The sequence below is a fragment of the Nocardia vermiculata NBRC 100427 genome, assembly GCF_001613265.1.
GTDB classification, from domain to species: Bacteria; Actinomycetota; Actinomycetes; order Mycobacteriales; family Mycobacteriaceae; genus Nocardia; species Nocardia vermiculata.
This window is the reverse complement of the sequence record NZ_BDCA01000023.1, coordinates 56,106-111,681: the sequence shown is the minus strand read 5'-3', so window position 1 is coordinate 111,681 and position 55,576 is coordinate 56,106. Positions and strand designations below refer to the sequence as shown.

Annotated in this window: 48 protein-coding genes, 1 pseudogene and 1 riboswitch (1 of these 50 running past the window's edge); of the genes and pseudogenes, 29 read left to right on the top strand and 20 right to left on the bottom strand. The window is 67.9% G+C overall.

Annotated elements, in window-relative coordinates:
* A pseudogene (locus tag NV2_RS22935) lies at positions 1-1,575 on the bottom strand (hypothetical protein); the annotation flags it as partial.
* Between the two features lie 98 nt (positions 1,576-1,673).
* On the opposite strand from NV2_RS22935, the gene NV2_RS22930 reads away from it, so the two are divergent.
* Together NV2_RS22930 and NV2_RS22925 are read left to right on the top strand one after the other, a co-directional pair.
* The gene (locus NV2_RS22930; RefSeq protein WP_067878126.1) at positions 1,674-2,132 is read left to right on the top strand and encodes a DUF3151 domain-containing protein; all 459 of its coding nucleotides are present in this window, start codon (positions 1,674-1,676) and stop codon (positions 2,130-2,132) included.
* A 68-nt stretch (positions 2,133-2,200) separates the two neighbouring features.
* Positions 2,201-3,295, top strand: a complete 1,095-nt coding sequence (locus tag NV2_RS22925; RefSeq protein WP_067878123.1) for an FUSC family protein — start codon at positions 2,201-2,203, stop codon at positions 3,293-3,295.
* A gap of 407 nt (positions 3,296-3,702) precedes the next feature.
* Here NV2_RS22925 and NV2_RS22920 read toward each other — a convergent pair whose 3' ends face one another.
* A complete protein-coding gene (locus tag NV2_RS22920) occupies positions 3,703-4,482 on the bottom strand; it encodes a site-2 protease family protein (protein WP_067878120.1) in 780 nt (259 codons plus the stop codon).
* Positions 4,479-5,138, bottom strand: a complete 660-nt coding sequence (locus NV2_RS22915; protein ID WP_067878117.1) for a hypothetical protein — start codon at positions 5,136-5,138, stop codon at positions 4,479-4,481. Before NV2_RS22915 ends, NV2_RS22920 begins: the two co-directional genes overlap by 4 nt.
* Positions 5,139-5,430: 292 nt before the next feature.
* On the opposite strand from NV2_RS22915, the gene NV2_RS22910 reads away from it, so the two are divergent.
* Positions 5,431-6,720 (top strand): adenylosuccinate synthase, encoded by a 1,290-nt coding sequence (locus NV2_RS22910; protein ID WP_067878115.1) that lies wholly within the window; start codon positions 5,431-5,433, stop codon positions 6,718-6,720.
* 134 nt (positions 6,721-6,854) lie between these two features.
* Positions 6,855-7,844, top strand: coding sequence for a zinc-binding dehydrogenase (locus tag NV2_RS22905; protein WP_067878112.1), 990 nt, complete (start codon positions 6,855-6,857; stop codon positions 7,842-7,844).
* A gap of 43 nt (positions 7,845-7,887) precedes the next feature.
* Here the strand turns inward: NV2_RS22905 and yczR are convergent, their stop codons facing one another.
* The gene (gene yczR / locus NV2_RS22900) at positions 7,888-9,375 is read right to left on the bottom strand and encodes a MocR-like transcription factor YczR (protein ID WP_067878108.1); all 1,488 of its coding nucleotides are present in this window, start codon (positions 9,373-9,375) and stop codon (positions 7,888-7,890) included.
* Between the two features lie 60 nt (positions 9,376-9,435).
* On the opposite strand from yczR, the gene NV2_RS22895 reads away from it, so the two are divergent.
* Entirely contained in the window at positions 9,436-9,684 is a 249-nt protein-coding gene (locus tag NV2_RS22895) for a hypothetical protein (RefSeq protein ID WP_067878105.1), read from the top strand.
* Positions 9,685-9,826: 142 nt separating this feature from the next.
* Positions 9,827-10,459 carry a methylated-DNA--[protein]-cysteine S-methyltransferase gene (locus NV2_RS22890; RefSeq protein WP_067878103.1) on the top strand — a complete coding sequence of 211 codons (633 nt, stop codon included), beginning with the start codon at positions 9,827-9,829 and terminating at the stop codon, positions 10,457-10,459.
* Between the two features lie 108 nt (positions 10,460-10,567).
* Here the strand turns inward: NV2_RS22890 and NV2_RS22885 are convergent, their stop codons facing one another.
* The 7 genes from NV2_RS22885 to NV2_RS22855 form a co-directional block, all read right to left on the bottom strand.
* The gene (locus NV2_RS22885; protein WP_210749510.1) at positions 10,568-11,443 is read right to left on the bottom strand and encodes a hypothetical protein; all 876 of its coding nucleotides are present in this window, start codon (positions 11,441-11,443) and stop codon (positions 10,568-10,570) included.
* Between the two features lie 200 nt (positions 11,444-11,643).
* Positions 11,644-12,399, bottom strand: a complete 756-nt coding sequence (locus tag NV2_RS22880) for a hypothetical protein (RefSeq protein WP_067878097.1) — start codon at positions 12,397-12,399, stop codon at positions 11,644-11,646.
* A gap of 412 nt (positions 12,400-12,811) precedes the next feature.
* A complete protein-coding gene (locus NV2_RS22875) occupies positions 12,812-15,424 on the bottom strand; it encodes a helix-turn-helix transcriptional regulator (RefSeq protein WP_067878180.1) in 2,613 nt (870 codons plus the stop codon).
* A gap of 149 nt (positions 15,425-15,573) precedes the next feature.
* Complete coding sequence (locus NV2_RS31505; protein ID WP_157103032.1) at positions 15,574-16,398, bottom strand: hypothetical protein; 825 nt, start codon at positions 16,396-16,398, stop codon at positions 15,574-15,576.
* Between the two features lie 829 nt (positions 16,399-17,227).
* On the bottom strand, positions 17,228-18,322 hold the full coding sequence (locus NV2_RS22865) for a CaiB/BaiF CoA transferase family protein (protein ID WP_067878093.1): 1,095 nt from the start codon (positions 18,320-18,322) through the stop codon (positions 17,228-17,230).
* A gap of 100 nt (positions 18,323-18,422) precedes the next feature.
* Positions 18,423-19,289, bottom strand: coding sequence for an amidohydrolase family protein (locus NV2_RS22860; protein WP_067878090.1), 867 nt, complete (start codon positions 19,287-19,289; stop codon positions 18,423-18,425).
* Positions 19,290-19,328: 39 nt separating this feature from the next.
* Positions 19,329-20,729, bottom strand: coding sequence for an FAD-dependent oxidoreductase (locus tag NV2_RS22855; protein ID WP_067878087.1), 1,401 nt, complete (start codon positions 20,727-20,729; stop codon positions 19,329-19,331).
* A 274-nt stretch (positions 20,730-21,003) separates the two neighbouring features.
* Here NV2_RS22855 and NV2_RS22850 point away from each other — a divergent pair, with 274 nt between their 5' ends.
* From NV2_RS22850 to NV2_RS22840, 3 genes are all read left to right on the top strand, one after another.
* Positions 21,004-21,462 (top strand): Rv0361 family membrane protein, encoded by a 459-nt coding sequence (locus NV2_RS22850; protein ID WP_067878084.1) that lies wholly within the window; start codon positions 21,004-21,006, stop codon positions 21,460-21,462.
* Between the two features lie 55 nt (positions 21,463-21,517).
* Positions 21,518-21,631: riboswitch (SAM riboswitch) on the top strand.
* Between the two features lie 15 nt (positions 21,632-21,646).
* On the top strand, positions 21,647-22,069 hold the full coding sequence (locus NV2_RS22845) for a rhodanese-like domain-containing protein (protein ID WP_067878081.1): 423 nt from the start codon (positions 21,647-21,649) through the stop codon (positions 22,067-22,069).
* 85 nt (positions 22,070-22,154) lie between these two features.
* Complete coding sequence (locus NV2_RS22840) at positions 22,155-23,369, top strand: O-succinylhomoserine sulfhydrylase (protein WP_067878079.1); 1,215 nt, start codon at positions 22,155-22,157, stop codon at positions 23,367-23,369.
* 9 nt (positions 23,370-23,378) lie between these two features.
* Here NV2_RS22840 and NV2_RS22835 read toward each other — a convergent pair whose 3' ends face one another.
* Positions 23,379-24,137, bottom strand: a complete 759-nt coding sequence (locus tag NV2_RS22835; RefSeq protein ID WP_067878177.1) for an HAD-IIA family hydrolase — start codon at positions 24,135-24,137, stop codon at positions 23,379-23,381.
* Between the two features lie 289 nt (positions 24,138-24,426).
* Between NV2_RS22835 and fgd the strand changes: the two genes are divergently transcribed.
* Positions 24,427-25,434, top strand: a complete 1,008-nt coding sequence (gene fgd / locus NV2_RS22830; RefSeq protein ID WP_067878077.1) for a glucose-6-phosphate dehydrogenase (coenzyme-F420) — start codon at positions 24,427-24,429, stop codon at positions 25,432-25,434.
* A 105-nt stretch (positions 25,435-25,539) separates the two neighbouring features.
* Here fgd and NV2_RS22825 read toward each other — a convergent pair whose 3' ends face one another.
* On the bottom strand, positions 25,540-26,049 hold the full coding sequence (locus NV2_RS22825; protein WP_067878075.1) for a nitroreductase/quinone reductase family protein: 510 nt from the start codon (positions 26,047-26,049) through the stop codon (positions 25,540-25,542).
* A 95-nt stretch (positions 26,050-26,144) separates the two neighbouring features.
* Here NV2_RS22825 and NV2_RS22820 point away from each other — a divergent pair, with 95 nt between their 5' ends.
* A complete protein-coding gene (locus NV2_RS22820) occupies positions 26,145-27,011 on the top strand; it encodes a hypothetical protein (RefSeq protein ID WP_157103031.1) in 867 nt (288 codons plus the stop codon).
* 113 nt (positions 27,012-27,124) lie between these two features.
* Here NV2_RS22820 and NV2_RS22815 read toward each other — a convergent pair whose 3' ends face one another.
* The gene (locus tag NV2_RS22815) at positions 27,125-27,922 is read right to left on the bottom strand and encodes an LLM class flavin-dependent oxidoreductase (protein WP_067878072.1); all 798 of its coding nucleotides are present in this window, start codon (positions 27,920-27,922) and stop codon (positions 27,125-27,127) included.
* 152 nt (positions 27,923-28,074) lie between these two features.
* Here NV2_RS22815 and NV2_RS22810 point away from each other — a divergent pair, with 152 nt between their 5' ends.
* From NV2_RS22810 to NV2_RS22800, 3 genes are all read left to right on the top strand, one after another.
* Positions 28,075-28,539, top strand: coding sequence for a hypothetical protein (locus NV2_RS22810; RefSeq protein ID WP_067878070.1), 465 nt, complete (start codon positions 28,075-28,077; stop codon positions 28,537-28,539).
* Between the two features lie 73 nt (positions 28,540-28,612).
* On the top strand, positions 28,613-30,712 hold the full coding sequence (gene pta, locus NV2_RS22805) for a phosphate acetyltransferase (RefSeq protein WP_067878068.1): 2,100 nt from the start codon (positions 28,613-28,615) through the stop codon (positions 30,710-30,712).
* Positions 30,712-31,908: an acetate kinase gene (locus tag NV2_RS22800; protein WP_067878065.1), complete on the top strand. Its 1,197-nt coding sequence runs from the start codon at positions 30,712-30,714 to the stop codon at positions 31,906-31,908. Before pta ends, NV2_RS22800 begins: the two co-directional genes overlap by 1 nt.
* A gap of 4 nt (positions 31,909-31,912) precedes the next feature.
* Here the strand turns inward: NV2_RS22800 and NV2_RS22795 are convergent, their stop codons facing one another.
* The 3 genes from NV2_RS22795 to NV2_RS22785 are packed head-to-tail and all read right to left on the bottom strand — an operon-like array spanning position 31,913 to position 36,762.
* Positions 31,913-34,435, bottom strand: a complete 2,523-nt coding sequence (locus NV2_RS22795; protein WP_084475300.1) for a serine/threonine-protein kinase — start codon at positions 34,433-34,435, stop codon at positions 31,913-31,915.
* Between the two features lie 3 nt (positions 34,436-34,438).
* On the bottom strand, positions 34,439-35,416 hold the full coding sequence (locus NV2_RS22790; protein ID WP_067878062.1) for a glutamate ABC transporter substrate-binding protein: 978 nt from the start codon (positions 35,414-35,416) through the stop codon (positions 34,439-34,441).
* A complete protein-coding gene (locus NV2_RS22785) occupies positions 35,413-36,762 on the bottom strand; it encodes a GlnX family signal transduction membrane protein (protein ID WP_067878059.1) in 1,350 nt (449 codons plus the stop codon). The genes NV2_RS22790 and NV2_RS22785 overlap by 4 nt, the downstream gene beginning before the upstream one ends.
* A 140-nt stretch (positions 36,763-36,902) precedes the next feature.
* Between NV2_RS22785 and NV2_RS31020 the strand changes: the two genes are divergently transcribed.
* Positions 36,903-37,601: an NUDIX hydrolase gene (locus NV2_RS31020; RefSeq protein ID WP_084475298.1), complete on the top strand. Its 699-nt coding sequence runs from the start codon at positions 36,903-36,905 to the stop codon at positions 37,599-37,601.
* Between the two features lie 20 nt (positions 37,602-37,621).
* On the opposite strand, the gene thiE is transcribed toward NV2_RS31020, so the two are convergent.
* Positions 37,622-38,356 (bottom strand): thiamine phosphate synthase, encoded by a 735-nt coding sequence (thiE, locus tag NV2_RS22775; RefSeq protein WP_373863610.1) that lies wholly within the window; start codon positions 38,354-38,356, stop codon positions 37,622-37,624.
* A gap of 147 nt (positions 38,357-38,503) precedes the next feature.
* Between thiE and thiO the strand changes: the two genes are divergently transcribed.
* The 6 genes from thiO to NV2_RS22745 all read left to right on the top strand — a co-directional run bounded on the left by thiO (position 38,504) and on the right by NV2_RS22745 (position 43,819).
* Entirely contained in the window at positions 38,504-39,577 is a 1,074-nt protein-coding gene (gene thiO / locus NV2_RS22770) for a glycine oxidase ThiO (RefSeq protein ID WP_067878168.1), read from the top strand.
* Positions 39,574-39,816, top strand: a complete 243-nt coding sequence (gene thiS / locus NV2_RS22765) for a sulfur carrier protein ThiS (protein ID WP_373863609.1) — start codon at positions 39,574-39,576, stop codon at positions 39,814-39,816. The genes thiO and thiS overlap by 4 nt, the downstream gene beginning before the upstream one ends.
* Before the next feature lie 4 nt (positions 39,817-39,820).
* The gene (locus tag NV2_RS22760; RefSeq protein WP_067878056.1) at positions 39,821-40,579 is read left to right on the top strand and encodes a thiazole synthase; all 759 of its coding nucleotides are present in this window, start codon (positions 39,821-39,823) and stop codon (positions 40,577-40,579) included.
* A 144-nt stretch (positions 40,580-40,723) separates the two neighbouring features.
* Positions 40,724-41,695 carry an ATP-binding cassette domain-containing protein gene (locus tag NV2_RS22755; protein WP_067878054.1) on the top strand — a complete coding sequence of 324 codons (972 nt, stop codon included), beginning with the start codon at positions 40,724-40,726 and terminating at the stop codon, positions 41,693-41,695.
* Positions 41,695-42,456 (top strand): ABC transporter permease, encoded by a 762-nt coding sequence (locus NV2_RS22750; protein WP_067878051.1) that lies wholly within the window; start codon positions 41,695-41,697, stop codon positions 42,454-42,456. The genes NV2_RS22755 and NV2_RS22750 overlap by 1 nt, the downstream gene beginning before the upstream one ends.
* Positions 42,457-42,958: 502 nt before the next feature.
* Entirely contained in the window at positions 42,959-43,819 is an 861-nt protein-coding gene (locus NV2_RS22745; RefSeq protein WP_373863611.1) for an adenylate/guanylate cyclase domain-containing protein, read from the top strand.
* Between the two features lie 141 nt (positions 43,820-43,960).
* On the opposite strand, the gene NV2_RS31760 is transcribed toward NV2_RS22745, so the two are convergent.
* Positions 43,961-44,113, bottom strand: coding sequence for a CG2302 family histidine operon protein (locus NV2_RS31760; protein WP_168436152.1), 153 nt, complete (start codon positions 44,111-44,113; stop codon positions 43,961-43,963).
* Between the two features lie 224 nt (positions 44,114-44,337).
* Between NV2_RS31760 and NV2_RS22740 the strand changes: the two genes are divergently transcribed.
* Positions 44,338-44,841, top strand: a complete 504-nt coding sequence (locus NV2_RS22740; RefSeq protein WP_067878049.1) for a cupin domain-containing protein — start codon at positions 44,338-44,340, stop codon at positions 44,839-44,841.
* Here the strand turns inward: NV2_RS22740 and pdxR are convergent.
* Positions 44,796-46,268, bottom strand: coding sequence for a MocR-like pyridoxine biosynthesis transcription factor PdxR (gene pdxR / locus NV2_RS22735; RefSeq protein WP_067878159.1), 1,473 nt, complete (start codon positions 46,266-46,268; stop codon positions 44,796-44,798). The two genes, NV2_RS22740 and pdxR, sit on opposite strands and share 46 nt — an antisense overlap.
* Before the next feature lie 224 nt (positions 46,269-46,492).
* On the opposite strand from pdxR, the gene NV2_RS22730 reads away from it, so the two are divergent.
* The 7 genes in view from NV2_RS22730 to NV2_RS22700 are tightly spaced (at most 55 nt apart) and all read left to right on the top strand, a layout consistent with a single transcriptional unit that may run on beyond the window.
* Positions 46,493-48,208, top strand: a complete 1,716-nt coding sequence (locus NV2_RS22730; RefSeq protein WP_067878046.1) for an acyclic terpene utilization AtuA family protein — start codon at positions 46,493-46,495, stop codon at positions 48,206-48,208.
* Positions 48,205-49,353: an acyl-CoA dehydrogenase family protein gene (locus NV2_RS22725; RefSeq protein WP_067878044.1), complete on the top strand. Its 1,149-nt coding sequence runs from the start codon at positions 48,205-48,207 to the stop codon at positions 49,351-49,353. Before NV2_RS22730 ends, NV2_RS22725 begins: the two co-directional genes overlap by 4 nt.
* Positions 49,350-50,948 (top strand): acyl-CoA carboxylase subunit beta, encoded by a 1,599-nt coding sequence (locus NV2_RS22720; protein WP_067878042.1) that lies wholly within the window; start codon positions 49,350-49,352, stop codon positions 50,946-50,948. The genes NV2_RS22725 and NV2_RS22720 overlap by 4 nt, the downstream gene beginning before the upstream one ends.
* Positions 50,949-50,956: 8 nt before the next feature.
* Positions 50,957-53,029 (top strand): ATP-binding protein, encoded by a 2,073-nt coding sequence (locus NV2_RS22715; RefSeq protein WP_067878157.1) that lies wholly within the window; start codon positions 50,957-50,959, stop codon positions 53,027-53,029.
* Between the two features lie 21 nt (positions 53,030-53,050).
* Positions 53,051-54,211, top strand: coding sequence for an acyl-CoA dehydrogenase family protein (locus tag NV2_RS22710; protein WP_067878039.1), 1,161 nt, complete (start codon positions 53,051-53,053; stop codon positions 54,209-54,211).
* A gap of 55 nt (positions 54,212-54,266) precedes the next feature.
* Positions 54,267-55,055: an enoyl-CoA hydratase family protein gene (locus tag NV2_RS22705; RefSeq protein WP_067878036.1), complete on the top strand. Its 789-nt coding sequence runs from the start codon at positions 54,267-54,269 to the stop codon at positions 55,053-55,055.
* Between the two features lie 8 nt (positions 55,056-55,063).
* Positions 55,064-55,576: the 5' portion of a TetR family transcriptional regulator gene (locus tag NV2_RS22700; RefSeq protein ID WP_174550624.1), read on the top strand. 117 nt of this gene lie beyond the right edge of the window; 513 of the gene's 630 nt are visible here — the first part of the coding sequence; its start codon is at positions 55,064-55,066; its stop codon lies off the right edge, out of view.

Sequence of the window (55,576 nt, the reverse complement as noted above, 5' to 3'; positions counted from 1 at the left end):
GCTCCCGGCCTGGCCGGGCCCACCCGGTCCCGCTGCGGGGCCCTGCTGTCCGGGACCGCCGGGCTGCCCTTGCCGTCCTGCCGGACCGTTGTTCCCGGCCGCGGCTGCCGCGCCCGCTGCCAGACCGGCAGTGCCTGCCGCGGCAGCAGGACCGCCCGGCCCGCGCGTGCCGGGGCCGCCACCGCGCCCCTGAGGTCCCGGAGCGCCGGGCCGGCCGCCCTGCCCCTGCGGCCCGCCCTGACCGGGGCGGTTTCCGCTGTCGTTTCGCGAACCGCCCGGCCCCTGCTGCCGCGGTGTGGCCCGCAACTTCTCGGTGGCCGCCTGGTCCGGCTGCTGGATAGGCAGCACACTGGTTGCGTCGTCGGACGGGTTCGAGACGGCCGGAACACCCTGCGCCGCTTCGGCATCCCCGCCCCTCGCACCGCCGGATTGCGCACCTCGACCTGCCGCGCCGCCGTCCGGTGCCGCACCACCCTCGGCGTCGCGGCCCGGCGTGTCGGCGTTCTCGGTGCCACGGCCCTGCGTGTCCCCACCCTGCGCGCCACGGTCCTGTGCGTTCTTTGCGCTGCCGTCCTGCGTGTCGGCACTCTTGGCGCCGCGGTTCGGCGTGTCGCCACCCTCGGTGCCGCGGTCCGTCGCGTTGTCACTGCCTCGGGCGCCGCCGCCCTTCGTGCCGGGCTGTACGGTGGCGAGCTTCTCGGTCGAGTCTGGATCCTGCTTGGGGGAAATCTTGGGCAGCGCAGTAGTTTCCGCGTCAGCAGTAGCTTCCGTGCCCGTGGTGGCTCCGCTCGCTGCTGCACCGGCTGCTTCCGGAGTGTCCTGCGCACTCGAGGAATCTTCCGCGCCCGCACCGCGGGCGGAACCGGCGTCGCCTGCGGCATTTGTCGCCTCGGCCGGCGCTGCGGCATCACCAGCGCCGGCACCACCCGCCTTCGCAGCCTCGTTCGCCGCACCCGCCGCGCCGGTCGTCCCGGCGTTCTTCCTGGCTTCCGAGCCGGCACCACCGGTGGTGTCAGTGCCGGTGGCGCCGGTATTCGCTCCGGCGGCGTCCTGGTCCGCACCGGTGCGTGCTTCCGGCGCGGCGCCGGCCTGCTCACCCGCACCCGCGTCCGAGGGCTCCTTTGCGCCCGCTGCACTGGCGCCCGGTGCGCTGTTCTTTCCGGCCTTCGGCGTGTCCGTGGCCGAATTCTTCCCACCGGCAGGAGTTTTGGGCAGGGCGACGGTTTCCGCGTCACCCGCGCCCTGGTTGCTGCCGGCTGTGCCGCCTCGGGTGTCACGACTCGCGGTCGGCCGGTCGGCACGGTCGTTCGTACCCGGATCGGCATCCGGCGCGCCCGGAGTAGGGGCCGGAGATTCGCTCCCGGCGGATCGGGCGGCGTCGGCGAGTTGCTCGCGGGAGATTCGCTGTGTCCGATCGGCGTCCGGTCCGTCCGCACCGGACGGACCGCGTCCGGCGGCCGGTCCCGGCTGGGCTGATTTCTCCGGTCGACCCGGGCCCGCGCCGGATGCACCCTGGCGCGGGCGGTCGCCGGAGGCGCCCTGCTGCGGCTTCTGGTCGTCGTTCGGGTCGGACACGCTCTACCCCTTGCTCGGTATCAGTTGTAGGTCGTCAACTGTGGTTCTCAGACGGCCAGCCTAATGGGGCCGCGGCCCGGCGGTGCACAATGAACGCTATGACCTCCTTCGGTGATCTGCTCGGACCGCAGCCGGTATTGCTTCCCGAAAATACGGAAGCCGAACAGGCTCTGCTCGACAACCAGGACCCGGTGCAGGTCGCCGCCGCCCATCCGACGGCGTCGGTGGCCTGGGCACAACTCGCCGAGGACGCACTGGAACGCGCCGGAATCGCGGCGTCCGACCAGGGGCAGGCCGAGGCGAATCTGGACCTGGTGGCCGCGTACGCGTTCGCCCGTACCGGCTACCACCGCGGTCTGGACCTGTTGCGCCGCAACGGCTGGAAGGGCTTCGGTCCGGTGCCGTGGCAGCACGAGCCCAATCAGGGATTCCTGCGGGCGGTGGGCGCACTCGCCCGGGCCGCGCGGGCCGTCGGCGAGAACGACGAGTACGCGCGGTGCCTGGATCTGCTCGAGGACTGTGATCCGCGTGCCGCCACCGAACTGGGTCTGGACTGAGTCTGACCGGCCCGGAACATTTCGCGTCCGCCGCTGCGGGCGCGGTACGCGACAGCAGTAAGCAGCGCATGCGCAGCGGCTGGCAGCGGCTGCGCCGATCTGCCCTTCCGATCCTGCAGTGCGCTGTCGGGGCGGCGCTGTCGTTTTTCGTCGCTCACCAGGTGGTGGGCCATCCGCAGCCGTTCTTCGCACCCATGGCCGCGATCATCTCGATCGGCGTGTCCTTCGGTGCCCGGCTGCGTCGATCGGTGGAACTGGTCGGTGGTGTCGCCGTCGGTATCGGTATCGGCGACTTCTTCATCAGCCGGGTCGGCACCGGGGCGTGGCAGATCGCGCTGGTGGTCGGTATCGCCATGTCGACCGCGGTGTTCCTGGACCGGGGTGCGGTTATTCCGATGCAGGCCGCCAGTTCCGCGGTGCTGGTCGCAACCCTGATGCCGCCGAATTCCGGCGGCGGGGTCAACCGGATGGTCGACGCTCTGGTCGGCGGGGTGGTCGGTGTCCTGGTGGTGGTCGCGATTCCGTTGCATCCGGTACGCCGGGCGCGGCAGCAGGCCGCGGACATTCTGGGCTTCCTCTCCACCGCACTGATCGAATGCGCCGACGGCCTGCATGAGCAGGATGCGGAGAAGGTCCGGAGCGCGCTGCGGTCGATGCGCGGTACGCAGCCGCAGATCGACGGCCTGCGCAGCGCGGTGGAGGGCGGTCGTGAGGTCAGCCGTATCTCGCCGCTGTACTGGAATTCCCGGCCGCGCCTCGAGGCGATCCGGACCGCGGTCGATCCGCTCGACAATGCCGTGCGCAACACCCGCGTGCTGCTGCGTCGTGCGTTGACGCTGGTGCGCGACGACGAGATCCTCGATCCCCGCCTGATCGCCGAGGTGGAGGAGCTGGGTAAGGCCGCGGAGGTGGTGCGGCGCTTCATGCTCGCCGAACCCGGCCGCCAACCCGATGCCGCCGAGGCGACCCGAGTGCTCCGGCATGTCGCCAAGGGCGCGACCAAGGATCTGGTCGAAGGCGCCGGGTTGTCCTCGCACGTGGTTTTCGCCCAGTTGCGTTCCATCGTGGTCGATTTGACGCAGATCTGCGGGGTGAAGCGGCTCTCGGCGATCGCACTGCTGCCGCCGACCGTACGCAATCCCTATGTCACTCCGCGCGTTTGATCGCCCGATCGCGCGGCACGCGCCCGGCCGGCTGTCGCAGCGGTGGACCGTTACCCACGCCGCGTCGTGAGACCGGCAGGCGCCGAACGCCTCCGGTGCAGTAGTCGGACCGCCGGCCGCGAGTCGGCACGCGCCGCCGCGGCCGTTTTCCTCTCCCGATCGGGTAGTGGACTACTCGTGTGCGGGGTCTGCCCAGCTCGTAGCGTTTCCGATGACCGCGTCGACGAGGGGTGGTGCGGTCGCCGGAACTTCGCGGTAGGGCGACGTGCGGCCGCACCGTGTGTGGCCGAACGGGCAGGGGGCGGGCGCGCCGCCGCGAAGAGGGCCGCCCGATTTCCGTTCACAGGCGAATGGACGGAAGTCGGGCGGGCCCGCTGTCCGGGATTCCGGTCCGACGGCGTCCGACGTCAGGTCCAGAAGCGGGTGAGGTAGCCCCCGACAGCAGCCCACTGCCGGGGCAGGCCGGACAGTTCGAACACCCAGTAGACGGCGTCGAAGAACACCTGGTTCAGCTGCGGCACCCACAGAATCGCGAGCAACAGCAGCAGTCCGTACGGCTTGACCTGGTCCAGGGAACGCCGGGTCTGATAGCTCAGCGACGGCTCCAGGATCGCGTACCCGTCGGTGCCCGGAATCGGCAGCAAATTCAGAATGGTCGCGGTGATCTGCAGGAACGCCAGGAAGCTGAGTCCGAGCCAGAAAGCGCCGTGGTCCAGGTAATCGCCCAAGAACCGCACGATCACCAACAGCACCACCGCGCACACCGCGTTCACCGCCGGCCCGGCCGCACTGATGGTGCGCTGGGTCCGGGCCGAGAAATTGTGCGTATTCAGATAGACCGCACCGCCAGGCAGCGCGAACCCGCCCAGCGCGATGAAGAAGATCGGCAGGCCGATCGACAACAGCGGATGGCTGTACTTGAGCGGATTCAACGTCAGATATCCGCGCATCTGCACTTCGTGGTCCCCGGCCCGCCACGCCGTATAAGCGTGTCCGAATTCGTGCAGGCACACGCTGAGAATCCAGCCTGCCACCACCAGGACGAACACCCCGGCCTTGGCATGGACGGATTGCAGATCGTCGGCGGTCCAGGCCAGTACGCCACCCAATGCGGTGACTGCCAGCACGACCAGGAACACCGGGCTCGGGCGGACCGCGGTCCGGCGAGCCCCGAAGGAATAGGTCATCGCACCAGCAACCAGGGTTCGTGATGACGGTAGAAGCTCGACCGCGGCACCGTGCGGTCGCTCGCGATGCCGTCGCGGGTCACCACCGCTCCCGGTGATCCGAGTTGCGCCGCGCGTCCGGCGACCCAGCGCCGCTTGCCCCAGCCGCGCTGGATGGTGGCGCGCACACCGGGCGTCTCCAGCGTCGGTGAAACGTGCAGCGCCGTCACCTTTCCGGTGAACAGCCGCACCTCGTCGACGTAGGCCTCACCCTCCAGCTTGCCGCCGTCGGGCCCCGTGATCGTGGCGCGCCCGACCAGGACGGTGCCGGTGTCGTCACGGATCAACGGTGTCTCGGTGGCCTTGCCCGCGAGCGCACGCTTGGCCGCATGTGAGCCGGTTCCGGTCTGATAGGCGCGGGAACCGTAGGTGCGATCGACCGGCACGTAACCGATTTCCACGTTCAGGCGGTCGGTGCGTAACAGATGAGTGAGGACCGCCGCCAGTCCCGCATCTTCACCGAGGACGATGAGCCGCGGGCGATTGTCGGCGGCCAGCAGCGGAAGGAGCTCGTCCAGTTCCGCGGTCGCGGGAATCGCCGTGGTCTGTGTTGTGGGCTGCGACGTGAGCGCGATGGGCACGGGGGCGCCGTTGCAGCGGAGAACATGCGTACTCAACTGCCGAACACCCTCCTCGGACCTGTCAACTCCATCACCCTCGCTGCTGTTCGGGCGCACTGCTGACGCAGACGCCTCCGCAGGCCACTGTAATCGGCCCGGGCCGATGGCGCGCCCTCCGCTGTCCGGGCTCGGACGGGTCATCCACTAGACTGTCCTCCCGGCCACCGCCACCTGACGCGAGCGACGGCCCGGAGGATGTCCGCAGGCCCCGGGAATGTCGCCGAGCGCGGCGCGGCAGGTAGCTGCAGTGTCGGCCTGACGCTGCCTGTCGAAACCGTAGGAGACTCCCATGCCGGCAATCGTGCTGATCGGCGCCCAGTGGGGCGACGAGGGTAAGGGCAAAGCAACCGACCTGCTCGGTGGCCGTGTGCAATGGGTCGTGCGCTACCAGGGCGGCAACAACGCAGGTCACACGGTTGTACTTCCCAATGGGGACAATTTCGCGCTGCATCTGATCCCGTCCGGCATCCTGACGCCGGGGGTCACCAACGTCATCGGCAACGGTGTGGTTATCGATCCGGGGGTGCTGCTGGACGAGCTCGCCGGGCTGGAGGAACGCGCCGTCGATACGACGAAACTGCTCGTCTCCGCGGACGCGCACCTGATCATGCCGTACCACGTGGCCATCGATAAGGTGACCGAACGTTTCCTCGGTAACAAGAAGATCGGCACCACCGGCCGCGGTATCGGCCCCTGCTACCAGGACAAGGTCGCCCGGGTGGGCGTGCGGGTCGCCGATGTGCTGGATGAGAAAATTCTCACCCAGAAGGTCGAGGCGGCACTGGAATTCAAGAACCAGGTGCTGGTGAAGATCTACAACCGCCGCGCGCTGGATCCGCAGCAGGTGGTCGACGAGGTTCTGACTCAGGCCGAGGGGTTCAAACACCGCATCTCCGACACCCGGCTGCTGCTGAACCAGGCACTGGAAGGCGGCGAAACCGTTCTGCTGGAGGGGTCGCAGGGCACGCTGCTCGATGTCGACCACGGCACCTACCCGTATGTGACCTCGTCGAACCCGACGGCCGGCGGTGCCGCGGTCGGTGCCGGGGTGGGCCCGAACAAGATCACGTCGGTGCTCGGCATCCTCAAGGCCTACACCACGCGGGTCGGCTCCGGCCCGTTCCCCACCGAGTTGTTCGATCAGTCCGGGGAGTACCTGGCCAAGACCGGCGGCGAGGTCGGCGTCACCACCGGCCGGGCCCGCCGCACCGGCTGGTTCGATGCGGTGATCGGCCGTTACGCCACCCGGGTCAACGGCATCACCGACTATTTCCTGACCAAGTTGGATGTGCTGTCGAGCCTGGATCGCGTGCCTATTTGCGTGGCCTACGAGATCGACGGCGAACGGGTGGAGCAGATGCCCACCACGCAGACCGAATTCCATCACGCCAAGCCCATCTACGAGGAGATGCCCGGCTGGTGGGAGGACATCTCGGGCGCCCGTACCTTCGAGGATCTGCCGGCCAATGCGCGCGCGTACGTGGAACGGCTGGAAGAGCTTTCCGGGGCGCGGATCTCGTGCATCGGCGTGGGGCCGGGCCGCGACGAGACGATCGTGCGCCACGACATTCTGGGCTGAGAACTTCGCTGAATTCGTCCGGTGGGGTGTGTCACATCACCGCGTAGGTGAGCGCTTCTGCTTGACCTGAAGCTATATTCAGGTTTCAGGATGGTCGGTATCGCACGAACGATACCGACCAGAGGAGGCTCGCCATGCGGGCAGTGCAGGCTAGGGAATTCGGCGGACCGGAGGTTCTGGTGCTGGGCGACCTGCCGCAGCCCGAACCCGCACCCGAGGAGGTGCGGATCGAGGTCGCAGCGGCGGACGTGATGTTCCTGGACACCCGGCTGCGCTCCGGGTGGGGGACCGACTACTTCCCGGTGCGCCCGCCCTATGTCCCCGGCGGGGCCATTGCGGGCATCGTGCGCGAGGCCGGCGCGGCGGCGGATCCGTCCTGGGTCGGTCGGCGCGTCATGTCCGTGACCACCGCCAGCGGTATCGGTGGCGGTGTGCCTGTCGGCGGTTACGCCGAACAGGCGCTGGCCAAGGCGGATACCTTGATCGAGGTTCCGGAGCAGGTGAGTTTCGAGCAGGCCGCCGCCCTCGTCCACGACGGACGCATGGCGGTCGCCCTGTTCGAGCGGGCCGAGGTACATCCGGGCGACCACGTCCTGATCACGGCCGCCGCGGGCGGGCTCGGCACACTGCTGATCCAGTTCGCGCACCAGGCCGGTGCGACGGTGGTTGCGGCGGCCCGGGGCCGGGCGAAACTGGACCTGACGACGCGCCTGGGTGCCGATGTCGCCGTCGACTATTCCGAAACGGGTTGGCCCGACCGGGTGCTCGCCGCCACCGGCGGTGCGGGGCCGCGGATCGTCTGGGACGGTGCCGGCGGCGCACTCGGTGAAACCGCACTCGGCCTCGTCGCCGATGCCGGTCGTTTCCTCGGATACGGTGCCGCTGCGGGCGAATTCGTCACCACCACCGGAGTGGAACGGGCCAAGGCTCGCGGGGTCGACGTCATCGGATTGCACGATCTCGACGCGGACTTCGACGCCGCCGCTCGGCGGGCGCTGGCGCAGGTCGCTGCAGGAACCATCGAAGTCGTTGTCGGACAGAGCTTTCCGCTGGAGCAGGCGCACGAAGCGCACAGTGCGATCGAAGCGCGGGCAGCGCTCGGACGCACCTTGCTCGTCAGGTGAGGCGGGTGCACTCGCCGGTTCGGCGGTGCCGGGCCGGCGAGTGTCAGTAACAGGTCAGCGGGGCCAGTGGTTCGGCATGTGGAGTCAGCGCAGCGTAGGCCGCCGCGATCGACTTCACCGCCACGCGCAGGTCGGATTCGGTGTGGGTGAAGGGGATTCGCAGATACCGCTCGTAGGCGCCCTGGACACCGAAGCGGGGCCCGGCGGCCAGCAGGACACCGTGCTTGGGTGCGGTGGCGGCCAACGCGGTGGATACCGGAGCGGGCAGCTGCACCCAGCACGACATGCCGCCGCAGCCGGGACTCACCTTCCAGTCGGGCAGCTCTTCGGCCAGGGCGTCCAGTAGTGCCGCGCGGCGGCTACGTAGTTCGTCCCGGCGCTGCTCCAGAATGGTGTCGGCGTGTTCGAGCAGGTAACCGGTGGCGAGCTGATCCATGACCGGGGTACCGAGGTCGACGGTAGAGCGGGTGCCGAGCAGTTTGGCCAGGAGCGACTGATTGGCGCGGATCCAGCCGACACGGAGTCCGCCCCAGAACGATTTGGATGCCGAGCCGATCGTCACGATCTCCTGCCCGCGGGCGAATGCGGCGACGGGCAACTGTGCTTCGCCGTCGAGTTGTTGATCGACCATGGATTCGTCCACGATCACCGTCATCCGGGTCTCACGTGCAATGGCGGTCAACTCCGCGCGGGCATCGGCGTTCATCAACAGGCCCGTCGGATTGTTGAAGTCGGGCACCAGATAGGCGGTACTGGCCGCGGTTTGCCGTGCGGCACTGCGGATACCGTCGAGATCCCAGGCGTCGCCGGGGTATTCGGGCCGCAACGGCACCGGCACCGGCCGGGCACCGACGTCGCGGATCGCCTCGATGGCGTTGGGGTAGGTGGGATGGTCGATCAGCACCCGCTCGGCCGGTGCGGTGAGCACATTGAGCAACAGCCGAAGTCCGTGCTGTGCACCGAGAGTAACCAGAATCTGGTCCGGTTCGGTGGGTAGGCCGCGTTCGGTGTAGCGGCGGGCGAGCATCTCGCGCAGCGGAAGCACACCTACCGGATCCATACCATGGGTACCCAGATACAGCGGAAGTCCTTCGAGGGCGGCGGAATACGCATCGCTCATCTGCGCCGGCGCGGACATCGCCGCATACGTCAGATCGACCGCGGGCTGGGCGTCCGGCGACATCCCGACCAGAATGCTGCGTGCCGGCTTGGTGCCGTCGTGCACGACATCCGACGGCAGCGCCACCGTACTGCGGGAACCCTGCCTGCTGATCAGATAACCGTGCTCGCGCAACAGTCCGTACGCCGAGGTGACGGTGGTGCGACTGACGTCGAGTGCCGTGGACAGATCGCGTTCGCTGGGCAGTGCGATCCCCAGCGGTGCGCGGCCGTCGTGGATGAGCAGCCTGATGCCCTCGGCCAGCGCCAGATAGGCCGGCCGCGGACCGCGGCGGGTGCTGCCGGATTCCTCCTGCCGCCAGCGACCGAGGTCGCGGGTGAGGGTGGCCGCACTGATTACCCGAATCGCCATAAGGCCAGTATCGAGGTAGTGGCTATTGAATTCAAGTCCAGTTGCGGTCACAGTGGAGCCATGGTTTCCAGTATTGCCGCTCTGTTCCTGGCCGCGGTCGTGCTCGTGGCCGCCTATCGCTACACCGCCGGCCGTGGCCGGCGCGTCGTGCAGCTCTTCGATCGATACCCTCCGCACGCGCCGATGGCGGACTGGTCGTTGCGGGCCGAAGCCCACGATCACCCGGTGCCGACTCCGCTCCGACGGGCCCGGCACGTCGGTGGGCGCCGGCCGCTGCCCGGCTCTGCTGCCTGCACAGCGGTGAGCTGATCAACCTGCTGACGATCAGGACACGGTCCAGTGGCTATAAGTGGACCGGTGACGGCCCTGCGGCCAGTGTCGTGACGGTGCTGTGGCAGCGCGGGCTCGGGCGCGGTCCCGATGTGTCGTACCGCTGGTGCAGACTGAAGGCATGTCCAGCAGTGGTCCGTCCGTACCGTCGTCGGTAGCGGTATCGGTGACCGAGTTCGACACCGCTATCGGCCGGTGTGCGATGGCCTGGACCGGCCGTGGCGTGGTGCGATTCCAGTTGCCCGACGTGGTGGCGGGTTCGAAGGGTGAGCCGGCGCGGTCCGGGGCCGCCGGTGAATTGCCGGAGATCGTCGCCGGAATGCTCGGCCGCGGGGTCGATGAGATCGCTGCCGAGCGGGTGCGGCGGTGCGCACCGGAGGGGGAGATGGCCGCGGCCGTCGCGGCGATTCGCGCACATCTCACCGGAGAGCTGGATGATCTGCGCTCGATCCCGCTGGACTACAGTGCGCAGCCGGAATTCCATCGCAACGTCTACGACATCACTCGCGCCATCGATCCGGGGCGGACCCTCACCTACGGCGAGGTCGCCGCCCGCGCCGGTGCACCGGGTGCAGCCCAGGCCGTTGGACAAGCGCTGGGGCGCAATCCGATTCCGCTGATCGTGCCGTGCCACCGGGTACTGGCTGCCGATCACGGACTGCACGGTTTCTCCGCGCCGGGCGGTGTCGCCACCAAGGCGCGGCTCCTGGAAATCGAACGGACCTCGGGCTTCGGCGAGCCGACCCTGTTCTGAGCGCTATCTCGGGTGCGCTCGCGCGGTCCGATGTATCACGCCCGACCGCGCCGGGAACGTGGGTTGTCGCTCGATCGTCCGCGGCCGTATGCGCGAAGAGTTCGCGGCTCAGATGGCGGTACCGACAGCCGCGCCCGCGACACCGCCGACCACACCACCCACTACGGCACCGGCTGCGGCCGCGGGCAGACCCGTGGCGGCGGCACCGATGGCAGCGCCGGCGATGGTGCCCGCCGGAATCGTCGCGCCCAAACTCGGCACAGCAACCAAAGCGCCAGTGGTGGTACCGATCGCACCACCCACAACACCGCCGACCACGGCGACCGGGATCCCGGCTGCGGCGGCGCCCACGACGGCGCCGGTCGCGGCACCGGCGATGGTCGCACCGGCGATCTTGTCCGAGCGACTGGGGTTGATACCCACGGAATTGAATCCGGTGGCGATCGCGGCCTCGGTATTCGCGGCGGCGGTGTTGACCGTGTTCAGGGTCTCGGCGTCGAGCTGATCCGGTGCGGGAGTGGAGAAATCGCCCATCCGCAGGGTGCGCGGTGGCGGTGCGATCGGGGCCACCGGTTCCACCGGCTGCGGGGCATGCAGGTTCTGGAAGTTCACCGGCGGTGCCGGCTGCTCCGCGTGGGGGATGGCCCGGAAGTTCTCCGGCACAACGTAATCCGGAACGGACGGCAGCACCCGCGGCGGCGGCTTGGGCGCCGTCACACCGGGCTGCACGGAGCCGGGGGAGTGCGAGAAGAGCCGATCCGACGGCTGGGAAACCACACCGGGCTGCACCGTGGTCGAGGTCGGGAGTTCGGGACGCGCGTGGTTCTCGGTACGCGGCGCGGGGTCCGGCTTGTGCGAGGTGCTCGGCGGATTACTCCGGTCGGCGGTGGTCGGAGACTCGCTGGATTCGGATCCGGCGGCGGTGCTCTGGTCACTCGAGTTGGAACAGGCCGTCACGAGCGCCAGTGGAATGGTTCCGATCACCAACGCTCGTCGCGCCGTGCGGAATTGCTGTATCCGGTGTCGACCCGCCACCTGTGAATACACCACCTTGCTGTGCGCCGTTAAGCGATCCCCCGAATGTGGTGAGATCCCCCAGTGGCCGGGGCGGCCACCCAACCAGAAGCTATCGCCCGCCAAAAGGTTTCGCAAATCGACACAAGTATGGTTGTTCGTTCGCCGATCTACAGGGCAGAACCCATGCCGCCACCGACAGCGGCACCGGCCCCGCCGCCCGCGACACCGCCCGCGACCGCCGCCGGAATTCCGACCGCGGCAGCACCCGCCGCACCACCGACGGCCGCGCCGATCAGGGCGCTACCGGCGGCACCGCCGGCGATATCGATCAGTGCGAGCCCCGGGGCGACGGCGACACCCAGCGTGCCGACCGCGGCGCCGACACCTGCCCCCACACCGGCGCCCACCACGGCACCGGGAACCGCACCCACGACAGCCATCGGGACACCCGCGGCGGTCGCACCGACGACCGCGCCGGTCGCGGCGCCCGCGATGGTGCCCCCGGCGATCTTGTCCGAGCGGCTGGGATCGATACCGATGGAGTTGAATCCGGTGGCGATCGCGGCCTCTGTCCCGGCGGCCACCGTGTTCACCGTGTCGAGCGCGTCGTCCGGAAGCTCGTCCGGTGCGGGAGCGACGAAATCACCCATCCGCAGCGTGCGCGGCGGCGGTGCGATCGGGGCCACCGGCGCCACCGGCTCCGGTGCATGCAGCTGCCGGAACTCGACCGGGGGCGCCGGTTCCTGCGGCGCGGGGATCGCCCGGTAGTGCCGCGGGACGGCGTAGTCCGGCAGTGCCCGCAGCAGCGGTCCCGTGGCATCGGGACGCGCCTGGCTCGGCACCTGCGGCTCCGGTGGGGTGGTCACGCCGGGCTGGACCGGGCCGGTGGGCCGCACGACCGCATGTCCGGGGAGTTGGGCCACCCCGGGCTGCACCGAGATGTAGGGCGCCGCCGGCTGCGGGGCGAGATGCTCCGCTTCGGGTGCGGACGGTCGCGCGGTGCCCGGACGGCCCGGGGTGCCGGGCCGGGGCGAGTCGGACGATGCCTGGGGGAATGCGCCGGTGCGGCCGTCGGCCGGTCGGTGGACGACGAGCAGGCCGAACAGGCGATCGCCAAGGCCAACGGGATGGTTCCGAGTGCGATGGCGCGCCGCGGCGCACCGAACCTTTGCTTGCGACCGGACACCTCGAACACCACCTCGAACAGCTCTGTGCAGCAGATCCCCCGTGCCTCGGCAGAATCCCCCGGGCGGCCGGGACGGCCGCGCTCGAGCAGAATAACTGTCAGATAACTATCGATCGCAAATCGATGTGATCTTATGCACAGGCCATCGATTACCGCTGTTTGCCTTGTGGTGGCTCGCCGCCCATCAGTGCGGCCAGCGCTTCGCGGTCGGTGACGTCGAGCTTCATACAGGCGCGGTAGAGGTGGCCCTCCACCGTCCGGATCGAGACCGTCAGGCGGTCCGCGATCTGCCGATTGCTGAGCCCGGCCGCAACCAGGTTCGCGATCTCGCGTTCCCGTGCGGTGAGCGGAAGTGGTTGTGCCGATTGGCGAAGTGCCGGCGTGCTCGCCCCGCCACACGCCGCGGCCAGCCGGTTGGCAGTGGCCGCCGACTCCAGCAGCCGCCGTCTATCACCGCGCCGTTCGTGCGCGGAGGCAGCCTGCGCGGCGGCATCCGCGGCGGACAGCAATACCCCCATCTGCTCGAATTCCGTTGCGGCGGTATCCAGCCCGGGCCCGTCCTGGGATGCCACCGCTACCGCATGCCGGGACTGCACCTGGACCAGGGCGCCGTCGATCCGGGCGGCGAGATCGGCGAGCCGTCCGGCGACGGTGCGATCACCGAAGCGGGCAGCGGTGTGCAGGGCCAGCGCCTCGACCGCATGCTGACGGGAGCGGGCGGCGGCATCCGCGGCCCCGATGGCCAACCGGATCGCAGGTCCGACAGTGCCTTCGGCGGCCGCCTGCCAGGCCCGCGCGATCTCGAGCTGAGGTTCGTACACGGCGATATGCCGGCCGCCACGCGCCCGCGCCTCGGTGATGGTTTCGGCAGCGTCCGCGGCGCGCCCCAGCGCCGCATACGCCTCGGCCAGACGGATACGCGCGGGAAACATCCACGCCGCGGCACCTTCGGCGGTCAGCGCCGCGAGCGCTTGCTCCAGGTTCTCCACACCGTCCGCGAAATGTCCCTGGGCGACATCCACGGTGCCCTGCAGGATCTTCGACAGTCCCCAGGCCAGGTACTGTCCCGGCGCCGAATATCCGAAATACCCGCCGGCGCACCGGCGGGCCGCATCCAGATCACCGGTGAAGGTGTGCGCCAGCACTTCCGCGTGCGCGGACATGAACCGGGTCGGCCCGTCGACCTGCCGCTCTACCTGGTGGCCGCGCAGCGTGTATTGACGAGCGGCCTCGCTGCGGCCCATGAGCGCCAGGGTCAGCCCGCCACCGAACGAGGCCCACCACACCGCCCACGCCGGCGCATCGGGTGTGGACATTACCTGCTCGGCATCCAGAAATGCCTGCTCCAAAAGGTTTTCGTTCACTTCGCAGGCCGAGGCGAGGCCCTGCAGGGTGAGCATGCTCTTGGGGTGAGTGACCTTGCCGCGGACCAATTCCAGAACCTCGTCGGCCCGGTCGGCATCACCCATGGCCCACAACAGATTCGACACGCGGGTGCTGCCCCAGCGGGTGAGCTGCACCTCGTTCAGCTCGTCGGGGTCGAACCCGGCGAGGGTGCGTTCGGCCTCGATGCGATGGCCCTGCCACAGCAGCGCGCGAGCCAGCAGATCGGCTGATTCCACCCCGCCGCGCCGCTCCACGGCCGCGCGGGCGAACCGCTCACCGAGGGGAATGTTCGCCAGGCCGATGGCATCGGCCGCGGCCGCCTCGAACAGTTCCAGGTCCGCGGATTTGTCACTGTCCAAGGCCAATTCGGCGAGCCGGATGCGATCGGAAGCAGATTTGATGGGTCGTTCGCGTAACGACGAATACAGCCGGCCCCGTAATCGGCGCGCCGAAGCGATGCCGAGCCGCCGCCGAATCACCTCGCCGAACAGTGGATGGTTGTAGCGCACCAACAGCTGGTGACCGTTCTCCACAATCCGCACCACACCGCGGGTTTCGGCCTGCTCGACGGCATCTTCACCGGTCAGTTCGGCAAGCACGTCCAGATCGATCGGCTCGCAGAAGGTGAGCAGTTCCAGCACCCGCAGCACCGACTCCGGCAGCTGCTCGACGCGATCCTCCAGCAGCGCCGCCAATTCCGAGGTGACCGCCGCCCGGCCGCGTAACTGCCACACGCCGTTCACCTGCCGCAGCGTCTCCGCTTCCAGAGCGCCTTCCACCAGATGTCGTAGGAACAGGGCGTTGCCGCCCGAGGACTCCCACATCAGATTGGCGGTGAACCCCTCCAGCTGACCTCCGAGCATGTTCTCGACCAGCTCCACACTCTGTGACCCGCTGAACGGCCGCAGATCGATGCGCAGTAGATGCCCGTCCTTCCACAGTGAGGTCACCGCATCCGGGACCTGCACTCCACTGCGCACGGTGCACACGATCCGCGCAGCCTTGTCGATGGCCAGTTGCAGCAGCAGCGTGGCCGAGAGCTGATCGAGCAGGTGCGCATCGTCGACACCGATGATGGTGTCCCCATCGGCCAGCAGTTCCTCGCGAGCGGCGGCCATGAACGTCACCGGATCGTGCGCGGTGTACACGCCGACCATATGCGCGAAAACCCCCAGCGGAATACTGCGCGCGGATTCGGTCCCCGCCACCCACCGCACGTTCCCGCCCACTGCCGCGGTCGCCTGTCTGGCCAGGGTCGTCTTACCCACACCGGCATCGCCGGTCAAAATCACGCCGACGAATTCCGTGCCGGTCAACGCAGCACGAATCGACTCCAATTCGCTACCACGCTCGACCATCGGCCAGTTCCTAGCCATGAAAATACTGTAGTGCCTACTGATCGCGCCCGGGACGGCGGCGAAGGACATACGGCCACAACCGGATCCAGCAAGTATGCCGAAATGCTATTGCCGATGAGCGGAAACCGGTCGCCGAACAGGGCTTTACGTGCGGGTGGTCGGCCAGGTCAGGGGGTCCGGCCAGGTTCCCCAGGCTCCGTCGCCGCGCGATCGGGTGTGACCGCGATGGTGGCGGCATCGGCGGGCGCTGCGGGGGTGGCGGGTTCGGCGGTAGCCCCCGTTCGGAAAGGGAACGCCGCTGCGACAGTGGTGGCGTCGGCGGGGGAGAGCGCGGTCGACGGGGTGGCTATCGACGTCTGCACCGCCTCGGGCCCTGCCGCCGGCGAACCTTCGGGGGCTGCCGAACCCCGTAGCCCGGAGCCAGGGGCCGACGGTTCGGGCGCTGCGGTACCCGGCACCGGAGACGCGTACCCGGCCGCCGAACCGGGTGGTGGTACTGCGGCGCCGGCCGGGAACGGGGTATCGGGCGTGCCGAACTGCGTAGTCGCGGGCACAGGTTCCCCCGCAGGGGTGGACGAAGGTGCCCCTGCCGCTGGGGTCGATCCCGCCGGGGCCTGGAATGCCGCCTCGTCGAGGGGTCCGGCCTGCTGTGGTGCGGCGAACGGCTGCGGTTGGGCCGCGTATCCGGCATGCACAGCCGGCGATGCGGGGTGTCCGGCTACCTGCTGCATCTGAGCGAACTGTTGAGGTTGGTTCGGGTAGCCGACCTGGACCACAGGCTGTGGGATGGCCGGCTGCCCGTGAGGAGTGTGCGGCCACTGTGTTTGAGCCGTGCCGGGCGCCTGCTGTGGGCCGGGGAAGTAGGCGGGCGGTTGTGGACGGGCTACGGCTTGGTTGGATTCCGGGGATCGGGCCGGAAGCAAGAGCGTGACTATGGCAACGATGACGAGAATGGCGGCGATGATGGTGAGCACCGTGAAGTCCGTGAGCATTCCGCCGAGACCCACGGTGTCGACCTCACCGAACAATGTAAGGAAAACGTGTAGGAACGTGACTCCCGCGCTGAGCGATATGAGCGTCCGGCCTGGGCCCGATTGCGCTCCTCGTGTCAGGAGCATGACTGTGCCCACGATGCCTGCGACGGCGCCCAGTCCGAGCGGAATCAGATATTGGTATAGAGCGGTCCACCAGAAAGTGGTGCCACTGAGAAAGAGCTCCGCCACGCTTATCACAGCGGCCAGAGTCACCGCGATGGCTGAGGTGAGCTCAGTTCCGGAGCGCTTCCCTTCGGGGTGCGCGCCGACGGGCTGTAAATATGGTTGTCCCCAAGGCGTTACAGGCTGTGCATTCGCCCACGCCTGCCCTGGATTCGCTGCACCGGGCTGTCCCGGCGTTGCCGACTGTGGTGCCGCACCGGGCTGCGCTCCTGCATGTGGTGCCGCGCCGGGCTGTTCTCCAGACTGTGCACCCCAAGCCGCTCCAGGACCCTGTGGCAATACTGCACCCCACTGCGCCCCCGGAACCTGTTGTGGCGCCGGGCTCCACGGTGTCCCCGGCTGACCCGGGATCCCGGGTTGCGCACCCGGTCCTGAAACAGGTTGTGGCGCAGGCTGTATACCCGGATACGGATTCGCCATCGGTCGGACTACCCCCCCAATTCGACTTGCTGTCAGGTCTTTCGCGCGCCTGCCTGGGACAACCAGGCATCGCGCGCCTCAGCATCGTACGATGCCGCCGCCGCGCATGCTGGTTCGGCGGTCTGTTGCCTCATGCACGAGCTGTGGGGCGTGACCGGACTCGTGCCCGGTCACGCCCGCCGGCTCAGTTCGCCCACACCTCGTCGATCGGGGTGGCGGTCTCGGGCGGCGGGGTGGGGGTTCCGCCCTGGGTGCGGGAGAAGCGGGGGGCGGGGGCGTGCTGGACGACCCCTTCGATCTCGACCAGCGATTCACGCGCGACGAGGTGCTCGTTGGCGGTGGCCTCGGTGAAGTTGAGGACCGGGGTGGTGCAGGCGTCGGTGCCGTCGAAGATCGCGGTCCACTCGTCGCGGGTCTTGGTCTTGAACTTCTCGGTGAACAGCTTGCGGAGCTGGTCCTGGCCGGCCGGGTCGAGCTGGTGCGGCAAGCCCTCGGGGTCGATGTCGAGGCCCTTCAGCAGTTCGGCGTAGAACTGCGGTTCGATGCAGCCGACGGCCATGTACTTGCCGTCGGAGGTCTCGTAGGTGTCGTAGAAGGCCATGCCGGTGTCGAGCAGGTTGGTGCCGCGCTCGTCGGTCCACAGGCCCATGCCGCGCATACCCCAGATCATGTGCGACAGCGACAGCGCGCCGTCGACCATCGCGGAGTCGATGACCTGGCCCTTACCGGAGATGGACCGTTCCACGAGCGCCGACAGCACGCCCATCACCAGGAACATGGAGCCGCCGCCGAAATCACCGACCATGTTCAGTGGCGGTACCGGGCGTTCGCCCTTGCGGCCGATGGCGTTCAGCACGCCGGTCAGCGAGATGTAGTTGATGTCGTGTCCGGCCCGTTCGGCCATCGGCCCGTGCTGGCCCCAGCCGGTCATACGGCCGTAGACCAGCCGTGGGTTGCGTTCGAGTGCGGTGTCGGGGCCCAGGCCCATGCGTTCGGTGACGCCGGGCCGGAAGCCCTCGAGCAGCACATCGGCCTTCTCGACCAGCCCGAGTACCTTCTCGATATCGGCGGGGTCCTTGAGGTTGGCTTCCACGATGGTGCGGCCACGCCACTGCGGGCGTTCCATCACGCCCGGGAACATGCCGGCCCGCTGCACGCGCACCACGTCGGCGCCCAGATCGGCCAGCAGCAGTGCCGCGTGCGGGCCGGGCCCGATCCCGGCCAGCTCAACAACCTTGATGCCCGCGAGTGGTCCCTTGCCGGTGGATGAAGTGCTCACGCCCTACCTCGGTTCGTCGTCGATCCTGCGACCGGCGGCGCGCGCCGGTGTTGACACTACGACAATAAGCCCCGGATGTGATCCGCGGCATCCGGGGAGGTTATTCGATGATCCGCAGTGGGCGGGTCCGGTCGGGCGGTTGCGGAAGCTCGGAGCGGTGCAGGCGCAATGTCGGGGATTCGACCCGCGGAATGGGCAGGGTAGGCGCCGGATCGTCGGAGGATCGCGACTTCACCGGCAGCCGGTAGCAGGCGCGCGCATTGTCCTCGAGCACCCGATACATATCCGGTCCGACGGCCCGGCCGATGATCTCGATGTCCGCGTCCCGGAACGGCCGCCCCGCACGATTCCCGGGCAGATCCGAGCCGAACATGAGCGCACCGGGATTCACCGCGTGCACCCGTCGCATCGACCTCTCCACATCCATCGACACCCGGCCGAAACCGGACGCTTTCACCCGGGCGCCGCGGTCCACCAGATTCAGCAGATAGGGCAGGCAGTCGTCGGACATGCCCATATGGTCGATGGTGAGTGCGGGCAGTTTGGAGATCACCGGTTCCAGCGAGCCCAGCATGGATCCGTCGATATAAAGCTCGACATGCCAGCCGGCCAGTTCGTAGGCGCGCACCGCCTGCATGGTGAGCGTGACGATGTCGACGGCTGCGCGCTTGAGATTGAATCGGATACCTCGCACCCCGGCCCGATCCAGTTCGAGGATGCGTTCGTCGGTCACATCGGCCGGCAGATTGATCACGCCGACCCAGTTCTCACCGAGTTCGGCCAGTGCCGCGGTCAGATAGGTGGAATCGGTGCCCTGGAAGGAGGCACTCACCACCGCACCACCGTCGACATCGAAGCGTGCCATGCGCTTTCGATAGTCGCCGATGGTGTACGGCTTCGGGAGGTATCCCTGGTTCTCGACCAGCGGATACCTCGGATCGATGATGTGAACGTGTGAATCGAACACGTGACCAGCATGCCTCAGTTCGCGGACGAAGGCGGACTTCTAGACCTTGTTCGGCTCGCTCGCGCGCAGCATGTCCTCGCGCTCGACGACCTTGACGCGCTCGCGACCCTCCGGCTCACCGAGGGAACGCTCGTGCGCGTCGAGGCGGTACCAGCCCGCCCAGGTGGTGAACGGGATGCCCTTGTCCTCGAGGAATTTCACCACGGCCTCCGGATCCGGCTCGGCGGCCGGGGTGAAGGCGGAGGCGTCGTCGAGCAGGCACGCGATGGTTTCGTTGGCGTCGCCCTTGGTGTGGCCGATCAGGCCGACCGGGCCGCGCTTGATCCAGCCGGTGACGTAGGTCTGCGGCAGGAAGCGCTCGGCGGGGGTGTCGGCGGAGTCGTTCAGCAGCACGCGCCCGGCCTCGTTGGGAACGGTCCCGGCCTGCTCGTCGAACGGCAGCGCGGGGATGTTCTGCGACAGGTAGCCGACGGCGCGATAGATGGCCTGGACGTCCCAGTCCTTGTGGTTCCCGGTGCCCTTGACGTTGCCGGTGCCGTCGAGCGTGGTGCGCTCGGTGCGCAGACCGGCCACCTTGCCGTCGGCGCCCAGCACCTCGGCGGGCGATTCGAAGAAGTGCAGGAACAGCTTGTGCTGCCGGTCGCCCACGTCGCGGATGGCCCACTGCTCGAGGGTGTTGCAGACCATGTCGACCTGCTTGGAGTTGCGGCGCGCCGCCTCCGAGCCCTCGTCGTAATCGATGTCCTCGGGATCCACGATCACCTCGATATTCGGCGAGTGATCGAGTTCGCGCAGCTCCAGCGGAGTGAACTTGGCCTGGGCGGGGCCGCGGCGGCCGAAGACGTGCACCTCGAGCGCCTTGTTCTGCTTGAGGCCCTCGTAGACGTTCGGCGGGATCTCGGTCGGCAGCAGTTCGTCGCCGGTCTTGGCGAGGACTCGCGCCACGTCGAGCGCCACATTGCCGACGCCGAGGACGGCGACCTTCTCGGCGTCCAGCGGCCATTCGCGCGGCACATCCGGATGCCCGTCGTACCAGGAGACGAAGTCCGCGGCGCCGTAGCTGCCGTCCAGGTCGATACCGGGAACGCCGAGGACGCGGTCGGCGTTGGCGCCGGTGGAGAAGATCACCGCGTCGTAGAACCGGCGCAGATCGTCGAGATCGATATCCGTGCCGTAGTCGATGTTGCCGAGCAGGCGCACCTGCGGCTTGTCGAGCACCTTGTGCAGAGCGGTGATGATGCCCTTGATGCGCGGATGGTCCGGCGCGACGCCGTAACGAATGAGGCCGAACGGCGCGGGCATGCGTTCGTAGAGGTCGATGCTCGCCTCCACGTCCGACTTCATCAGTGCGTCCGCGGCGTAGATACCGGCCGGGCCTGCGCCGACGATCGCAATGCGCAGCGGGCGGTCGCCGCCATTCGTTCCAGCGTGTTCGGTCATTCTTACGCGCACCCTTTGGTCGAAAGCTCTCGTCTGTGGTCTCAGCCGTCCTTCTTAGCTTAGGCTAAGTTGACGTGCGGGCCCCAGGCCCCGGTCCGGATATTCTCACGCTGTCGCGGCATCGTTGCCGCGCGGAAATGCCGGATCCGCGCGCGAGACATGACCGGATTCCTGCCGATTCTATCGGTGACGCACCTCTCGGATATTCCCGGTATCCGCCGGAAAATGCGGGCGTGATCTCCGACACTTCGGGCTGGGGTGAAGGATCGAGCCTATGAGTGACAGTGATCCGGCTACCCCGGGCGACGATCCGGCTATCCCGATCGATCAGCGTGAAGCCCCACGATCGGCGAAACCGTTCCTGATCGCGGTCGTGATCGCGGTGATCGCGATCGTCGCGGTGGTGGTACTCGCGCTGACCCGACCGGCTGCGAGCAATGTCACAGCTGCCGACCGGATCGCCGTGGCCGCTCAGAGCTTCGCCGCTGCCAGAAGCGATTCCGACCCCGAGCGGCGCGCGAGCACCGAATGCGCGGCCTTCGACGAACAGAAGTCGCCACTCGGCCCGGACGCGCTCGGTAAGAAGGTGGAGATCGCCGGCGTCGACGCGGTCGAGGTGCACGGCGAGCGCGCGACGGCCTCGGTGACCAGCAATATCGATGGGCACGGGACGGTCGCGAACTGGACCCTGACCCAGGAGAACGGTCGCTGGACGGTGTGTAATACCCCCTGAAACGGCTCCGGTTGTCGTTTGACAATTCGGCCTGTGACCAGGCATTCTCGGTGCAGGTCATGAGTACCAGCGTCAAGCCCCGGCTCGCTGGTCGGCAACCCTCTTTCGCGGTGGGGTGCTCCGGGTGACGACCTGGCCGTGGTCCGACCGGACACGGCAAGTGCGAATTCTGTAGGAGGTTCAAGTGAGCTACGCCGGTGACATCACGCCTGGGCAGGCGTGGGAGCTGTTGCGGGACAATCCGGATGCGGTCCTGGTGGACGTCCGCACCGAAGCCGAATGGCGATTCGTCGGAGTACCCGACACCACCTCGATCGACCGGCCGACCGCACTCATCGAATGGGTGGATTTTCACGGCGCACCCAATGCCGAATTCATCGGACAGCTGCAGCAGGTGCTGGCCGACCGCGGCGGTGACAGCGACGCACCGGTGATCTTCCTGTGCCGGTCCGGTCAGCGTTCCATCGGTGCGGCCACCGCCGCGACCGGTGCCGGTTACGCCCCCGCCTACAACGTGCTGGAGGGCTTCGAGGGACCGCTGGACGGCGACGGCCACCGCGGTGCGGCCGGCTGGCGCGCCCTGGGACTGCCGTGGCGGCAGTCGTGAGCCGATCCGTTGTGAGCCAGTTGTTTACGTGTAATCGGGCGTGTGTCCCGGTGAACCCGGTCGGCCGGGGCGATGGGAGGCAGTCATGATTACCGGCGGTGCGTTCGAGCGGCCGTTACCCGAGGGCGTGGGCCCGGCGACACTCGGTGTGCGCGGCGGCATCCGGCGCTCGGGCTTCGAGGAAACCTCCGAGGCGCTGTACCTGAACTCCGGCTTCGTCTACGAGAGCGCCGAAGCGGCCGAGGCCGCCTTCACCGGCGAGATCGAGCACTTCGTCTACTCCCGCTACGGCAATCCCACGGTCGCGATGTTCGAGGAACGCATGCGGCTGCTCGACGGCGCCGAGGCGTGTTTCGCCACCGCCAGCGGCATGTCCGCGGTGTTCACGGCCCTGGCCGCGCTGCTGGGCAAAGGGGACCGGCTGGTCGCCGCGCGCAGCCTGTTCGGCTCCTGTTTCGTGGTGTGCAACGAGATCCTGCCGCGCTGGGGTGTGGAAACCGTCTTCGTCGACGGTGAGGATCTCGAGCAGTGGGAGCAGGCGCTGTCGCAGCCGACCACCGCGGTCTTCTTCGAAACCCCCTCCAACCCGATGCAGACCCTCGTCGACGTGCGCAAGGTGAGTGAACTCGCCCATGCCGCGGGCGCGAAGGTGGTGCTGGACAACGTCTTCGCCACCCCACTGCTGCAGCGCAGCCTCGACCTCGGCGCCGATGTCATCGTCTACTCGGGCACCAAGCACATCGACGGCCAGGGCCGAGTGCTGGGCGGCGCGATCCTGGGCACCTCGGACTACATTCAGGGCCCGGTCAAGAATCTGATGCGCCACACCGGACCGGCACTGAGCCCGTTCAACGCCTGGACGCTGCTCAAGGGGCTGGAGACCATGCCGCTACGGGTGCGTCAGTCCACGCAGTCGGCGCTGACGATCGCGCAGTTCCTGGAGCAGCATCCGGGAGTGGCGTGGACGAAATACCCGTTCCTCACCTCACATCCGCAGTACGACCTGGCGACCTCGCAGATGTCGGGCGGCGGCACCGTGGTCACCTTCGAGCTGGCCGCCGACCCGGGGGAAGGCAAGAAGCGCGCGTTCGAGGTGCTGAACCGGCTGCGGATCGTCGACATTTCCAACAACCTCGGCGATGCCAAGACCCTGATCACGCATCCGGCCACCACCACGCACCGTGCGATGGGGCCGGAAGGCCGTGCGGCCGTGGGAATCACCGACGGCGTGCTGCGCATCTCCATCGGCCTCGAGGATATCGAGGACCTGCTCGGAGATCTGGAGCAGGCGCTCGGCTGAGCCACCTGTTCACCCGGCGAACGGATTCTCGGTGCGTCCCACCAGATCCGCCACCGAGTCGATGACCACCGTCGGGCTGTAGGGGTAGGCGTCCATCGACGCGCGGGTGGAGATCCCCGACGTCACCAGCACGGTGCGCATTCCGGCCTCGAGCCCGGCGATGACATCGGTGTCCATCCGGTCCCCGATCATCACCGCGGACTGGGAATGCGCACCGATGCGCCGCAGCGCCGAACGCATCATCAACGGGTTCGGTTTACCCACGTAGTACGGGTCGCGGCCGGTCGCCCGGGTGATCAGTGCCGCAACCGATCCCGTCGCGGGCAGCAGGCCCTCGCGCGACGGGCCGGTGGCGTCCGGGTTGGTGGCGATGAACCGGGCACCGCGCTCCACCAGCCGGATCGCGGTGGTGATCGCCTCGAACGAATAGGTGCGCGTCTCACCCAGCACCACGTAATCGGGGTCGCTGTCGGTGAGGACGTAGCCGATTTCGTGCAGTGCCGTGGTGAGCCCCGATTCGCCCACCACATAAGCGGTTCCGCCCGGACGCTGCTCGTTGAGGAAGGTCGCGGTGGCCGTCGCCGAGGTCCAGATCGAGGCGGCCGGGATATCGAGTCCGATGCGGCGCAGGCGGGCCTGCAGATCGCGCGGGGTCCGGATGGAGTTGTTGGTGAGGACCAGGTAGGGGATTTCTCGTTGGGCGAGTTCCGCCAGGAAGTCGTCGGCGCCCGGGATCAGGTGGTCCTCGTGCACGAGTACACCGTCCATATCGGTCAGATAGGACAGGATCGGTTCGTTGTCGGAAGTCACCAGCCAATTGTGAGCTATCGGGTGTATTGATAGGTGGCGACCGCTGGATGAGGCTCCGCACACGCGTGGCGAACCGGCTGTGGTTATGGTCGGAGGGCGATCGCAGCCCACCCGGTGTGGAATTCGCAGCCCGCTGCGGTGTGGAATTCCGGACACCGGGCCGGCGCTGCACTCGGTCGACGTGGGGCGTCTCCCCCGGGAGCGGCCCTGCACAGGCAGGCACGTGACGGCGAACAGGAGTGGCGCAGTGAGTTCTCTCAAGCTCGGGTACAAGGCGTCGGCAGAACAATTCGGACCTCGGGAGCTGGTGGAGCTCGGCGTCCTGGTCGAAGAGCACGGGCTCGACAGCGCGACCGTCAGCGACCACTTCCAGCCGTGGCGGCATCAGGGCGGGCACGCCCCGTTCTCGCTGGCCTGGATGACCGCGGTCGGTGAGCGCACCTCCCGTATTCAGCTCGGCACCTCCGTGCTGACCCCCACCTTCCGCTACAACCCCGCGGTGATCGCCCAGGCGTTCGCCACCATGGGCCTGCTGTACCCGGAACGGGTCATGCTGGGCGTGGGCACCGGTGAGGCACTCAACGAGATCGCCACCGGATACAAGGGGGACTGGCCGGAGTTCAAGGAACGCTTCGCCCGGCTGCGTGAGTCGGTGGAGCTGATGCGGGCGCTGTGGACCGGCGAACGCGTCGATTTCGAGGGCCAGTACTACAACACCGTCGGCGCCTCCATCTACGACGCCCCGCCGGCCGGCATCCCGGTCCACATCGCCGCGGGCGGCCCGGTCGTCGCGCGCTACGCCGGACGCGCCGGTGACGGTTTCATCTGCACCTCCGGTAAGGGTATGGAGCTCTATACCGAGAAGCTGATGCCCGCCGTGCAGGAAGGTGCGGAGAAGGTCGGCCGCAACCTCGACGATATCGACCGGATGATCGAGATCAAGATCTCCTACGACACCGATCCGGACAAGGCACTGGAGAACACCCGCTTCTGGGCCCCGCTGTCGCTGACCCCGGAACAGAAGCACTCCATCACCGACCCGATCGAGATGGAAGCCGCCGCCGACGCCCTGCCGATCGAGCAGATCGCCAAGCGCTGGATCGTCGCCAGCGATCCCGACCAGGCCGTCGAGCAGATCAAGCCCTACCTGGACGCCGGCCTCAACCACCTGGTCTTCCACGCCCCCGGTCACGACCAGCGCCGCTTCCTGGACCTGTTCGCCCGCGACCTGGCGCCGCGGTTGCGCGCACTGTAATTCGCGCTCGTTTTCGGGAACCACCACGTCCGCCCGGGCCACATCGGTCCGGGCGGACGTGTGCTGTCGCCACCGGTGAAACGCGCAACCGAGCCCTGACTCCGGTCAGACGCGAGTGAGGGCGAAGATGCGCAGGTCGCGGGTGGTGCGGTCGCGGTACGCGGCGTATGCCTCGGTGGTTTCGATGAAGCGGTCGTACACCTGCTGCTTGTGCTCGGCGTCGTCGAGCCGCCGCGCTCGCACCGGAATATGTTGCCCCGCAATGGTCACCGACGCTTCCGCATGCGCCAGCAGGTTGGCGGTCCACGCCGGATGATGCGCCTGCCCGAAATTACTACCGACCACATACAGCGTGTCTCCGTCGTGCACATACAGCAGCGGCGAGGTCCGCGGCTGCCCCGACTTACGCCCGGTAGTGGTCAGCAGAATGATCGGCACCCCGATCGGCCCCAGCACGGTGTATCGAGCATCGGTGCGCTGCAACAGCTTTCGATCCAGCGGAGTCAACGTCCGCACCACCGCAGAACCGATCCGAGTCGCCGCGAAAGCACTCGCCGTACGCCCGAGCACCCCGGTCCGCGAACCCCACTGCCGGTTCGGAAATTGCGCTGTCATGGGGGAATTGTAGGCAGGTGTATGCGCCCCCTACCGCAGCCCGCGGAACCCGACCGGCACAGGTCCTGTCGGTACCCGGCGCTACGGTCCACGCTATGCCATCGACCCCACATGAAGTGGTCATCGATATGTTCACGGACCGGCCGGCTCTGGTGGCCTGGCTCCTTTCTGCGCTCGGCTACGAGCTACCCGACTACGAGACGGTGGAACCCCAATCGGAGCGGGCGGCGGTGGTAGCACCCACCGAGTACTACGCCGACGCGGTCCTGGCATTCCGGCGCGGCGGTCGGTCGGTGCTGGCGGTCGTGGTGGAGGTACAACGGCGGCCCGATCCGGATAAGCCGTGGGCTTGGCCCGTGTATACGTCGTCTCTACGTGCGCGTATGAAATGTCCGGTGATACTGCTGGTGGTATGCACCGACGCACGGACCGCCAAGTGGGCGGCCAAGCCGCTGGACTTCGGTTTCGGCAACCCGCCGACCACGTTCACCCCGATGGTGTTGGACCCGTCGGCGGTCCCGGTGGTCACAGATCCGGAGGTTGCCGCCGAACTGCCGGAGCTGGCCGTATTGTCCGCAATTGCCCATCCGCGCCACCCCGAGCACATCCAGATCTGGTCGGCACTGGCCGTCGGCTTTCGGACCCTCGGAGACGATCCTGCCCTGCGATACCATGACTTCATCCTGACGATGCTGCCGCGCGCTGTTCGTCCTGCTTGGGAGGCTTTTATGTCCACCGGTCTGCACGACTACAACTTCACCAGCGATTTCGCGCGCAAGTACCTCGCGGAAGGCGAAGCGAAAGGCGAAGCCAGGTCGATCCTGACCGTCCTGGACGCCCGCGGGATCGAAGTACCCGACGAGGTACGCGACACCGTCATGTCGTGCGAGGACCTGGATCAACTACAGAAGTGGTTGCGCCACTCTTTGGAGATCAATCAGGCCCGCGATTTGCTGGACTGAAGATTACGGTCCAAATATCCGTCCGATGACCTTCACACGGGGAGCCCGCACGACCGGTCCGCTGGACCGGAACTATGCGTTTGGCTCTGCCCCGTAGCAGTCGTCGAACGGTCCTATAGTGCCGAGCGCGCGGTGGCTGCGAACTCGTATCCGGCGTGCCAATCCGAATCCGCGGGCGGTGCGATGAGGTGCTCGACGCCGGCGGCAGCGTAGGCGGCGAGGGTGTCGGTGGCCTGCGCGAGATCGGCCGGCAGTTGGGTGATCACAGATACCGTGGGTGCGGGGCGATCGTAGGTCTCGGCGAATTCGGTCAGTTGCTTTCTCGCGGAGCTCGCCTCGTCCGGGGTGAGTCCGATCGCGAGCCAGCTCCCGGCGAATTCTGCCGCGCGGCGCATGGCGCGAGGCCCGTTGCCCGCCACGAGGATCGGCGGCACAGCAGATCCCGGTGCGAGCGTCACCTCGGTCCCGTCCGGCAATGTCGCGGCCCGTCCCGAGATCAGGTCGGGAAGGACCCGAAGCGAATTATCGGTATCGCGCCCACGTTTGTCGAACGGCAAACCCGCTGCCCGCCAGGCGATATCGCCGTGCACCGGATTCCCGGTTCCCACCCCGAGCAGTAGCCGATCACCCGAGGTGTACTGCAGCGAGCTGATCTGCTTGGCAGCCCACGCCGCCGGCCGCAACGCGAGCAGCATGACCCCGTACCCGATCCCGATCCGCTCGGTCACCGCTGCCGCGGTCGCCAAGGTGACGGTGCTGTCCACCATCGGTGCACTGGGTACCAGATGATCGGTAGCCCACACCACATCCAGCCCCACCTCCTCGGCGAACCGAGCGGCGCCGGCGACATCCCCGAGGATCGGGTGTTCGGGATCGGGCGTTGAGGTCGGAAGGAAGGTACCCAGCTGCATGGGGGTGGGAGCGCCGGTGCACGGCCGATTATTCCTGGCCGCGAGTTCGCGGTCGGTGCACTGCTGCCACCACAATGTCGGACCACTCGCGGATATCGCCGTCTGGATGGATCGAGGACGCGCTCTGAGGCCGAAGTCGCTAGGTTTCGGTCATGGGCTCGGAGCGATTCTCAGGATCGAAATACGGTGTCGTCAGCGGCCAACGGCTGATCAATGTGCACGAACGAGTCGTGGCGGGTTCGCTGGACCTCTCGTCGGAACTGCTCGAGGGCATCCTTGAGCCGGAAACGTCGGTGTGGCCGTTCGATCTTCGCCGATTGGAATTGGACCGTGGATTGGAGCCGGGCAGTACCGGTGGTCACGGTCCGGTGCGCTACACCGTGGTGGAGCACGAGGTCGGTCGGCGGGTCAGGTTCGCGTTCACCCGCGAGGCTCCGATTGCGGGGTGGCACGAATTCGTGATCGGCGACGTACCGGGACAGGGCGTGCGTTGGCGCCACGAACTTCTTATCGACCCGGTCGATCAGTGGATCCGCGAACAAATCGAGCCGAGCCATGACGCGCTCGTCGAAGTCCTCTTCGATCGGCTGGAGTTGCGCCTCGCGGTCCGGCAGTAGAAACGCACGGTGATGCCCGTCACTTCCTATAGGTGCGATCGATCACGTTCCCCGGCTCACTAAGCTCGTCCTCATGTCCCAGAGTTCACCCTCCACCGTGTACGTCGCATCGCTCGAAGGTGATACCGGTAAGTCCACGGTGGCCTTGGGGATGTTGCAGATGTTGTCGGCGACGACGCCTCGGGTGGGGGTGTTCCGGCCGATCACGCGGTCCAACGATGGGCGGGACTACATTCTCGAGCTGCTGGTGGAGTACTGCACGGCCGATATCGACTACGAGCAGGCGGCGGGGGTTACCTACGAGCAGGTGCATGCCGATCCGGATTCGGCGATCAGTGAGATCGTGATGCGGTTTCACGAGGTCGCGAAGGTGTGCGATGCGGTGGTGATCGTGGGCAGCGACTACACCGATGTCGCGGGGCCCAGCGAGTTGCGCTACAACGCGCGGATCGCGGTGAATCTCGGTGCGCCGGTGCTGCTGGTGTTGCGGGGTGCCGGGCGCAGTCCGGAGCAGGTCGCTCAGGTGGCTCGGGTGTGCGAGGCGGAGTTGGAGCTCGAGCACACGCGGGCGGCGGCGGTGATCGTGAACCGGTGCGATCCGGAACGGCTCGAGGATGTGCGGGCCGCGATGGGGGTGCTGGACTGCCCGTCCTGGACGCTGCCCGAGGTGCCGTTGCTGACCGCGCCGACGATGAGTGAACTGTGCCAGGCCATCGACGGCACCGTGTACTCCGGTGATCCGGAGCTGCTGCAGCGTGAGGCTCTGTCGGTGATGGTCGGCGGGATGACGGCCGAGCACATTCTGGAGCGGCTCACCGAGGGAGTCGCGGTGATCGCACCGGGTGACCGTTCGGACGTGCTGTTGTCGTTGGTGAATGCCCATGAGGCACAGGGGTTCCCGTCGCTGTCGGGGATCATCATGAACGGTGGTCTGCTGCCGAATCCGGCGATCGCCCGGCTGATGGAGGGGCTGAAACCGAAGCTGCCCATCCTGACCACGCACTTGGGCACCTTCGATACCGCGAGCGCCGCCGCCGATACCCGCGGACGGGTGTCGCTGAGCAGTATCCGCAAGATCGATACCGCGCTGGCGTTGATGGAGCAGCGGGTCGAGGCCCGGAGGCTGCTCGAACTCATCGAGGTGCCGGTGCCGTCGGTGGTCACCCCGCAGATGTTCGAATATCAGCTGGTGGAGCGGGCCCGGGCGGATCCGCGCCGGATCGTGCTGCCCGAGGGGGACGACGACCGGATCCTGCGCGCCGCCAGCCGGGTCCTGCAGCGCAAGATCGCGAAGCTGACCATTCTCGGCGACGAAGCGACGGTGCGGGCCCGCGCGGCGGAACTGGGGCTCGATATCGAGGCCGCCGAGGTGCTCGACCCGCGCACCAGTGAGCTGCGTGCGGAGTTCGCTGCGGAATTCGCGCGGCTGCGCGCACACAAGGGGATGACCGTCGAGCGGGCCCGCGAGGTGATGACCGATATCTCGTACTTCGGCACCATGATGGTGCATCGCGGCATCGCCGACGGCATGGTCTCCGGTGCGGCGCACACCACCGCGCACACGATCCGCCCGTCGTTCGAGATCATCAAGACCGAGCCAGGTGTCTCCACGGTGTCGAGTGTGTTCCTGATGTGTCTGGCCGACCGGGTGCTGGCCTACGGCGACTGCGCGGTGGTGCCGGATCCGACCGCCGAACAACTCGCCGATATCGCGATCTCCTCCGCGCGCACCGCCGACCAGTTCGGGATCGACCCGCGGGTGGCGATGCTGTCGTATTCCACCGGTGAATCCGGTAGCGGCGCCGACGTCGACAAGGTGCGTACCGCAACCGAACTGGTACACGAGCGGGCCGCGCAACTGCCGGTGGAGGGGCCGATCCAGTACGACGCGGCGATCGAACCGACCGTTGCCAGTGCGAAACTGCCCAATTCCGAGGTGGCCGGGCGCGCAACGGTGTTCATCTTCCCCGACCTCAACACCGGTAACAACACCTACAAGGCCGTGCAGCGCAGCGCGGGCGCGGTGGCGATCGGGCCGGTGCTGCAGGGACTCAACAAGCCGGTCAACGATCTGTCGCGCGGAGCTCTCGTCGCCGACATCGTGAACACCGTGGCGATTACGGCGATCCAGGCGCAGGCGCAGCAGCGCCCGCGCGCAACCCAGGAGGGCTGATGCAGGTACTGGTGATCAACTCGGGGTCCTCCTCGATCAAATATCAACTGCTGAACCCGGTCTCGGCCACGGTCATGGCGTCGGGGCTGGTGTCGCGGATCGGTGAGGAACTGCCGGACGATACCGTTACCATCGAACATCACAGTGACGGAAAGCAATTCGACCACACCGGGACGATCGCCGACCACGCCGAAGGGCTCCGGGCAGTATTCGGACTGTTCGAACGCAGCGGGCACGATCTGACCGGTGCCCACCTGTCCGCGGTGGGCCATCGGGTGGTGCACGGCGGTGAGGTCTTCTACGAGCCCACCCTCATCACCGACGAAGTGGTGGCAGCCATCGATGCGCTGTCGATGCTGGCTCCGCTGCACAATCCGGCCAATGTCACCGGGATCCGCTCCGCGCGCGAGATGCTGCCCGACGTGCCGCAGGTCGCGGTGTTCGACACCGCCTTCTTCCACGGCCTGCCCGATGCCGCCAAGACCTACGCCATCGACGCCGAGATCGCCGCGGCACACGGTGTGCGCCGCTACGGCTTTCACGGCACCTCGCACGAATACGTTTCCGGGCGGGTGTCGCAGCTGCTCGGCGGTGATCCGGCCACCCACAACCAGATCGTGCTGCACCTGGGTAACGGTGCCTCGGCCTCGGCGATCCGGGGTGGCCGCGCCATCGACACCAGTATGGGCCTCACCCCGCTGGAGGGCCTGGTGATGGGCACCCGATCCGGCGATATCGACCCGGGTATCGCCATGCATCTGGCCCGCACCGCCGGCCTGAATGTGGACGGCATCGACGAACTGCTGAACCGGAACTCCGGCATCAAGGGGATGAGCGGGGTCAACGACTTCCGGGCGCTCTTCGCCAAGATCGATGCCGGCGACCGGGCCGCGCGCCTGGCCTACGACGTCTATATTCACCGGCTCCGTCACTACATCGGCGCCTATATGGTCGATCTCGGCCGGGTGGACGCGATCACCTTCACCGCCGGCGTGGGGGAGAACAGTGCACCGGTGCGCATCGATGCGCTGGCCGGATTGCAGCGTTTCGGAATCGAGGTGGATCAGACCGCCAACAATGCGAAATCGCAGGAGGCACGGTTCATCTCGACACCGGACTCCGCGGTGAAGGTGTTGGTGGTGCCGACCGACGAGGAATTGGCCATCGCGCGCGCTGCCACGGCACTGGTGCGCTGAACGGTCAGAACCAGCTCTTGGCGCGGGTCGCGTTCGCCAGATCGATCAGGTCGTAGCGGTGGGCGCGCCCGGGTGCGGTGCGCGCCAGCGTGCGTAGGCCGCGTTCGATTCCGCGGCGCAGACCGCGCTCGCTGAATCCCTTGCCGAACAGGTCGCGGCGGCGCGGCGCGTGTCCGGCCTGCAGCCAGGCCAGGGCGCTGCCGAGGACCAGAACACGCAGTTGAGCGACGCGGTGTTCGGTCACCGGCAGCTGTTGTAATCGTGCCGCGGTCACATGCAGCACCTGCTCGTCGAGTTCGCCGGCCGGGCGCGCGGTCAGCAGGAGCAGCACCGCGGTGAGCCGGGCCTCGGTGAAGTGGCGGGAGGTGGCGGGGACCTCGTCCAGGGCCCGCACCGCCTCGTCCACCCGGCCGTCGGCGACGAGCTGGCGGGCCAGCCCGAAGGCCGCACTCACCACGCTGCGATCGGTGCGCCAGACGGTGGTGTAGAACTTCTCCGCATAGTCGCGCCACTGACTCGGATCCGATGAATCCCAGTGTTGCAGTACCAGTTCGGCGGTGGCGGCGAGGGCGAGTTTGGGGGCGATCTCGCCGGGCAGCGCCGACAGCACCTCGTCGAACCGTTCGTAGGCGTGCTCGTAGTCGCGTTGGTGCAGCGCTATCAGGCCCAGGAACCAGTCCGTGCGCCAATCGTGGTCCTCCAGCCGTTCCAGGGTGGCGCGGGCCGCGAGCGGGTCGCGGAGTTCGAGCTGGATTCGCACCTCGGCCAGCAGGCTCTCGGTGGCGAAGTTCTCCGGCGTGTGATCGGGCGCGGCTTCGGCCCGCTGTCGTGCGGTACGGACCGAGTCCAATGCGTGGGCAGGTTCGGAGTGCACGGTGCCGGCCAGCAGCCGTGCCGACGGGTCGGTGGGATCGAGCAGCGGCACCGGCAGCGCCTCGGCGATATCGATGGCCTCGAGGGTGGTGTCGCGGACGATACCGTCGGTGTATACGTCGGTCTGTCCGACCATTTCGTCCGTGCCGAAGCTGGTACGGGGCGGACTGAACAGCGTCGACAGATGCGGATGCTCGGTCCCCGATTCGGTGGCGAGGATTTCGCGCAGCACGCCGGAGAGCTGTTCGGTCATCAGCTGGGCGGTCGGGAAGCGGTGTCGCGGTTCGGGATCGGTCGCGGTGAGCAGCAGCCGGTGCAGGAATTCGTAGCGGGCCAGGACCGGTTCCTGTTCGGGCAGCGGCAATCCGTCGCGGTAACGGCCGGCGTGCATCGGCATATTCACCGTCAGGACGGCGAGGGTGCGGCCGACGGTGTAGATGTCGGTGGCCGCGGTGGGGCCGGTTTCGGCGATTTCCGGTGCCTGGAACCCTTTGGTGCCGTACAGATTCCCGTACGAGTCGAACGGTGCGGTGGCGCCCAGGTCGATCAGTTTCACCTGGTCCTCGGTGACCATGATGTTGTCGGGTTTGAGGTCGTTGTAGGCCAGCTCGATCGAATGCAGATACTCCAGCGCGGGCAGGATCTCGATGATGTACGCCAGTGCCTCGGGCACCGGCATCCGTTCCGGATGTGAATGGGTGTCGAGCACGGTGCGCAGGGACCGCCCGCCGACGTACTCCATCACGATGTAGCCGATCGGCGTCCCGTCCGGATTCGGATGCTCGACGAAGTTGTGGATCTTCACGATGCTCGGATGCGCCAGCTCGGCCAGGTACTGGCGTTCGGCAACGGCCACGGCCTGCGCTTCGGCATCGCCACCGTGCAGCAGTCCCTTCAGCACCACCCAGCGATCGCTCACATTGCGGTCTATGGCCAGATAGATCCAGCCCAGACCGCCGTGCGCGATACAGCCCTGAATCTCGTACTGTTCCGCGATCAGATCTCCCGCCCGCAGATAGGGGCGGAAATCGTAAGGCGCGGCGCAGTTCTCACAGACACCGACGGGTGCGGCCGCCTGCCGGGGTGTGCTGCGCCCGACCGGGCGTCCGCACCGCCAGCAGTAGCGCCGGCCTTCGGCGACCACCGGATCGGTCAGGACGGCGGTGAGCGGATCCATCGGCGGCACAATGGGGATCGGCACCAAGCCGGCGCCGAGGCGGCGAGTGGTGGGCCGTGTCCGCACCGTGCGACCGCTGCGACCGCTGGGCCGGCTCGGTTCGGAAAGCTGTGCGGGCGCGGAGTCCTCGGGCCCCGCGAATTCCGCTGCCGAGGTTTCCGGCCCGGCAGTACCCGTGGTGGCGGTGCCGGGCCCCACGAATCCTGCTGCGGTGGTTTCCGGTCCTGCGGCGTGCGTCGTCGCGGTGCCGGGCCCGGCGAATCCTGTCGCGGAGGTTTCGGGTCCCGGTGCTTCCGTTGTCGCGGTGCCCGTCCCCGTGAATTCGGTGGCGGACGTCGGCAGTGGTGCGCGCTGGGTGCCGACCGGCTCGATACCGGCCCGCGCATGCGGTTGCGTCACTTCCTCGTCCGCGCCGGTGACCGGGGTGAGCTCCGTCGGCTGGTCCTCGGGTTCGGAAGGGTAGAGCTGTTCGGACATGGTTCAGTCCCGGTAGATCGGTTCCGGCGGTTCCGGCGTCGGTCCGAGTGCGTGCTCCAACCACTGTCGATACAGCCGGTCCCAGGTGCCGTCGGAGCGCAGCCGCTGCAGGGTGGCATTCACGAAACGCACCATATCGTCGTTTCCCTTGGGGATGCCGACGCCGTACGGTTCGTCGCTCAGTGGGGGACCGGTGACCTCGGCATAGATGTCCTGTTCGACGAGCCCTGCCAGCACCGCGTCGTCGGTACTGACGGCGTCGACCTGCCGCTGCTGCAACACCACCAGACAGTCCGCCCAGGTCGGCACGGTCATGATCGCCGCCTGCGGCTGGATACGATGCAGCCGGTCCAGCGAGGTGGTGCCGCCGACCGTGCACACCCGCTTACCCGCCAGATCGGCCATCGAGCCGATGCCCGAATCCCGCAGCGCCAGCACCCGCTGATGCGCCATCAGGTAGGTGGTGGAGAAGTCCACGTGCTCGCGGCGGTCACAGGTGATGGTCATCGTCTTGACCACCACGTCGACGGTGTGGTCCTGCAGCGCCTTCTCGCGGTCCGCCGACCCCAGGATGCGATATTCGACGAGCCCGGGATCACCGAGCAGATCGCGGGCGATCTCGGCAGCGATATCGACATCGAAGCCGGCGAGGGTGCCGGTGATCGGATCCCGGAAGCTGAACAGGTTGCTGCCCGGGTCGAGTCCCACCACCAGCCGTCCACGCGCCCGCACCGCATCGAGGTTCGGTCCCTGGGCAGCCGTCGAGGGGCGCAGACTCGCGGTCGGGTCGGCGCATTCGGTCTCCGCGGTGCCGGAGGCGGTACTCGGCGGGGTGAGGTCGGCGTTCGCGGGCAGTGGCGGTGCGGTGTAGTCGCCCTGCCCGGTGCTGGGTGGGGCGGGTGCGTCACCGCAGCCGGCGGCTGCCAGCACGGATATGCCCAGGATCAGCGCCGCGGCGATCCGGGCCCGGTGTCGGTTCATCGATACTCCCTCAACCGTGGCCACAGTCCCGCCAGCACGAAGGCGGCGGCTAAGGCGGCCAGCACGAGTGCGCCGGGCGCCAGGAAATTCAACGACCGGGCAGCGTCGGAGATATCGTCGCGCAACGTCTGGCGGGTGTGCGCGATGCCGTCGGCGAGGGCGGTGTCGAGGGTTTCGACGGCCGCACTGGCCTGCTCCGGACCGGTGCCGATCGCCACGTTCGAGGCCTGCAGGAAATCGCCGCGGCCCAGTGCGTCGGTCATGCGCTCGTGCGCCGCGCGCCAGCGATCCAGCGCGCCGTGTGCGGTACGAACCTCACCGGCTCCCGGTGCGTCGGTGGGGTAGTCGGTGAGCAGGTCGTCGAGCCGGGTGATGGAGTTGTCGAAGGTGTTGTCGTAATCGCTACTGGCGTCGCGCCGAACCAGTTTGAGTGTTTCGGCGGCGCGGGCCTGCTGGGCGAGGATGCGGCTGGTGGTCAGCCGGTCGCCCGGAATCGCGCCGTGGTCTCGTCCGGACGCGGTTGCCACCGCGGAGAACGACCCCGCGATCACGGTCCACGACAACAGGATCAGCAGCACCCCCGAGGCCGCCAGCAGGCCCGGGTTGAGTACCCGGCGCCAGCGCCGGGCCAGGTAGTACTGGGCGCCGATGAGAGCGGCGAGCGCCAGGATCGGCAGTCCGATCGCGGCCCAGGGAGGCCGCACATGATCGCGCTGAGTCTCGGTGATCGCGGCCCAGCGATGCTCCTGCAACCGCTCCGCCTGCGGCAACATGCTGCCCTGCATCAGATTCGACGCTTCGCTCAGGTAGGCGGCGCCGACCGGATGGCCTTCGCGATTGTTGGTGCGCGCGGTTTCGATCAGGCCGGTGTAGACCGGCAGTTCGGTGGCGATACCGGTACGCAACTCGGCGTCGTTGTCGGGTTCGGTCGCCTCCTGGGTGCCGACCCGGGCGGATTGGGCGACCAGTTCCGCGGCTGCCTCACCGATCGCCTGATCGTAATGATCGCGTACCGGTTGGGGTTCCAGGCCGCCGGAGATGAATGCGGTACCGGCGGCGGCGTCCGCCACCGACAGCGAGGTGTAGAGATGCTGCGCCGAGTTGGCGTCCGGTTCGGCCGCGCTGAGCAGCCGGTCCAGTGCGTGCTGGCGATCGCCGACCTCGGCCGCGGTGACGGCACCTGCGACCAGGCATATTCCGAGTAACAGCAGGCCCAGCGCGATCAGTCGGGCCGGTGAGGAGCGGACGAATGCTCGCACCTCGGATGCGTCGATTCGATTGCGCACGGCGGCCGCCGCGGCGCGCGGGGAAAGCTCGTCGAGCTGGGAATACGCCAGCCGAGCCATACCCACCTCCGTTCGTTCGCCGGGTTGCACTGTGCGGACTGAGCTTATTGTGGTCGTACCGGTGCCGCCCGATATGTGTCGGTCATGATGGTGGTGCCGGGAGGTCGGTGAGGTCGGCGAGGAGCGGGACGAGGCGAAATATGCGCGGTGACGGAGACGGTTTCTTGGTCAGTCCCGACGGGACTCGGCAGTGGGGATTGTTCGGTGCCGCCGGGCTCCTGTTGCGTGCACCCCGCCGGGGCGGCGGTGCGCTGATCCTGTTGCAGCACCGGGCGCCGTGGAGCCATCAGGGCGGAACGTGGGCGCTGCCGGGTGGTGCGCGGGACAGTCATGAGACCAGCGTGCACGCCGCGGTACGAGAAGCGCAGGAAGAAACGGGAATTGACCCGAGTGCGGTGCGGGTGCGCGGTAGCCGGCTGACGAGTACCGCGGGCAGTGGCTGGACATACACGACGGTCGTCGCCGATGTGCCCGAAACCCTCGCGACCACGGCGAATCAGGAAAGTGAGGAGTTGGCGTGGGTCCCCGAGGAGGAGGTCTGCGACCGGCCGTTGCACCCCGGATTCGCCGCCGCGTGGCCCGGGCTGCGGGCACCGTCGGCGCGGCCGGACCTGGACGGTTCCGCTGCCGCGGCTGCTATCTCCGCGGCGGAAGCAACCGCGGTGTTCGCATTGCTGCCGCGCACGGTCGATCTCGCCGACCGTGGTTTCGTGTGGCTGGATGCGCTCGACTCCACGGCGCCGCGGGTACGAATCAGCCGGGGCGGCAACGGAACCGAATCCAATGGTGCGGGCTGCGGCGATGATCTGGTACTGACTCTGCAACAGGTACTGGACTGACCGACCTACCCGGTACCAGCTCACCGATCGGTGGCCGCGGCGTTCTCCAGCAGTTGTTGCTTGAGTTCGCGGGCGGCGGCCTGCGGGTCGCGCGCGGCGGTGAGGGCGCGTACCACCACGACGCGGCTCGCTCCAGCGGCCAGCACCTCCGGCAGCCGTTCGTGATCGATCCCGCCGATGGCGAACCAGGGGCGGGTCGGATGTGCGTCCGCGGTCGAGCGCACCAGCTCGAGTCCGGCGGCGCTGCGTCCCGGTTTGGTCGGGGTCTTCCAGATCGGGCCGGTGCAGAAGTAGTCGATCTGTTCCTCGATGACGGCCAGTCCGGCCTGGTTGCGGTTGTGTGTGGAACGGCCGATCACCACATCGGGGCCTACCACCCGGCGCGCGTGCGAGGGCGGCAGATCGCCCTGCCCGAGGTGCAGGACGTCGGCGCCGGCGGCCAGGGCGATATCGGCGCGATCGTTGACCGCGACGAGTGCGCCGTGGCGGCGGGCGGCCGCCTTCAGTTCGGCGAGTGCGCCGAGTTCGGCTGCGGCCTCCAGTGGTCCGAACTTCGCTTCGCCGGCCGACCCCTTGTCACGCAGCTGGATGATGTCGACACCGCCGGAGAGTGCGGCTTCGGCGAAGGCAGCCAGATCGCCGGTATCGCGCCGGGCATCGGTGCACAGGTACAGCCGGGCCGATGCCAGGCGCTCGCGCGGTGTGAGGGCCACCCGCTCACGCGGTGTGATCGAACGATGCTGAGACGGTTGCACGTGTCCGACCGTAGCCGCGCTACCGTGGAGAGGCGAAACATGTAGGCATTCCCGCAGCGATGGCGGCCGCGCGGGAAGGCCGTTCTCCCGGCCGTGGCCGTATTCGATGCGGTGGCCGCGACCAGGGAATCCGAGCGAGGTGGAGTGATGCGAAGTCTGGCCGTCGTAGGTGGGGGCGTGGTCGGTCTGTCGGTGGCGTGGCGTGCCGCCGAACAGGGATGGTCGGTGACCGTGTTCGATCCGGACGCGGGGTCGGGCGCGTCGTGGGTGGCGGGCGGCATGCTCGCGCCGCTGTCGGAGGGCTGGCCCGGTGAGGACGAGCTGCTGCAGTTCGGTGCCGCTTCGCTGCGGCGCTGGCCCGATTTCCGGGACCGGCTGCGGGCGGCGACCGAGGTGGACGTCTTCGTCGCCGAGCAGACACTGACCCTCGCGCTGGACAGTGCCGATGCCGCGGATCTGCGCACGATCGCCGATTTCTGCGCGGACCACGGTTATGCCCTCGAGTTGCTGGACCGGGCAGGAGTGCGCGGGGCCGAGGCGGGCCTCTCGCGGACGGTGCGCGCCGGACTACTGGCCACCGACGAACCCGCTGTGGACAACCGCCTGTTGGTGGGGGCGCTACGACAGGCTTGTGAACAGAACGGTGTCCACATTAAAACCGAGACTGTGGACAATGTGGACCAACTCGACTACGACCAGATCGTGCTGGCCGCCGGATCCGGAAGTGTGCGGTTGTGCGGACTGCCGGTGCGTCCGGTCAAGGGTGAGATCCTGCGCCTGCGCCGCCGACCGGGAACCCCGCCGCCGCCGCGTCGCGTCATTCGCGCCCGTGTGCACGGGCGGCCGATCTATCTGGTGCCGCGGGCCGACGGAGTCGTGGTCGGTGCCACCCAGTACGAGGCCGGATTCGACACCACCGTCACCGTGGCCGGAGTGCGCGATCTGATCGCCGATGCGGAAGCGATCTGGCCCGCGCTCGGTGACTACGAGCTGGCCGAGGCCGCCGCGGGCGGACGGCCGTGCACCCCCGACAACCTGCCGCTGCTCGGCCGGCTGTCCGACCGCCTCGTCGCGGCCACCGGGCACGGCCGCAACGGCATACTCGGCGTGCCGATCACGGTGGACGCGGTACTCGCTCTGCTGGCCGGCAGTGAACTGCCGGAGGCGAAGGCCGCCGATCCACAACGCTTCACCGCCGCATCCTCAGGAGGTAATCAGTGAAACCGAATTCTGTGTCCCCGGTGCTGTCCACAGCGATCCCCGTCGGCGTCACCGTGAACGGCACCGACCACGAATTCGAGCAGCCGCTCACCGTGCGGGAACTGCTCGAACGGCTGGAATTGCCCTGCCGTGGGGTGGCATTGGCCGTGGACGGTTCGCTGTTCCCCAAGTCGCGCTGGGACGAGCAGGTCGGCCGTGGCTGGAATATCGAGATCGTGACGGCGGTGCAGGGTGGCTGACCCGATGCCGATCGATCCACTGCGCATCGCCGGCCGCGAGTTCGGTTCGCGGCTGATCATGGGCACCGGCGGCGCGGAGAATCTCGCGGTGCTGGAGGAGGCGCTGGTCGCCTCCGGAACCGAACTGACCACGGTTGCCATGCGCAGGGTGGACGCCGCCGGCGGTACGGGCGTACTCGACCTGCTGAAACGGCTGGATATCGCGCCGCTGCCCAACACCGCCGGTTGCCGCACCGCCGCCGAAGCGGTACTCACCGCGCAACTGGCTCGCGAGGCACTCGACACCGAGTGGGTCAAACTCGAGGTCATCGCCGACGAGCGCACCCTGCTGCCCGACGCCATCGAACTGGTCACGGCGGCCGAGCAGCTGGTGGACGACGGTTTCGTGGTGCTGCCGTATACGACCGACGATCCGGTGCTCGCCCGGCGCCTGGAAGATGCCGGATGTGCCGCGGTGATGCCGCTGGGCGCCCCGATCGGCACCGGGTTGGGGATCAGCAATCCGCACAATATCGAGATGATCGTGGAGGCCGCCGGGGTGCCGGTCGTTCTCGATGCCGGGATCGGTACCGCCAGTGATGCCGCGCTGGCGATGGAACTCGGATGTTCGGCGGTGCTGCTGGCCACGGCGGTGACCCGGGCCCGGGAGCCCGCGCGGATGGCTGCCGCGATGGAGGCGGCGGTCCGCGGCGGATATCTGGCCCGTCATGCGGGTCGTATCCCCAAGCGGTTCTGGGCGCAGGCATCCTCACCAGGATTGTGAACAGATAGCTATCCACAACTTTGCTGCGTGGATATCCGGATGTCCCCAGGGGGATATCCCCAGGGCGACGTCATCCTCCAGGCGTAGCGGACTCGCTACCTGTGAGCGATAGTGCGGCGCACACTTCTGGGGAAGACTGATCGCATGATCGAATGCCAAGGTCTCACCAAACGCTTCGGGACGACCGTTGCCGTCGAGGATCTGACGTTCACGGTTACTCCGGGCAAGGTGACCGGTTTCCTCGGCCCGAACGGCGCCGGCAAGTCGACCACCATGCGGATGATCCTCGGACTGGACACCACCACCGCCGGCACCGCCCTCATCCAGGGCAAGCGCTATCGGGAACTGGACAAGCCGCTGCGCACCGTCGGCGCCCTGCTCGACGCCAAATGGGTGCATCCGAACCGGTCCGCCCGCTCACATCTGCGCTGGATGGCGGCGGCGAACGACATCCCGGCCAAGCGGGTCGACGAGGTACTGCACCTGGTGGGTCTCACCGAGGTCGCCAACAAGAAGGCCGGTGGGTTCTCGCTCGGCATGTCGCAGCGGCTCGGGCTGGCCGCCAGCCTGCTCGGCGATCCACCGGTGCTGCTGTTCGACGAGCCCGTGAACGGTCTCGACCCCGAGGGCATCCTGTGGATCCGGCGATTCATGCAGCGCCTGGCTGCCGAGGGGCGCACGGTGCTGGTGTCGAGCCACCTGCTCTCGGAGATGGCGCAGACCGCGGATCATCTGGTCGTGATCGGCCGCGGCAAGCTCATCGCCGATACCGACACCAAGGAATTCATCGCCAAGTCCTCGGAATCCTCGGTGCGCGTGCGCAGTCCACAGCTCGATGCGCTACGCAGCCTGCTCACCTCCAACGGGATGACGGTGCGCGAGGACGGTGGCGCCGGAGAATCCGAGGCGGCCGCCCTCACCGGATCGCCCGAGGCACTGGTGGTGCTCGGCCAGACCAGTGACGCGATCGGCAAACTGGCCGGTGCCAACGGCATCACCCTCTACGAACTCGCACCGCAGCAGGCCTCGCTGGAAGAGGCGTTCATGCGGATGACCGGAGGTGCGGTGCAGTACCACGGGGAAACCGTCGGCCAGGCCATGGGAGGTGCGCTGTAATGGGAATCGTCGCAGCGGAACGAATCAAACTCACCACTACCCGTTCGCCCTGGTGGTGCTCGGCCATCGTGATCGTGCTCGGCATCGGCCTGGCCGCGTTGTTCGCCGCCGTATCGCGGGCCAGCATGGGCCACGAAGGTGAAACGCTGATGACCACCGCGGGTGCGGTCGCCGGCGTCCGCGGCTTCGGCGTCATGGTGCTGATGATCATGGCCGCCTTGATGGTGACCAACGAATACCGCTTCGGGATCATCCGCACCACATTCCAGGCGACTCCGAATCGGCAACTGGTGCTGGTCACGAAGGCACTGTTGTCCGGCGTGTACGCCGCGGTGCTGACCCTGGTGCTGGCGCTGGTGGCCTACGTGATCGCCAAACCACTGTCCGGTGACGCCGGGCTGGGAATGAGCCTGAGTTCGGAAGTCGACTGGCGGGCGCTGTACGGCACCGCGATCTATGCCTTCCTGGCCGTCGTCATGGCCGTCGGGGTGGGTGCGCTGGTGCGGCAGTCGGCGGCGGCCATCTCGTTGATCGTCTTGTGGCCCTTGCTGATCGAGACACTGCTCGGCAGCTTCGGCTCCTTCGGCCGCAACGTGACGCCGTTCCTGCCCTTCGCGAACATCGACCATTTCATCGACGACACCTCCGGCTCGTCGGCGAACTGGCACTGGGGTCCGTGGGGCGGACTGATCTACTTCGCCGTCTTCACCCTGGTCGTTTTCGGCGCCGCGCTGGTCGTGACCGACCGCCGCGACGCATAACCACATACCTGCCCGTCCCGGACGTTCTACCCTCGCAAGTCCGGGACGGGAGGGCGGTCCTGTCGGGGGACTGCTGTCGCGTTCGCCACTGCCCGGTGGACGCGGCGACCACCGGCTCGCTGCACGGCTGCTCGCCCGGCTCGTGCGGCGGGCCGGTGTTCTGTCTGCAAACCCTGTGTGAACAGGGCCTGCGCACCTTTCGAACGAGTCGGTGGATCGGTAACCTCGGCGAAGGAGACCAGCACGAATCCCTTCGGCGGACCCACCGTTGTGCCCGCTCCGTCCGATCGGGAGGTGTCAGGTGGACATCATTGGCTACGCTCGGCAGGTGAGCGATACCCCCGCGGGTGACGGCGAAACGGCGTCCCGGACAGCCGGTCCCGCTCGTCCCCGTACGCGCGGCAAACCGTCCGGTGGGCGCGGGACCGGTGCCGGACGCGACGCTGAGCCGGAAAGCACGCCTGATGCGGCGGAACCGACCGTTCCGGGAATTACCGCATCGTTGGGCGCAGAGGGCGCCGAAGAAGTCGAGACCGAGACATCGTCGCGCACCCGTCGCCCGTCCGGTCGGCTGCGCGCCGCGCAATTCTCCGCGCGGATGGCCGCGGCCAATCAACGCGCCGATGTCATCGACGTGATCCGTCAGGCCCGCGAGAAACTGCCCGGCGACCCGTCCTTCGGCGATCCGCTGTCACTGTCGGGTGTAGGCAGCGCTCGTGCGGTGGCCCGCGCCGCCGACAAGATCGTCGGCGATTCCCCCAGCGCCGCCAAGGAACTCGGCCTCGGTGCCCTCCAGGTCTGGCAGGCCGTGCTCGAGCGAGTCGGGCGCGGCAAAGGCAACCAAGAGGTGACGATCCTGTTCACCGACCTGGTGGCGTTCTCCCGCTGGTCCTTGTCGGCGGGCGACGAGGCCACCCTCGAGCTGCTGCGCCGCGTAGCCAGCGCCATCGAACCCCCGATCGCCGAGCGCGGCGGCCAGGTCGTCAAACGGATGGGCGACGGGATCATGGCGGTATTCACCTCCCCCGACAGCGCGGTCCGCGCGCTCGTCACCGCGAAACGAAACCTGGCCGACGTACAGGTCGCGGGCTACCGCCCCCGCATGCGAGCCGGCCTGCACACCGGAACCCCACGGGAATTGGGTGGCGACTGGCTGGGAGTGGACGTCACCGTCGCCGCCCGGGTGATGGAGACCGGCGGCGACGGCAACACGATGATCTCAGGGATAGCGCTGGAAGCCCTGCACCCGGACACCTTGACCGAACTGGGCATCACCCCGAAGCCCTATCGCCGCGGCGTATTCGCCGCACCACTCAACGGTGTTCCGGAGGGAACACGCATCTTCCGCTTGGAGGGGAGGTAAGCGTTCGACGACTGCTGGCTGCGATCTGGTCGATCTGTTACCAGGGCGTGGTGTCAGTTGTCTTCGCGAACAGAGTCGTCATGCGCGCCGCGATCGCCCACATCCTCTGTCCAGCTGCTGTTGCAATATCACCGCCGGACTTCACCACCAGGTGATCGCGCCGACGACCGCCAGTACTGCGCAGATGCCCAGTACGGCCGCCATCACGCGGCTGTTCTTCCACATGGTGAAGGCGCCGCCGACCAGGAAGCCGGCCAGGGCCAGGAGCAGGACGACGACGATCGAATTGGACACCCTGCCATCTTGCCTCTCGCTGGGATATCTCTGCACACCGGCCGGTCCCGCTCGAGTGCCGAGTGAGGAAGGCGGCGTGGTTCGCGGGTCCGTCAGCGGTGAAATTGACCCATAAATTCTGCACCGAAATGAACTGTCGAGTGGGTCTTTCGGAAACGTACATTCGTTGGTGTCAGCACGAAATACCTGGGTGCAAGCCAGGTTCGAGTCGTCCGGGAGATGACATGAGCACCGATACGAACTTCTCGACCGCGCCCGTCCTCGTCCGCGCCGAGCAGGCGGAGACGCTGCAGGACGGCGCGAAGAGCCTGATCACGTTGTTCGCCGACGCTGATGCGACCGGCGGTGCGGTGACCGCGAACAAGGCCACCTTCCGCAAGGGCTCGCCGGGCGCTCCAGCACACTTCCATACCAAGGCCACGGAGATGTTCTTCGTGCTGGACGGCCGGATGCGCTTCCTGGTCGACGATGAGGTCCTGACCTTGGGCAAGGGTGACTTCCTGACGATACCGCCGACCATCCCGCACGCCTTCGCGCCGGCGCCGGACAGCGAGGCCGAGTTGCTGGTGGTCTTCACCCCGGGACTGCAGCGCTTCGACTACTACCGATTGCTGGAGCGGGTCTATCGCGGCGAGGCGACGGTGCAGGACATCCGCGACAGTTCACAGCACTACGACAATCACTACTTCGACAGCCCGGTGTGGTCGAAGTCGCTCGCCGAGGGCTGAGCCGCGGCGCGGGGTAGGGCGCGGCACAGCGCTTCCAGCGCCGGGCGGTAGCGGTGTTCGGGCGGGGTGGCGTATCCGACGACCAGGCCGTCTCGATGCGGCTCTCGACTGTCGAGGTGACGGAACGCCGCGAGCCCGTCCAGGGCCACGCCCACCCGGTCGGCTGCCTCGACTGTGGATTTCTCGGTGTCCGGCGGTAAGCGCAGGACAGCATGCAGCCCGGCTGCGATCCCGGTCACGGTGACGTACGGGGCGTATTCGGCCAGCATCGTGGTCAGTAGATTGCGCCGCGCGCGGTACCGCTGCCGCATGCGGCGAACGTGCTTGTCGTACTGCCCCGATTCGATGAATTCCGCCAGTGCGAGCTGGTCGGTGACCCCGGTCCACGGCTCGCGCAGACCCTTGGCGGCGAGGACGGATTCGACCAGGTGTGGCGGCAGGATCATCCAGCCGAGCCGGATCGCCGGGGACAGGCTTTTGCTGACCGAACCGAAGTAGATGACATGGTCGGGATCGAGTCCCTGTACCGCACCTACGGGTTCGCGGTCGTAGCGGAATTCGCCGTCGTAGTCGTCCTCCAACACCATCCCGTCGTGGTGCCGCGCCCAATCCACGGCCGCGGTGCGACGCGGCGGGATCAGTGGCCCGCCGGTCGGAAACTGGTGGGCGGGCGTGAGTAGTACGGCACGGGGGCGCGCCGAGCCACGCGAGAGGGTGGTCAGCTCGTCGGTCCGGGCGCCGCCGGCATCCAGACGCAGGGGGAGCGTACGCACTCCGGCCTCGGACAGGATCGCGCGGTGAAACGCGAGGCTGTACGGCTCCACGGCGAGGGGGCCGGTCAGCACGCCACCGCCGAAGAGTAAGCGCAGCCCGTGGGCGAATCCCGCACAGACGACGATCTGCTCGGGCGCGGCGTCGACGCCGCGCGCACGCGCCAGATATTCCGCGAGCACGCGGCGCAACTCCACGCGCCCCTGCGGATCTCCGGGGCCGTAGGCATCGTGCGGCGCACCGGTGACCGCACGCCGGACGGCAGTCACCCAGGCGGTGCGGGGGAACGATGTCGCGTCCGGCTGCCCCTGTCGCAGATCGTGTGTGGCCTGCGCGCGGGCCGGAGCTGGTTTCGGGAGGCGATGAGCCCGCGGCGCCGCACGGTCGGCCACCCGGGTACCCGACCCCTGCCGCGCGGTGAGCCAGCCCTCCGCGACCAGTTCGGCATAGGCGTCGGCGACCGTATTCCGGGCGACTCCCAGATCGATCGCCAGCGTGCGATACGGCGGCAGGCGGGTGCCCGGCGCGAGTCGTCCACTGCGGACCGCCGCACGCAGCGCCGCCGCGACAGCCGCCCGGCGAGGCCCCTCGGGCGAAAGCTCGAGATGGAGGTCCGATCCTGTCCCGTCGGCTGAGTGGACCCGAGAATCCGGCACCAGATTGCATCCTTCGATCGGTAATTTCCGGTGCACAGGCTACGTCCATGGCAGAGTTTCGAGCGGCGACGAACTGCGCGGGGTGGATTCGCAACGACCCCACCTGCGGATCTGCAGAATTAACAAGCACGCAGGCTTGATTTTTTCCGGGCCCGGTGTGACCCTGGAGCGCGACGCAGCGCAGGCGCTGTGCCAGTCACGTCGCAGGAGGAGGCGCCGCGCAGATGGCTCAGCTGGGCTCCGATCCGGAGGTGCTCCGGATCGGCAACTGTTCCGGGTTCTACGGTGACCGGGCGAGTGCGATGCGGGAGATGCTCGAGGGCGGGCCGCTCGATGTGCTCACCGGGGATTACCTCGCCGAACTGACCATGCTGATTCTCGGTCGGGATCGGATGAAAGATCCCCAACTCGGCTATGCCAAGACCTTCCTTCGCCAGCTCGAGGACTGCTTCGCCCTGGCACTCGGGCGTGGGGTGCGCATCGTCGTCAACGCCGGCGGGCTCAACCCGGCCGGTCTGGCACAGCGCATCGCCGAAGGTGCGGACAAGCTCGGACTGGACGCGAAGATCGCCTGCGTGCACGGCGACGACCTGCTGCCCCGAGCCCAGGAGCTGGGCCTGGGCTCGCCCCTGACCGCGAATGCGTACCTGGGAGCGTGGGGCATCGCCGAGGCGCTGAACGCAGGTGCCGACATCGTCGTGACCGGCCGGGTCACCGACGCCGCCCTGGTCGTCGGTCCGGCGGCCGCCCACTTCGGCTGGTCCCGGGACGATTTCGACGAGCTGGCCGGTGCGGTGGTCGCAGGCCACGTCATCGAATGCGGTACCCAGGCCACCGGCGGCAACTTCGCTTTCTTCACCGAGATCGAAGATCTGAACCGCCCCGGATTCCCGATCGCGGAGTTGCGCCGCGACGGCAGCAGTGTGATCACCAAACACCCCGGAACAGGGGGCGCGGTCACCGAGGACACGGTTCGTGCCCAGTTGGTGTACGAGATTCAGAGCGCGCGGTACGCCGGTCCGGATGTCACCACCCGCCTGGACAGCATTCGGCTGGGCACCGACGGACCGGATCGCGTGACGATCAGCGGTGTCACGGGGGAGGCACCGCCGCCGAAACTGAAGGTTTCGCTGAATACGGTCGGCGGCTTCCGCAACGAGATGACTTTCGTGCTGACCGGACTCGATATCGAGGCCAAAGCGCGCCTGGTGCAACAACAGCTGGAGAGTTGGCTGCGGTTGCGACCCGCGGAACTGGATTGGTCGCTGTCGCGCCTGGACCGGCCCGACGCCGAGACCGAGGAGCAGGCCAGCGCACTGCTGCGCTGTGTGGCCCGCGATCCCGATCCGACGACGGTGGGCCGCGCGTTCTCCAGTGCCGCAGTCGAGTTGGCGCTGGCCAGCTATCCCGGTTTCACCCTGACCTCGCCGCCCGGAAACGGTTCGCCCTACGGCGTGTTCACCGCGGGCTATGTCGATGCGAACGACGTCGCGCACACGGTGGTGCTGCCGAACGGCGCCGAGGTGTCGATCGCGCCGGTCGCGCCGACGGCCGAGGTGACCGACGTGCCGGAACCGGAGCTGCCGGAACCACTGCCGCACCGCGAAACCCGGCGGGTACCGCTGGGCACGATCGCGCTGGCCCGCAGTGGTGACAAGGGTGGCAACGCCAATATCGGTGTCTGGGTACGTACCGACGAGCAGTGGCGCTGGCTGGTGCATACCCTGACCGTCGAGCGGCTGAAGGCCCTGCTGCCCGAGACCGCGAAGCTCGCCGTCACCCGGCATGTGCTGCCCAATCTGCGCGCGGTGAACTTCATCGTCGAGGATCTGCTCGGCCTCGGCGTCGCCTATCAGGCCCGATTCGATCCACAAGCCAAGGGGCTCGGCGAATGGCTGCGCTCTCGCTACATCGATCTACCAGTGGAGCTACTACCGTGAGTGTGTGGGATTCGCCCGAGCGGCGTGAATTACGTTCGACTGTACGAGGTTTCGCCGAGCGCGAGGTCTTGCCCTATCTGGACGACTGGGAGCGCGCCGGGGAGATCCCGCGCGAACTGCACCGGAAGGCCGGCGACCTCGGCCTGCTCGGCATCCAGTTCCCGGAGGCGGTCGGTGGTGCCGGCGGTAGCGGGATCGACGCCGCGGTGGTGGCCGAAGAGATGCACTACGCCGGCTGTTCGGGCGGACTGTTCGCCTCCCTGTTCACCTGCGGTATCGCGGTGCCGCACCTGGCGGCCTCGGGCAACGCGCAGCTGATCGACACCTGGGTGAAGCCCACTCTCGCCGGGGACAAGATCGGCTCGCTGGCCATCACCGAACCCGGTGGCGGTTCCGATGTCGGCCACCTCACCACCAGCGCGGTGCGCGATGGTGACGACTACGTGGTCAACGGATCCAAGACCTTCATCACCTCCGGCGTGCGGGCGGACTTCGTGATGACCGCCGTGCGTACGGGCGGTCCGGGCGCGGCCGGTGTGTCGCTGCTGCTGGTCGAGAAGGACCGCCCCGGTTTCACGGTGAGCCGCAAGCTGGAGAAGATGGGCTGGCTGGCCTCCGACACCGCCGAACTGTCGTATGTGGATGTGCGCGTGCCGGTCTCGAACCTCGTGGGCACCGAGAACTCTGGGTTCGCGCAGATCGCCGCGGCGTTCGTCAGCGAGCGGGTGGGCCTCGCGGTGCAGGCCTACGGCCACGCCCAGCGTTGCCTGGATCTGACCCTGCAGTGGTGCCGCGACCGGGAAACCTTCGGCCGCCCACTGATCAGCCGCCAGGCCGTGCAGAACACGCTCTCGGAAATGGCGCGCCGCATCGACGTGGCGCGGGTCTACACCCGGCATGTCGCCGAACGCTCCGCCGCGGGCGAGACCGACCTGATCGCCGAGGTCTGCTTCGCCAAGAACACCGCGGTGGAAACCGCGGAATGGGTTGCCCACCAGGCGGTTCAGCTGTTCGGCGGGCTGGGCTACATGCGCGAATCCGAGGTGGAGCGGCACTACCGCGATGTCCGCATTCTCGGCATCGGCGGCGGCACCAACGAAATCCTGACCAGCCTCGCGGCCAAGCGATTGGGGTACCAATCTTGACGGCACTACGTACATCCATCGATTCGAATTCCGCGGACTATCAGGCCGCCGCCGAGGCGATGACCGAGAAGCTCGCGGAGGTCGAGGCGGAATACGCCAAGAATATCGCCGGCGGTGGCCCCGACAAGCTGGAGCGGCATCGCAAGCGCGGCAAGATGACCGCGCGGGAGCGCATCGAACTACTCATCGACGAGGATTCCCCGTTCCTGGAGCTGGCGCCGCTGGCCGCCTGGGGGAGCGAATTCCATGTCGGCGGCAGCGTCATCGCGGGCATCGGCATCGTCGAGGGCGTCGAAGCCATGATCGTGGCCCCGGACCCGACGGTGCGCGGCGGCACCTCGAACCCGTGGACCTTGCGCAAGAACCTGCGGATGAACGATATCGCGCTGGAGAACCGGCTGCCGGTGATCGGTCTGGTGGAGTCGGGTGGTGCGGATCTGCCCACGCAGAAGGAAGTCTTCGTTCCGGGTGGGCGCATGTTCCGCGACCTGACCCGGCTGTCGGCGGCCGGAATCCCTACCATCGCCCTGGTTTTCGGGAATTCGACCGCCGGTGGTGCCTATATCCCCGGCATGTCCGACTACACGGTGATGATCAAGGAACGCTCCAAGGTGTTCCTCGGTGGACCGCCGCTGGTCAAGATGGCCACCGGTGAGGAATCCGACGACGAATCGCTCGGCGGCGCCGAGATGCATGCCCGCACCTCGGGCCTGGCGGACTACCTGGCCGCCGACGAACAGGACGCCATCCGGATCGGCCGCTCCATCGTGCGGCGGCTGAACTGGACCAAGCAGGGGCCGGCGCCGCGGGCGGAGGTGGTCGAACCACTGCACGATCCCGAGGAACTGCTCGGCATCGTCCCGACCGATCTGAAAATTCCGTTCGATCCGCGCGAGGTCGTCGCCCGCGTCGTGGACGGCTCCGATTTCGACGAGTTCAAGCCGCTCTACGGTTCCAGCCTGGTCACCGGGTGGGCGGAACTGCACGGATACCCGGTCGGCATCCTGGCCAATGCCCGCGGTGTGCTGTTCTCCGAGGAAGCGCAGAAGGCGGCCCAGTTCATTCAGCTGGCCAACCAGTCGAACACCCCACTGCTGTTCCTGCACAACACCACCGGCTACATGGTCGGTAAGGAGTACGAGCAGAAGGGCATCATCAAGCACGGCGCGATGATGATCAACGCGGTGTCGAACTCGAAGGTGCCGCACATTTCGGTGCTGATGGGCGCCTCCTACGGTGCCGGGCACTACGGCATGTGCGGGCGTGCCTACGATCCGCGTTTCGTCTTCGCCTGGCCCAGTGCGAAATCCGCGGTGATGGGCGGCGCCCAGCTCGCCGGCGTGATCTCCATCGTGGGCCGCGCCGCGACCGAGGCCCGGGGCGGCACCTTCGACGAGGAGGCCGACAAGGGGATGCGCGCCATGATCGAGGCACAGATCGAGGCCGAATCGCTGCCGATGTTCATGTCCGGCCGGCTTTACGACGACGGTGTCATCGACCCCCGAGACACCCGCACGGTGTTGGGAATGGCGTTGTCCGCCATCCACAATGCCCCGATCGAAGGCGCCGCGGGCTTCGGCGTCTTCCGGATGTGAGGACCGGTATGTCTGCAGCGCGAAGCACGTCCGTGCCGGACGCGGGCCGCATCACGAACGTTCTGGTCGCCAACCGCGGCGAGATCGCCCGCCGGGTCTTCGCCACCTGCCGGCGGATGGGTCTCGGCACGACCGCGGTCTATTCGGACGCGGATGCGAACGCCCCGCACGTGACCGAGGCGGATGCCGCGATCCGGCTGCCCGGCAACACCCCCGCCGAAACCTATCTGCGCGCCGATCTGATCATTGCGGCCGCACAGGCCGCCGGGGCCGATGCCATCCACCCCGGATACGGATTCCTCTCCGAGAACGCGGAATTCGCGAAGACGGTGCAGGAGGCCGGGCTCGTCTGGATCGGCCCGCCGGTGGCCGCCATCGAGCAGATGGGCTCGAAGGTCGAGTCGAAGAAGATGATGGACGCCGCCGGTGTTCCGGTGCTGAAACAGCTCGACCCGGCCGAGGTCACCGCGGAGATGCTCCCGGTGCTGATCAAGGCGTCGGCCGGTGGCGGTGGGCGCGGTATGCGGGTGGTGCGGGAGCTTTCCCAGCTGACCGAACAGCTCGAGGCCGCCCGGCGGGAGGCCGAATCGGCCTTCGGCGATCCGACGGTGTTCTGTGAACGCTATCTGGAAACCGGCCGCCACATCGAAGTCCAGGTCATGGCCGATACGCACGGCCGGGTGTGGACGGTGGGCGAGCGGGAATGCTCGATCCAGCGGCGGCATCAGAAGGTGGTCGAGGAGGCGCCGTCACCCCTGGTGGAGCGGATCGGCGGCGCGGGGGAAGGCACCGGATCCGAATGGCCGCCCCGCCGGGACAGCATGCGGTGGCGCCTGTTCGAGGCGGCCCGCCTGGCTTCGGAGGCCATCGGTTACCAGGGCGCCGGCACGGTCGAATTCCTGGCCGACGAGCAGGGCGAATTCTTCTTCCTGGAGATGAATACCCGTCTGCAGGTGGAACATCCGGTTACCGAATGCACGACCGGCCTGGATCTGGTCCGGCTGCAGCTCCAGGTGGCGCAGGGGTACCGGCTGCCCGCGACGCCACCACCGATGCGCGGGCATTCGATCGAGGTGCGGTTGTATGCCGAGGATCCGGCCCAGGATTGGCAGCCGCAAAGCGGACCCGTGCACCGCATCGAATTCGGCGCGGGCACGGCCGAATTCACGGTGCTGACCGAGCCGGGTCTGCGGCTGGACTCCGGGGTCGTCGCCGGTTCGGTGGTCGGAGTGTTCTACGACCCGATGCTGGCCAAGGTCATCTCCTACGCCGACACCCGCGACGAGGCAGCGCATCTGCTCGCGACCGCATTGCAGCGGGCCCGCATCCATGGGCTGGTCACCAACCGCGACCTGCTGGTCCGGGTGCTGCGGCATCCGGCGTTCCTGGCCGGGGACACCGATACCGCCTTCTTCGCCACCCACGGTCTCGAGCAGCTCGCGGCCGCGCTGGTCTCCGAGTCCGACGAGGCGTTGTCGATCGTCGCGGCGGCACTGGCCGATGCGGCGGCGAACCGGTCGCGGGCCACGATCGGCGCGGGTCTGCCCAGCGGCTGGCGCAACCTGCCTTCCCAAGCGCAGCACAAGAGCTATGAGAGCCGGAACACCGGCGTGCACGAGGTGCGATATCGGCTCACCCGGACCGGGCTCGAGGTCGACGGGCACGACGGGCTCGCCTTGCTCGAGGCCGGCCCGGACACGGTGGTGCTGTCGGTGCCCGGGGAGCGTGGACCGGTGCGCCGGCGATTCGAGATCGCCCGCTACGGCGATCTGGTCGCGGTCGATTCCCCGTTGGGGCCGGTCGCGCTGCGCAAGCTGCCGCGCTTCTCCGATCCCGCCGATCAGGTGGCCGAAGGCTCACTGCTGGCACCGATGCCCGGAGCGGTCATCCGGGTGGGTGCCGAGGCCGGCAGCACCGTGACGAAGGGGCAGCCCATTCTGTGGTTGGAGGCGATGAAGATGGAACACACCATCGCGGCCCCGGCCACCGGATTATTGACCGAGCTGAATGTCGTAGCCGGGCAACAGGTCGACGTCGGCACTGTGCTCGCCGTGGTCCATGTCGAAGACAGCGTCGAATAGCCGCCGAATACAGGAGATTCCATGAGCTTCATCGAAACCGACGAGCAGCAGCAACTGCGGGCGGCGGTCGCGAAACTCGCCGCGAAATACAACTATTCCGACTACGTCCTGCCCAAGGCCCGTCGCAATGAGCCGCTGGACGAATTGTGGAACGAGGCAGGCGAACTCGGCTTCCTCGGCGTGAACCTGCCGGACGAGTACGGTGGCGGCGGCGCCGGTATCTACGAGCTCGCGCTGGTGATGGAGGAGCTGTCCGCCCGCGGCGCCGGCCTGCTGCTGATGGTGGTCTCGCCTGCCATCTGCGGCACCATCATCACCAAGTACGGCACCGAGGAGCAGAAGCAGTACTGGTTGACCAGGCTCGCCGACGGCTCGTCGAAGATGGTCTTCGGTATCACCGAGCCCGATGCCGGATCCAACTCGCACAACATCACCACCACCGCCCGCCGCGACGGCGGTGACTGGATCCTCAACGGCCGCAAGATCTTCATCTCCGGGGTGGATCAGGCCGAGGCGGTGCTGATCGTTTCGCGCACCGAGGACTCCAAGACCGGCAAGCTGAAACCGGCGTTGTTCATCGTGCCCACCGACACTCCCGGCTTCGTGAAGAACCGCCAGGAGATGGACATCATCGAGCCGGACAACCAGTTCACGCTGTTCCTCGACGATGTGCGAGTGCCCGGTACCGCGCTGGTCGGCCAGGAGGACGCCGCGATCGCGCAGCTGTTCGCCGGACTGAACCCGGAGCGGATCATGGGTGCGGCGATGGCTGTCGGGATGGGCCGCTACGCCATCGACCGGGCCGTCGAGTACGCGCGTGACCGCCAGGTCTGGAAGACCCCGATCGGTGCGCACCAAGGTATTTCGCATCCGCTGGCCCAGGTGAAGATCGAACTCGAGTTGGCGAAGCTGATGATGCAGAAGGCCGCGGTGCTGTACGACTCCGGCGACGACTTCGGTGCGGCGGAGGCCGCGAACATGGCGAAATACGCTGCGGGCGAGGCCAGTATCAAGGCGCTGGACCAGGCGATCCAGACCCACGGCGGGTCCGGCCTGACCTCGGATGTGGGGCTGGCGAGCATGCTGGGCGCGGCCCGGATCGCGCGGGTGGCGCCGGTCAGTCGCGAGATGATCCTGAACTTCGTGTCCCAGCATTCGCTGAACCTGCCCAGGTCCTACTGATTTCGTGCACGGCGGCCGCGCAACCCGCCGGTCGAGCGACTCGAAGGAGCAATTGATGACCGACACGTCCGAAAACGGTGCTTCCTTCGTGCACTACGAGGTGCGCGATCGCTTCGCGGTGCTCACCCTCGATTCACCCCACAACCGCAACGCGCTGTCGTCGAAACTCGTGCACGAACTGCTCGACGGATTGCGCCGGGCCGGCGGGGACGAGCAGGTGCGCGGCATCGTCCTCACCCACACCGGTAATACCTTCTGCGCGGGCGCGGACCTGAAGGAGGCGCTGGACGCCGATCCCGCGGCTGCCGCCGATATCCGCACTGGATGGATGATCGAGGTACTGCAGGGCATAGTCGAACTGCACAAACCGGTGCTTGCGCAGATCGACGGCAATGTCCGAGCCGGGGGGATGGGCATCGTCGGTGCCTGCGACATCGTGGTCGCCGGCCCGTCGAGCACTTTCGCGCTCACCGAGGCGCGGCTCGGCCTGGCACCGTTCATGATCTCGATGACGCTGTTGCCACGGATGACCTCGCGCGCGGCGGCCCGCTACTTCCAGACCGGTGAGACCTTCGACACTGCCGAAGCCGAGCGGATCGGGCTGATCACCGTCGCCGCGGACGATCCGGCCGCCGAGATCGGCCGGCTGTGCGAGGCGCTGCGGAGGGGGTCGCCACAGGGCTTGGCGGAGAGTAAGCGCCTGGTCAACGCCAGTTTGCTCACCGAATTCGAGCGCAGTGCCGAGGAGCTGGCCCGCCGTTCGGGCAGCTTCTTCGGCACTCCGGAGGTGGTGGAGGGGATGACGGCCTTCTTCGAGCGCCGCCCACCGACCTGGGCAGAATAGGGCCCATCATGACCGTGTCGCACGAACCGAAACAGGACCGCAGCCGGGCCACCCGGCAGCGGTTGCTCGAAGCCACCATCGACTGTCTGGCCGAGATGGGCTGGGCGGCCGCCACCGTCGCGGTGGTTGCCGAACGAGCCGGGGTATCGCGCGGTGCGGCGCAACACCATTTCCCCACCCGCGAAGACCTGATCACCGCCGCCCTGGAGTACATGTTCGACGCCCGGATGGCGCAATCCAAGGCCGAAGCCGCCGCCTTACAGGCGGCCGCCGCCGAACCCGTCGCCCACGACCTGGCCCGCACCGAGGCCGTCGTCGCGCAACTGGTCGAGTCCTACACCACCCCCCTGTTCAAGGCCGCACTCCAGGTGTGGACCCACGCCGCCGCGGACCCGGCCCTGCGCGAACGCATCGTCCCCCTGGAAGCTCGCTTCGGCCGAGTTTCCCACCGCCTGGCCGTGGAGGCGCTCGGCGTCGACGACTCCGACCCGACCGCCCACCACCTCGTCCAAGCCACCCTC

Excerpts from the sequence above, each read along its gene's own strand:
- NV2_RS22930 (WP_067878126.1), top strand. The coding sequence starts at position 1,674 with ATGACCTCCTTCGGTGATCTGCTCGGACCGCAGCCGGTATTGCTTCCC.
- NV2_RS22925 (WP_067878123.1), top strand. The coding sequence starts at position 2,201 with ATGCGCAGCGGCTGGCAGCGGCTGCGCCGATCTGCCCTTCCGATCCTG.
- NV2_RS22920 (WP_067878120.1), bottom strand. The coding sequence starts at position 4,482 with ATGACCTATTCCTTCGGGGCTCGCCGGACCGCGGTCCGCCCGAGCCCG.
- NV2_RS22910 (WP_067878115.1), top strand. The coding sequence starts at position 5,431 with ATGCCGGCAATCGTGCTGATCGGCGCCCAGTGGGGCGACGAGGGTAAG.
- NV2_RS22905 (WP_067878112.1), top strand. The coding sequence starts at position 6,855 with ATGCGGGCAGTGCAGGCTAGGGAATTCGGCGGACCGGAGGTTCTGGTG.
- yczR (WP_067878108.1), bottom strand. The coding sequence starts at position 9,375 with ATGGCGATTCGGGTAATCAGTGCGGCCACCCTCACCCGCGACCTCGGT.
- NV2_RS22895 (WP_067878105.1), top strand. The coding sequence starts at position 9,436 with ATGGTTTCCAGTATTGCCGCTCTGTTCCTGGCCGCGGTCGTGCTCGTG.
- NV2_RS22890 (WP_067878103.1), top strand. The coding sequence starts at position 9,827 with ATGTCCAGCAGTGGTCCGTCCGTACCGTCGTCGGTAGCGGTATCGGTG.
- NV2_RS22875 (WP_067878180.1), bottom strand. The coding sequence starts at position 15,424 with ATGGCTAGGAACTGGCCGATGGTCGAGCGTGGTAGCGAATTGGAGTCG.
- NV2_RS31505 (WP_157103032.1), bottom strand. The coding sequence starts at position 16,398 with ATGCTCACGGACTTCACGGTGCTCACCATCATCGCCGCCATTCTCGTC.
- NV2_RS22855 (WP_067878087.1), bottom strand. The coding sequence starts at position 20,729 with ATGACCGAACACGCTGGAACGAATGGCGGCGACCGCCCGCTGCGCATT.
- NV2_RS22850 (WP_067878084.1), top strand. The coding sequence starts at position 21,004 with ATGAGTGACAGTGATCCGGCTACCCCGGGCGACGATCCGGCTATCCCG.
- NV2_RS22840 (WP_067878079.1), top strand. The coding sequence starts at position 22,155 with ATGATTACCGGCGGTGCGTTCGAGCGGCCGTTACCCGAGGGCGTGGGC.
- NV2_RS22835 (WP_067878177.1), bottom strand. The coding sequence starts at position 24,137 with ATGGACGGTGTACTCGTGCACGAGGACCACCTGATCCCGGGCGCCGAC.
- NV2_RS22825 (WP_067878075.1), bottom strand. The coding sequence starts at position 26,049 with ATGACAGCGCAATTTCCGAACCGGCAGTGGGGTTCGCGGACCGGGGTG.
- NV2_RS22820 (WP_157103031.1), top strand. The coding sequence starts at position 26,145 with ATGCCATCGACCCCACATGAAGTGGTCATCGATATGTTCACGGACCGG.
- NV2_RS22815 (WP_067878072.1), bottom strand. The coding sequence starts at position 27,922 with ATGCAGCTGGGTACCTTCCTTCCGACCTCAACGCCCGATCCCGAACAC.
- NV2_RS22810 (WP_067878070.1), top strand. The coding sequence starts at position 28,075 with ATGGGCTCGGAGCGATTCTCAGGATCGAAATACGGTGTCGTCAGCGGC.
- pta (WP_067878068.1), top strand. The coding sequence starts at position 28,613 with ATGTCCCAGAGTTCACCCTCCACCGTGTACGTCGCATCGCTCGAAGGT.
- NV2_RS22800 (WP_067878065.1), top strand. The coding sequence starts at position 30,712 with ATGCAGGTACTGGTGATCAACTCGGGGTCCTCCTCGATCAAATATCAA.
- NV2_RS22795 (WP_084475300.1), bottom strand. The coding sequence starts at position 34,435 with ATGTCCGAACAGCTCTACCCTTCCGAACCCGAGGACCAGCCGACGGAG.
- NV2_RS22790 (WP_067878062.1), bottom strand. The coding sequence starts at position 35,416 with ATGAACCGACACCGGGCCCGGATCGCCGCGGCGCTGATCCTGGGCATA.
- NV2_RS22785 (WP_067878059.1), bottom strand. The coding sequence starts at position 36,762 with ATGGCTCGGCTGGCGTATTCCCAGCTCGACGAGCTTTCCCCGCGCGCC.
- NV2_RS31020 (WP_084475298.1), top strand. The coding sequence starts at position 36,903 with ATGCGCGGTGACGGAGACGGTTTCTTGGTCAGTCCCGACGGGACTCGG.
- thiO (WP_067878168.1), top strand. The coding sequence starts at position 38,504 with ATGCGAAGTCTGGCCGTCGTAGGTGGGGGCGTGGTCGGTCTGTCGGTG.
- NV2_RS22760 (WP_067878056.1), top strand. The coding sequence starts at position 39,821 with ATGCCGATCGATCCACTGCGCATCGCCGGCCGCGAGTTCGGTTCGCGG.
- NV2_RS22755 (WP_067878054.1), top strand. The coding sequence starts at position 40,724 with ATGATCGAATGCCAAGGTCTCACCAAACGCTTCGGGACGACCGTTGCC.
- NV2_RS22750 (WP_067878051.1), top strand. The coding sequence starts at position 41,695 with ATGGGAATCGTCGCAGCGGAACGAATCAAACTCACCACTACCCGTTCG.
- NV2_RS22740 (WP_067878049.1), top strand. The coding sequence starts at position 44,338 with ATGAGCACCGATACGAACTTCTCGACCGCGCCCGTCCTCGTCCGCGCC.
- NV2_RS22730 (WP_067878046.1), top strand. The coding sequence starts at position 46,493 with ATGGCTCAGCTGGGCTCCGATCCGGAGGTGCTCCGGATCGGCAACTGT.
- NV2_RS22715 (WP_067878157.1), top strand. The coding sequence starts at position 50,957 with ATGTCTGCAGCGCGAAGCACGTCCGTGCCGGACGCGGGCCGCATCACG.
- NV2_RS22710 (WP_067878039.1), top strand. The coding sequence starts at position 53,051 with ATGAGCTTCATCGAAACCGACGAGCAGCAGCAACTGCGGGCGGCGGTC.
- NV2_RS22705 (WP_067878036.1), top strand. The coding sequence starts at position 54,267 with ATGACCGACACGTCCGAAAACGGTGCTTCCTTCGTGCACTACGAGGTG.